The sequence below is a fragment of the Pseudomonas sp. M1 genome, from assembly GCF_022760135.1.
Taxonomy (GTDB): Bacteria; Pseudomonadota; Gammaproteobacteria; order Pseudomonadales; family Pseudomonadaceae; genus Pseudomonas; species Pseudomonas citronellolis.
The window spans coordinates 1,131,239-1,186,507 of the sequence record NZ_CP094343.1; the positions used below are offsets into that span (position 1 = coordinate 1,131,239).

The following is a 55,269-nucleotide window of genomic DNA, read 5'->3' on the forward strand; positions in this document are numbered from 1 at the left end:
GCGTGCCCTACAAGCCGGTGCCTTCGCCGGACCAGTGGCTGCAGGACGACGAGGAACTGGCCTGCGGCTGCGGCGTGGCGCTGCACACCCCGGGGCACACGCCGGGCTCGATGAGCTTCTGGTTCCCCGGCGCCAGGCTGCTGATCGCCGGCGACACCCTGTTCCGCCGCGGCATCGGCCGCACCGACCTGTGGGGCGGCGACTACGCCACCATCGAGCGCTCGATCAAACAGCGCCTGTACAGCCTGGACGAGGAGGCCACGGTGGTCACCGGCCACGGTCCGGACACGCGCCTGGGCGATGAAATGCGCGAGAATCCGTTCATTCGTGCTTAAGGTTGTTGTGGAATCTTTTGCACGTTCCAAGCTCTAACCTGCCGCCCGGGAAAGGGCGTATCGCTATCCGAGGAGTCCTCCTTCATGTTCACCGCACGTCGTCTGTCCATGGTCGCGGCCGTCACCGCCTTCGCTCTCATGGCCGGTTGCGCCTCGCAGAATCCCTATGACCCCAACACCCAGGTCCCGCAGGAGGGCGGCGTGAGCAAGACCGCCAAGTACGGCGGCCTGGGCGCGCTGGCCGGCGCCGTGGCCGGCGCGGCGATCAACCACGACAACCGCGGCAAGGGCGCGCTGATCGGCGCCGCGGTGGCCGGCATGGCCGGCGCCGGCTACGGCTACTACGCCGACAAGCAGGAAGCCCAGCTGCGCCAGCAGATGCAGGGTACCGGCGTGCAGGTGCAGCGCCAGGGCGATGACATCAAGCTGATCATGCCGGGCAACATCACCTTCGCCACCGACTCGGCGAACATCGCTCCGTCCTTCTACGCGCCGCTGAACAACCTGGCGAACTCCTTCAAGCAGTTCAACCAGAACAGCATCGAGATCGTCGGCTACACCGACAGCACCGGCAGCCGCCAGCACAACATGGACCTGTCGCAGCGCCGGGCGCAGAGCGTGGCGACCTACCTGACTTCGCAAGGCGTCGACGGCACCCGCGTGAGCACCCGCGGCATGGGGCCGGACCAGCCGATTGCCAGTAACTCCACTGCTGATGGTCGTGCGCAGAACCGTCGCGTCGAGGTGAACCTGAAGGCCCTGCCGGGCGCCCAGGGCACCGCGCCGCAGGGTGGCCAGCAGCAGTATCAGTAAGCGTTGCCTGGATGAAGAAAGCCCGCCGGTTGGCGGGCTTTTTGTTGGGACAGGGGTATTGGTCGTGCCACCGGGGCGTCCGGCGTGGTCGGCGATTCGGCGGATAACGCCGTAGGCGTTATCCGCCCTACGCCAGGCTTGACCGTGACGTAGGGCGGATAACCGTTCGCAGTTATCCGCCGTTTCACCTTCACCACAACCCGCGCCAAGCCCCGTAGGATGGGTTGAGCGAAGCGATACCCATCACCAGGGTTCGATGGGTATCGCAAGCTCAACCCATCCTACGAAAAGCGCCTCGGCGTATGCGGCCCCACCCGAAAAGCGCACCCCCTCAAGCCCCCGCCGGATACTCCCGGTGCAACTGCGCCAGCACCTGATCCTTGCGCTCCCACAGCTGGTTCACCCAGCGCTGGAACTCCGCCCGGTAATCCGCATCCTGGTCGTAGCTCTTGCCAATGAACTGCCGCGGAATCTCCAGCTCCTCGAAGCGCACCACCACGCGCTTCAGGCGCCCGGACAGCAGGCACCAGAAGGTCGGGCTGCCGTCGGGGTAGTGGATGGTCACGTTGACCAGGGTGCGCAGCTGCTCGCCCATGGCGTCGAGGACGAAGGCGATGCCGCCGGCCTTGGGCTTGAGCAGGTGCTGGAACGGCGAGCCCTGCTCGTCGTGCTTGGCGCGGGTGAAGCGGGTGCCTTCGAGGAAGTTGAAGATGGCCACCGGGATACGCTTGAACTTGGCGCAGGCCTTGCGGGTGGTGGCCAGGTCCTGGCCCTGCTTCTCCGGGTGTTTCGCCAGGTAGGCCTTGCTGTAGCGCTTCATGAAGGGGAAATCCAGCGCCCACCAGCACAGGCCGATGACGGGCACCCAGATCAACTGCTGCTTGAGGAAGAAGCGCAGCAGCGGGATGCGCCGGTTGAGCTGGTACTGCAGGACGAGGATGTCGACCCAGCTCTGGTGGTTGCTGGTGACCAGGTAGGAATGGTCGTACTCCAGGCCTTCCAGGCCCTGGACGTTCCAGCCGGTGCGTTGCACCAGGTTCATCCAGCCCTTGTTGCAGCTGATCCAGCCTTCGGCGATCAGCCCCATGATCCGCCGGCACAGCGCCTGGGCCGGGGCGAAGGGCAGCAGCAGCTTGAACAGCGTCATGCCGAACAGCGGGACGCACCAGCACAGGGTGCTGAGGATCAGCAGCAGGCCGGCGAGCGAGCCGCGCAGGGCATGGGGAAGGAAGTTGAGCATGGATGTTCCTTGTACATGGGCGACGCTCTGCGCGGCGCGTGGTCGGGGTCCCGGCCCCGTCGTTTCGGGTGGCACTTTCCTGTGCCGGCGTTGGCCTGGGCCGCCGCTGGGCGGCCCTCCCTGGATCAGGTCTGTTGCGTGTCGGCCTGGATCGCGGTGAGCGCGATGGTGTAGACGATGTCTTCCACCAGGGCGCCGCGCGACAGGTCGTTCACCGGCTTGCGCAAGCCTTGCAGCATGGGGCCGATGCTGATGCAGTCGGCGCTGCGCTGCACCGCCTTGTAGGTGGTGTTCCCGGTGTTCAGGTCGGGGAACACATACACCGTGGCGCGGCCGGCCACCGGGCTGTCGGGGGCCTTCTGGCGGCCGACGCCGGCGACGGCGGCGGCATCATACTGCAAGGGCCCGTCGATCAACAGATCGGGGCGTTTTTCCTGCGCGATGCGTGTCGCTTCCCGCACTTTCTCGACATCCGCGCCGGTTCCCGAGTCCCCCGTGGAGTAGCTGATCATCGCCACCCGCGGGACGATGCCGAAGGCCTGCGCCGAGTCGGCACTCTGCAGGGCGATCTCCGCCAGGTCACTGGCCGAAGGATCGGGATTCACCGCGCAGTCGCCGTAGACCACCACCTGGTCGGGCAGCAGCATGAAGAACACCGAGGACACCAGGTTGTAGCCCGGCGCGGTCTTGATCAGCTGCAGCGCCGGGCGGATGGTGTTGGCGGTGGTGTGGATGGCGCCGGAGACCAGGCCGTCCACTTCCTCCAGGGCGAGCATCATGGTGCCCAGCACCACGTTGTCTTCCAGCTGCTGCTCGGCCATGGGCGCGTTGAGGTTCTTGCCCTTGCGCAGCTTCACCATGGGCTCGACGTAGCGGCTGCGCACCAGGTCCGGGTCGATGACCTCCAGGTCCGCCGGCAGGGCGATGCCGAGCATCTGAGCCACCGCCTGGACGTCGTCGGGCTTGGCCAGCAGCACGCAGCGGGCGATGCCGCGGGCGTGGCAGATCACCGCCGCCTGCACGGTGCGCGGCTCGCTGCCCTCGGGCAGGACGATGCGCTTGCCGGCGCGGGCGGCGCGCTGCGTCAGCTGGTAGCGGAACACCGGCGGCGACAGGCGCGGCTCGTGGGGCGCGCCGCAGCGCTCGCGCAGCCATTCGAAGTCGATGTGCCCGGCGACGTATTCGGTGACGTGCTCGGCGCGCTCGCGGTCGTCGATGGGGATTTCCTTGTTCATCCGCGTCAGGTCGCCGGCGGTGTCGTAGGAGCCGGTGTTCACCGTCAGCACCGGCAGGCCGCTCTGCAGGGCGCTGCGGCACAGCTCCATGATCCGCGCGTCCGGCGCCAGGCCGCTGCACAGCAGCAGGCCGGCCAGGGGCACGCCGTTCATCGCCGCCAGGCAGGCGGCGAGGATGATGTCGTCGCGGTCGCCCGGCACCACCACCAGCACGCCGGGCTTGAGCAGGTGCACGGTGTTCGGCGCCGAGGGCGCGCAGAGGATGATCTTCTGCACCCGGCGCTGCTCGTAGTCGCCGGCGTTGAGCACGCTGGCATTGAGCAGGTCGGCCACGTCGCGGGTGCGCGGGGCGTTGAGGTCGTCCTGCCAGGGGATGCAGCCGAGCAGGCGGAACTCGCCGCCGCGCATCAGCGCCGAGTGCTCGCTCAGGCGCGAGGCGAAGCGCTGGGCGGCGGCCTCGCCTTCCAGCGGGCGGCCTTCCTCGTCGACGTCGCGGACCTTGTTGAGGATCACCCCGAGCAGCTTCGGGTCGTGGGCGCCGCCGAACAGCTGGGCCTGGATCTCCAGGCGGTCGCACAGCTCGTTGAGCGTCTCGTTCTCCGGCGCCGAGACGAGGATGACCTCGGCGTCGGTGCTCTTGGCCAGGTGGAAGTTGATGCGCGCGGCGTAGCTGACGTGGCGGGTGGGGACCATGCCCTCGATGATCATCACGTCCTGGCCTTCGGCGGCGGCCCGGTACTCGTGGATGATGCCTTCGAGCAGGTCGTCCAGCAGGCCGTCGCCGAGCATCCGCTCGACCTTGCCCAGGGGCAGCGGGGTGGGCGGCTTCAGGCCGTGGGTGCGGGCCACCAGTTCGCTGGAGCGCTCCGGGCCGTCGTCGCCGGGCTGCGGTTGGGCGATGGGTTTGTAGAAGCCGACCTTCAGGCCGGCGCGCTGCAGGGCGCGGATCAGCCCGAGGCTGATGGAGGTGAGGCCGACGCCAAAGCCGGTCGGGGCGATGAAGAAGGTATGCATCCGGGCTCCTTAAGCCGTTCGGGTTCGCTGCGGCCCTTGTGGGGCCGGGGAGGCAATCTTCAGCCGAGCACGGCCAGGGTGTCGAGGGCGATCTGGCGTTCCTCGTTGGTCGGGATCACCAGCACCCGCGGATGGCCCTGGGTGTGGATCGGCCCCTCGACGCCGCGCACGCAGCGGGCGTTGGCCTCGCCGTCGAGCTGCAGGTTCATCACGTGCAGGTGCTGCACCGTGAGGTTGCGCACCAGGGGCGAGTTCTCGCCGATGCCGCCGGTGAAGATCAGCCCGTCCAGGCGCGGCAGGGCGCAGGTCATGGCCGCCAGGGACTTGGCCAGGCGGTAGCAGAACACCTCGATGGCCAGCGCCGCGTTGGCGTGGCCCTGCTCGCGGGCGTGCTCCAGGGTGCGCATGTCGTTGGACAGGCCGGACAGCCCGAGCAGGCCGCTGTCGTGGTTGAGCATGTGGTCGATCTTTTCCAGGCTCCAGCCCAGGGTGCGCGCCAGGTGGCTGTGCAGGTTGGGGTCGACGTCGCCGCTGCGGGTGCCCATCACCAGGCCCTCCAGCGGTGTCAGGCCCATGCTGGTGTCGCGGCTCTGGCCCTCGGCGATGGCGCAGGTGGAGCTGCCGTTGCCCAGGTGGGCGGAGATCCAGTAGCTGTCGCCCAGGGCCAGGCCGCTGATCTCGGCGGCGCGGTGGCTGACGTAGCGGTGGCTGGTGCCGTGGAAGCCGTAGCGGCGCACGTGCTGCTCGCGGTACAGCGGCTCCGGCAGGGCGTAGCGGTAGGCGCGCGGCGGCAGGCTCTGGTGGAAGGCGGTGTCGAACACGGCGACGTGGGGCAACTGTGGATAAAGCGCCATGGCCGCCTCGATGCCCAGCAGGTTGGCCGGGTTGTGCAGCGGCGCCAGGGGCACGGTGTCGCGGATCGCCTGGAGCACCTCGGCGTCGATCCGGCAGGCCTGGGTGAAGCGCTCGCCGCCGTGCACCACGCGGTGGCCGATGGCGTGCAGCGGGCCTTTCACGGCCTGCTCCACCAGCGGCAGCAGGCGCGCCAGGGCGACTTCGTGGCCGGCGCCGTCGCCCAGTTCCAGGCTGTCGCGCTGGCCGCCGCGCACCCAGCCGAGCACCGCGCCGGGCTCGCCCAGGCGCTCGGCCAGGCCGTGCAGGACGAAGCCCTCGCGGTCCTCGCCGGCCAGGGCGAACTTGATCGAGGAACTGCCGCAGTTGATTACCAGGATGTTGCGTGCCGCCATGCTCGTCTCAGTCCTTGTCGTCGGAGTGGGTTGCCCGGGCGCACCAGCCGCAGGCGAAGGGCCGGCCGATCAGCGCCGCGCGGGCCTTTGCGTCCAGCACCCAGGGGCGCGACTGCCAGGGCGGCTGGTGGCGCAGGTGCTGGGTGTGGCCGCAGGACAACACTGCCACCCAGTGGCCGTCCTCGTCCTGATGGAAGTCAAGCAGGCGCGGCGGCTCGCGCACGGGCCATCCGTCCGCCTTCGGGTCGCTTTCATCCCCGGCCCGGCGTAGACTTGTCCGCTCAACTTCTTTTTCCGAAAGGTTCTTCCCCATGCAGATCGCAGCCAACAAGGCGGTTTCCATCGACTATACCCTGACCAACGATGCAGGTGAGGTCATCGACAGTTCCGCCGGCGGCGCTCCGCTGGTGTACCTGCATGGTGCCGGCAACATCATCTCCGGTCTGGAGAAGGCCCTGGAAGGCAAGCAGGTCGGCGACGAGCTGGACGTGGCCATCGAGCCGGGCGAAGCCTACGGCGAATACAGCGCCGAGCTGGTCGCCACCCTGAGCCGCGAAATGTTCGAAGGCGTCGACGAGCTGCAGGTCGGCATGCAGTTCCACGCTTCCGCTCCGGACGGCGGCATGCAGATCGTCACCATCCGCGACATCGACGGCGACGACGTGACCGTCGACGGCAACCACCCGCTGGCCGGCCAGCGCCTGAACTTCAAGGTCAAGGTGGTCAACGTGCGCGAAGCTTCCGAGGAAGAAGTCGCCCACGGCCACATCCATGGCGAGGGCGGCCACCACCACTGAGGTGTTTCGTCGGGCCGATTGATGGCCCGGTGACACCCGGTCGGAGCTGCTAAGCTTGTACCCGTGAAAGGCGCCTGAGGGCGCCTTTCGCATGCACGGACGCTGGGCCTTTTTCCCGAACCGACTGGGATGCGCCGCGTGGACGACTTGTCCGGCCGGGCGCACGGCACTTCGTGTGCCTATTTCATTCAAGGAGTACTCCAATGAGCGCTTTTCACGATCTGACTCTGCGTGGCCTGGATGGCCAGGATCTGCCGCTCTCCCCATTGAAGGGCAAGGTGGTGCTGGTGGTGAACGTCGCCTCCAGGTGTGGTCTGACCCCGCAGTACGCCGGGCTGGAGAAGCTCTACCAGCAATACCGCGACCGCGGCTTCGTGGTCCTGGGCCTGCCCTGCAACCAGTTCGCCGGCCAGGAGCCGGGCAGCGAGGCGGACATCCAGTCGTTCTGCTCGCTGAACTACGGCGTCAGCTTCCCGATGTCGGCCAAGCTGGAAGTCAACGGCCCCGAGCGCCATCCGCTGTACCGCCTGCTGGCGGGCGAGGGCGCCGAGTTCCCCGGCGACATCACCTGGAACTTCGAGAAGTTCCTGCTCGCCCCCGACGGCCGCGTGCTGGCGCGCTTCAGCCCGCGCACCGCGCCGGACGACGCGGCCCTGGTGCAGGCCATCGAGAAGGCCCTGGGCTGAGCCCGCGCACCGGCAGGAGAGGGCGCTTGCGCCAATCCTGCCGGCGTTTCCCTCATCCATGCCAGCTGTCCCATGGAGGGCTTCGACGTGGTGCGCCTGCGCTTCGCGCTGGAGCGGCACGTCAGCTGGCACTGAAGCCGCTGCCTGTGGCGCGGAATCACCGCCATCAATAGTGCTGGGCAGGGCGAGACGACCGGTCATATCCTGCGCCCCATGAACACCAGCATCCGACTCGACAAGCGCGACCTCATCCTGGCCAAGGGCTCGGCGGTCATGACCCGCTGCGGCTACCACGGCACCGGGGTGCAGGACATCGTCCAGGCCGCGGGCATTCCCAAGGGCTCCTTCTACCACTACTTCGAGAGCAAGGAAGACTTCGCCCTGCAGGCTCTGGAGCACATCTACGGCTCGCGCCTGCAGCGCTACGCCGAGGCCCTGGGCAACCCGGCGCTGGGCCCGCGCGCGCGCATCCTAGGCTACTACGCCGAGCTGCTGGCGCACTTCGCCCGCCAGGAGAAGGCCGAGTACCACTGCTTCATCGGCAGCCTCAGCTTCGAGATGGCCGAACTGTCGCCGGCCATCGGCGCCCAGGTCGACGCCATCCTCCAGCGCGGCGCCGACATCCTCCGCGACTGCCTGGCCGAGGCGCAGCGCGCCGGCGAGCTGGCCGCGGACGAGGATTGCGAGAACCTCGCCAACTTCATCGCCAACGCCTGGCAGGGCGTGCTGGGGCGGCTGAAGGCGAGCGGCTCGCTGCAACCCATGGAAGCCTTCATCGCCCGCCTGGAGCGGGTGCTGGCGGCCTGAACATCGTGCAACCCACTGACGGGACGGGCCGCCCGGCCGCCCCTGGAGAACCTTCGTGAGCGCATCCGTAGAGAGCCTGTTCCAGCCCTTCCGCCTCGGCAACCTGGAGCTGCCGACCCGCGTGGTCATGGCCCCGATGACCCGCAACTTCAGCCCGGGCGGCGTGCCCCACGCCCAGGTGGTGGAGTACTACCGCCGCCGCGCCGCCGCCGGCGTCGGCCTGATCGTCACCGAAGGCACCACCGTCGGCCACAAGGCCGCCAACGGCTATCCGAACGTGCCGCGCTTCTACGGCGAGGATGCCCTGGCCGGCTGGAAGCAGGTGGTCGATGCGGTGCACGCCGAAGGCGGCAAGATCGTCCCGCAGCTGTGGCACGTGGGTTCCGTGCGCCGCCTGGGCGTTGAGCCGGACGCCAGCGTCCCCGGCTACGGCCCCAGCGGCAAGGTCAAGGACGGCCAGGTGCTGGTCCATGAAATGACCAAGGAAGACATCCAGGACGTCATCGCCGCCTTCGCCCAGGCCGCCCGCGACGCCAAGGCCATCGGCATGGACGGCGTGGAGATCCACGGTGCCCACGGCTACCTGATCGACCAGTTCTTCTGGGACGGCAGCAACAAGCGCACCGACGAATACGGCGGCAGCCTGGCCAACCGCTCGCGCTTCGCCATCGAACTGATCCGCGCCGTGCGCGAGGCGGTGGGTCCGGACTACCCGATCATCTTCCGCTTCTCGCAGTGGAAGCAGCAGGACTACGCCGCGCGCCTGGTGCAGACCCCGGAGGAACTGGCGGCGTTCCTCGCGCCGCTGTCCGAGGCCGGCGTGGATATCTTCCACTGCTCGACCCGCCGCTTCTGGATCCCCGAGTTCGAAGGCTCGGACCTCAACCTGGCCGGCTGGACGCGCCAGCTCACCGGCAAGCCGACCATCACCGTGGGCAACGTCGGCCTGGACGGCAGCGAGTTCCTGGCCTTCTTCGGCAAGACCGACGAAGTGGCCCAGCCTTCGGGCATCGAGGGCCTGCTGGAGCGCCTGGGCAAGCAGGAGTTCGACCTGGTGGCGGTGGGCCGCGCGCTGCTGGTGGACCCGGACTGGGCGTTGAAGGTGCGCGACGGCCGCCTGGCCGACATCAAGCCGTTCAGCCGCGATGCGCTGATGTCCCTGGCCTGATCGCCGCGGATCGACAAGACCGCCCGGGGCACTTCCCCGGGCGGTTTCTTTTGTCCTTTTCCTAAGGCCATTTCCGCCAAATTTACAAATCTTTTCCGAAGTAGGCCTTCCGATCTGCTGACTTGAAGGTCGGAAACAGGCATTGTAGGACGGCTAACACACAACAATAGGCCGGCACACGGCCAAAGGAGCTAAGCCATGCGGATCGGCCTGGTGGTGGATGCGACCTGCGACCTGCCCCCCGAATTCCTCTCTGCCAACAACATCCGCGTCCTGCCCATCGGTATCCGGGTGGGCCAGCGGCGCATCATCGACGATCGAGACCCCGACACCACCCTGCGCTTCTATGCCGAGGAACTGCCCAAGGTCGCCCCGGAAGACGGCAGCGAGCCGCTGACCGCCGCGGAAACCCAGGCCTGGTTCCTCGAACAGCTGGTCACTGATTTCGACTACGTCATCTGCCTGACCGTCAGCAGCGCGCGCAGCCCGATCTTCGAGAACGCCACCCAGGCCTCCTTCGGCCTGCTGCAGAACTACCGCGAGAAACGCGCCGCGGCCGGCATCAACGGCCCCTTCGCGCTGCGCGTGGTGGACAGCCAGACGGTGTTCGCCGGCCTGGCGGTGCTGGCCGCCGAAGGCGCGCGCCTGCTCGGCGAGGACCAGCACCCCAACGCCATCCGCACGCGCCTGGAGCAGCTGAGCCAGCAGATGAACACCTTCCTGGTCGCCAACGACCTGGGCCACGTGCGTCGCCGCGGTTTCCAGAAGGGCGACCGCAGCAGCATCGGCGACCGCCTGCGCGGCGCCTTCCTCGGCATCGGCTCGATGCTCGACATGAAGCCGGTGCTGAGCCTGGTGCAGGGCGAGGACAAGCCGGTGTCGGTGTCGCCGAACTACGAGAAGTCCGCCGAGCGCCTGCTCAACTTCGCCCGCGCGCGGGTGGAGGCCGGCGAACTGCTGGCCCCGCACGTCGGCCTGAGCTACGCCGGCGACCCTTCGGCGCTGCGCGACCTGCCGGGCTTCGAGGCGCTGGAGCAGGCCTGCGGCGAGCGCGGCATCGCCATGCACCTGGGCATGCTCAGCCCGACCGGGGGCATCAACCTCGGCGCCGGGGCCATGAGCCTGTCGTTCGCCGCCGAGCCCAAGCCCTTCGCCTGATCACTTGCGCACGGTATCGGCGCCCAGCGCGCCGGTGCCGTTGGCCGGCGCCGGCAGCGGCTGGCGGATGGCCTCCAGCAGGTAGCCCTCGAAGCGTTCGACGATGCTCCGCCATTCCAGGCGCCCGGCGTGCCGGCGGGCGTTCAGGCGCACCCGGCGCAGGTGCTCGCGGTCTTCCAGCAGCCAACTGGCGGCATCGATGAAATCGGCCTCGTCGCCGGGTATCGCCAGCGCGCCGTCGTGGCCGTGGCGGATGTGCTGGGCCGCGGCGGCCTGGTCGTAGGCGACCACCGCCAGGCCCGAGGCCAGCGCTTCCAGCACCACGTTGCCGAAGGTCTCCGACAGGCTGGGGAAGAGGAACAGGTCGCCGCTGGCGTAGTGCCGGGCCAGTTCCTCGCCGCGTTGCAGGCCGCAGAAGATCGCATCCGGCAGTTCGCGGGCGAGCTGCGCGCGCTGCGGGCCGTCGCCGACGATCACCAGGCGCAGCTTCAGCTGTGGGTGGGCGGCGCGCAGTTGGTTGAAAGCGCGGCCGAGCAGGCCGAGGTTCTTCTCCGCGGCCAGGCGGCCGACGTGCAGCACGGCGATGTCCTGCTCGCCCAGGCCCCACTCGCGGCGCAAGGCATCGTCGCGGCGGCCGGGCTGGAACAGTTGGCCATCCACGCCGCGCGCCAGCTGGGCGAGGTGGGCGAAGCCGCGGCGCTCCAGCTCCAGCGCCTGGCTGGCGCTGGGCACCAGGGTGCGTAGGGTGCGGTTGTGGAACCAGCGCAGGTAGGCCGTCACCAGGCGCGTCAGCGGGCCCAGGCCGTAGTGCGCGCTGTACTGCTGGAAATTGGTGTGGAAGCCGCTCAGCGCGGGAATCCGCAGGCGCCGCGCGGCGCGCAGGGCGGCCAGCCCGAGCGGGCCTTCGGTGGCGATGTAGAGCACGTCCGGGCGCAGCCGCCGCCAGTGCCGCAGCAGCTTGTGCAGGCACGACTGGCCCCACTGCAGGCCGGGGTAGCCGGGCAGCGGCCAGCCGCGGGTCAGCAGCAGCTCGTCGTCGCTGTGGCGGCCGTCGTCGACGTGCTGCCGTGGGCGCACCACCTGCACCCGGTGGCCGAGCTGCAGCAGCCCGGCGGCGAGGCGCCCGAGGGTGTTGGCCACGCCGTTGATTTCCGGCGGGAAGGTTTCGCTGATCAGCGCGATGCGCAGGGGAGTCGTGCTCATGAACGGCAGTCTCCGCCCGGCCGGTGTAGCTCGTGTGACGCCCGGGTTGCACAAATGTGACGGGGGATTCAGGGGATTCTCGCAAGGCTTTTGGAAAGGCCTGTCATAGAGCCTTCGTCCGCCTGTCACATGGGGCTGCTAGAGTGCCGCGATTTCCGACATGGTGGAGCCGTCGATGAGCGACAAGCGCGATCAGAATCCCGGGCAGGACGATGCCCAGCCACTGGCGGACGCCGGCCGCCGCCGCTTCCTCGGCGGCGCCGCGGCCCTGGGCGCCGGCGCCGCGCTGGCCGGCCTGGTGGGCGAGGGCACGGCGCAGGCTGCCGAAGCGGTGCGCGAGCTGAGCGGCGCCGAGTTGGACCGGGCGCTGCGCGAGCAGGTGCAGAACATCGTGGTGATCTACGCCGAGAACCGCAGCTTCAACAACCTGTTCGGCGACTTCCCCGGCGTGGAGAAACCGCTGTCTTCGCTGCAGCCGGCCGACTACCAGCAGCGCGACCGCGACGGCCGCCTGCTGGACAAGCTGCCGCCGGTGTACGGCGGCGTGCTGCAGGTCGGCCAGACCCTGGAAGGCGTGAACTACGCCGAGGGCGTGCAGTACCAGCAGAACCTGCCCAACGCGCCCTTCGCGCTCAAGGGCCCGCAGGGCGAGGACCTGCCCCTGGGCCTGGTGACCCGCGACCTGTGGCACGTGTTCTACCAGAACCAGATGCAGATCAACGGCGGGCGCAACGACATGTTCGTCGCCTGGGCCGACTCCGGCGCGCTGCCCATGGGCTACTACGCGCAGAGCCCGTACAGCCTGCGCCTGTGGGACCTGGCCCGGGACTTCGTGCTGTGCGACAACTTCTTCCAGGGCGCCTTCGGCGGCTCCTTCCTCAACCACCAATACCTGGTGGCGGCGACCCCGCCGGTGTACCCGGACGTGCACAACTCGCCGGCCCGCACGCAGATCGCCCAGCTGATGAGCGACAACCCCGCCGACCCGCGGCTGAAACCGCTGGACGACTCGCCCGCCAGTGTCACTGGCGGCGCACCGAAGTTCGGCCCCAGCGCCCTGACCCCCGACGGCTACGGCGTGAACACCATGCTCCCGCCCTACTGGCCGACCGTGCAGCGCGACCCCGAGCGCCCGGACTACGCGCTGCCGGACCAACCCAACGTGATGGTGCCGCAGCGCCACGAGCACATCGGCGACAAGCTGAGCAGGAAGGGCGTGGACTGGGCCTGGTACGCCGGCGCCTGGGAAGCCACCCTCGAGCAGTACAGGAACTCCGCCGGCATCCCGAAGATTCCCAACTTCCAGTACCACCACCAGCCGTTCAACTACTTCGTCCAGCAGGGCCCGGAACACCCGGAGGAACGCGCGAAACGCCTGCGCGACGGCGGCCTGGGCGACGACCCGTCGAGCAACCGCTTCTTCGCCGACGCCCGCGCCGGCAAGCTGCCGGCGGTGAGCTTCTACAAGCCCCAGGGCAACCTCAACATGCACGCCGGCTACGCCGACGTGGCCAGCGGCGACCGGCACATCGTGCGCGCGGTGAAGCACCTGATGGAAAGCCCGCAGTGGCAGAACATGGTGATCGTCATCACGGTGGACGAGAACGGCGGCTGGTGGGACCACGTGGCGCCGCCCAGGGGCGACCGCTGGGGGCCCGGCTCGCGCATCCCGGCGCTGGTGGTCTCGCCCTTCGCCCGCCACGGCACGGTGGACCACACCGTCTACGACACCGGCTCGATCCTGCGCCTGATCACCCGGGTGTTCGACCTGGAGAAGCTCGACGGCCTGAAACTGCGCGACGACGCCATGCGCGCCCGCGGCCAGCAGCCCATGGGCGACCTGACCGCGGCGCTGCGTTTCACGGCGTGAAGCGGGAAGGCCCCCCGATTCGGCGGATAACGCCGTGGCCGTGGCGATGGGTATCGCTTCGCTCAACGCCATCCTACGGGGCGTCGTGTTTGTCGATGGGATTAGGCGCAACCGTCCGTGAGCGGTTGCGCCGAGGTGCTTTTCGTAGGATGGGTTGAGCTTGCGAAACCCATCGGGCCGTGGCGATGGGTATCGCTGCGCTCAACGCCATCCTACGGGCTGTCGGGTATGGCGGCGGCGTGGGGGAAGCCCGGCTCAGCGCCTGGCCAGCGCCTTGTCGCCGTCTTCGCGCACCCAGAACAGCACCGCGCCGGCCACGGCGGCGGGCATGGCGACCAGGTTGACCAGCGGGATCAGCAGCGCCAGGTAGGTGATGCCGCCGAAGCCCATGCAGGCCCAGCGCTTGCTGCGCAGCCAGGCGAGCATTTCGTTCCAGCCCAGCTTGTGGTTGTCCGCCGGGTAGTCGATGTACTGCACGGCCATCATCCACACGCCGAACACCAGCCATAGCGGGGCGGCGATGATGTTCAGGCCGGGGATCAGGCTGAGGACGAACAGGGCGATGGCCCGCGGCAGGAAGTAGCCGAGCTTGCGCAGTTCGCGGGCGATGGTGCGCGGCACCATGGCCGCCAGTTCGGCCCAGCTGAAGGCCGGGAAGTCGTCCTGGCCGCGCACCACCACTTCGACCTTCTCGGCGAGGAAGCCGTTGAACGGCGAGGCGATCAGGTTGGCCACCAGCGTGAAGCTGAAGAACAGGATCAGCAGCACCAGCAGGACGAACAGCGGCCAGAGGATGTACTGCAGGAAGTCCAGCCACTGCGGCAGGCTGGGCATCAGCCAGTCGACCCAGTGGCTGAACTGGTTCACCGCGAAGCCGATCAGGCCGACGAACAGCAGCAGGTTGACCGTCAGGGGCAGCAGCACGAACAGGCGCAGCCCCGGGCGCATCATGAGTTTCAGGCCTTCGCCGAGGTATTGCGGGCCGCTCAGGGTGGGCATGGAACATCTCCGTAGGAAACCAGCTTGCGACCTTAGCAGGGCCGGCGCGGGGCCGCGAGCCGTCTGTTTTGCCTGTTGTGTGGCGGTCAGGCGCGGTAGCGGCTGTAGTGGTTGCGCTGCTGCTTGGCGCGGTACATGGCGCTGTCGGCGGCCTGGAGCAGGCCATCGGTGTCGCCGGCGTCGGCCGGGTAGAGGGCGATGCCGATGCTGGCGGAGAGGAATTCCAGGCGCTGCTCGCCGGCGTGGTAGTCCTGGTTGAGGCAGGCCAGCAGGCGCCCGGCCAGGGCTTCGGCGGTGCTGCAGTCGACGCCTTCGAGGATCACGGCGAACTCGTCGCCGCCCAGGCGGAAGGCCATGTCCGGCTGGCGCAGGTTGCCGCGCAGGCGCTCGCCCACGGCGACCAGCACGGCGTCGCCGGCGGCGTGGCCGTAGCGGTCGTTGACCGGCTTGAAGTGGTCCAGGTCGATGTACAGCAGGGCCAGGCCGGTGCCTTCGGCGCAGCGCTGCAGGGCCAGGGGCAGCTGTTCGCCGAAGGCCTTGCGGTTGCCCAGGCCGGTCAGCGCGTCGCGGTAGGCGAGGTCCAGCAGGCGCTGCTGGTAGGCCACCTGCAGGCTGATGTCGCGGAGGATGCCGCGGAAACCGCAGAACTGCCCCTGGGCGTCGACTATCGGCGAGACCTTCGTCTCGAAGACCATGCGCTGGCCGTCGCGGCGCTTGAAGGGCGCGGCGAAGGTGGTTTCCTGCTCGCCGTCGCGCACCTGCTGGTAGAGCCCGCGGGCGCGCGCCACGTCCTGTTCGTCGAGCAGCTCCCGGTAGGAGTGGCCTTCCACTTCCTCGGCGGCGTAGCCGAGCAGGCGGCAGAAGGCGGCGTTCACCGTGAGCACCACGCCGCTGTCGTCCATTTCGAAATATCCATCGCGGATGCTGTCGAGGATGGCGCGGTCGCGGGCTTCGCTGCGTTCCAGGCGTTCGAGCATCTGGTTGACCTCGCAGGCCAACTGGCCGACTTCGTCGCGGCCCATGTCGGCCAGGCGGGCGGGGCCGGCGTCGGCGCCGATGTTCGCCACCCCGCGGTTGAGCCGCTGCACGCGGCGGATCACCCAGAATTCCAGGACCAGGTAGGCCAGCAGCAGGCCGGCGAGGGTGATCAGCAAGGTCATGCCGAGGAACAGGCGGATGGCCTCCTGGCCCTGGCGGTAGGCGACCCGCGACTTGTTGATGGCCAGGCTGAACTGCGGCGCATCGGCGGAATCGAGGAACAGCAGGGTGGCCTGCTGGGTGTCGGCGTCCAGCACCCGCCGCGGGCTCAGCAACGCGCCGCCGTTGCGCCCCGGCACGTGCAGGGCGCGCCAGCCGTCGCCGGGCGTCACCCCGGCTTGCACCTGCAGGCGCGCGTCCATCTGTTCCTGCAGGGCGTTCACCCGGCGCTGGTCGAGCAGGTAGCCGGCGACGATGGCGCCGACCGGCTCGGCCTGGCCCAGGTTATCGCTGATCGGCTGGCTGAGCAGCAGCAGCGGGGTGCCGTCCACCAGCAGCCATTGCGCCAGGCTGCGCGACGGGTCGCCCTGCAGGTCCAGCACGCCCAGGTCCAGGGCGCTGCGCAGCAGGGCCTGGCGCAGCCGTTCGGGGCTGGGCGCGCCGGCTATCGCCTGGGGCGCGGCGAGCCGCGCCTCCTCCCAGCGCTGGGCGACGACGCGGCCCTGGCGGTCGAGGTAGAGTGCGAAGTCGAAGCCCAGGTTGCCGAGCATGTCGATGTCCAGGTTCTCCCGCACGAACCCCGGCGTGGGGTGCGCCACGAAACGGTAGCTGGCATCCCACCAGGCATAGCTGCGCAGCAGGTCCAGGTGGCGCTTCTTCTCGAAGGCCAGGCGGTTGTCGAGCACGCGCACCTCGTCGTACAGGCGCTGGCGGTCGTCGCGGTCGAAGCGTGCGAGGAGGATGTGTTCCGACAGCTGCCAGATGCCCAGCAGGATGAGGGCGAGCAGCGGCAGGAACAGCAGGAGCAGGCGGTTTCTCAGGGTCATGCCGGGCACGCAGGTGGCGGGTGGAGAGGGGCGGACCTCCTGAGTCTAGTTGGCCCGCCGCGGGAGATAGGGGGGCTCTATCGGAGGCATTGAGATTGGGCATTTCGCCTGGGCCCGCGCGGGCTATACGCTGCGCGGCAATCTCCAGTCGCGAACTGGCCGGCCGGCGAAGCGGGATGTCCCTGACTTATCTCAAGGTGGTATTGGGAAACGTCTGACAGACTTCAGGCCGTGGATGACTCCACGGCAGCGCCGCCCGCTCCTGACGGCCCTGCCTTCCTCGCGATCTGTGCGTTTAGCGGGAGCTGCCGCTCCTCCCAGCCTTCCCCCAGGTACCTTGGCAGCTCCCTTTTCTTGTTCGACGAGGAGTCAGTCATGCCTGAAGTTCGTCACGCCCGCGTCATCATCCTGGGCTCCGGCCCCGCCGGTTACTCGGCCGCCGTCTATGCCGCCCGCGCCAACCTCAGGCCGCTGCTGATCACCGGCCTGCAGGCCGGCGGCCAGCTGACCACCACCACCGAGGTGGACAACTGGCCCGGCGACCCCCACGGCCTCACCGGCCCGGCGCTGATGCAGCGCATGCAGGAGCATGCCGAGCGCTTCGAGACCGAGATCGTCTTCGACCACATCCACGCCGTGGACCTGGCCGGCAAGCCGTTCGTGCTCAAGGGCGACAGCGGCACCTACACGGCCGACGCGCTGATCATCGCCACCGGCGCCAGCGCCCGCTACCTGGGCCTGCCGTCGGAAGAAGCGTTCATGGGCAAGGGCGTTTCCGCCTGCGCCACCTGCGACGGTTTCTTCTACCGCAACCGCGAAGTGGCGGTGGTCGGTGGCGGCAACACGGCGGTGGAAGAGGCGCTGTACCTGGCCAACATCGCCAGCAAGGTGACCCTGGTGCACCGCCGCGAGACCTTCCGCGCCGAGAAGATCCTGCAGGACAAGCTGCGCGCCCGTATAGCCGAGGGGAAAATCGCCCTGAAGCTCAACGCCCGGGTGGAAGAGGTGCTGGGCGACGACATGGGCGTCACCGGTGTGCGCCTGCGCAACAATGATGGCAGCGCCGAGGAATTGAAGGTGGACGGGCTGTTCGTGGCCATCGGGCATACGCCGAACACCTCGCTGTTCGAGAACCAGCTGCAGCTGAAGGACGGCTACCTGGTGGTCAACGGCGGCCGTGATGGCAACGCCACTGCTACCAGCATCCCCGGCGTGTTCGCCGCGGGTGATGTGGCCGACCACGTCTACCGCCAGGCCATCACCTCGGCCGGCGCCGGCTGCATGGCGGCGCTGGACGTGGAGCGCTACCTGGATTCGCTGTAACGGCCCCAAGAGCCGGCGTGCAGGACGGAGCCCCGCTGGTCGGGGCTTTTTCCTTTTTGGGAGGGGGAGGCCCGAGCTTTCCTGGAACCGTAGGAGCAACTGTCTTGCCGGCTGCACCGAGGTGCTCTTCGTAGGATGGGTTGAGCCTGCGAAACCCATGCGGTGGCGGTGATGGGTATCGCTTCGCTCAACCCATCCTACGAAAAGCGTTTCGGCACAGACCGTTGACCAATGAGCCCCAGGCCCTCCAGCCCCCAAGAAAAAGCCCCGCATCGCGGTAATGCTGTTCACTTAAGCGATATGTGGTGGTTCAGCGAAGGTGCGCCAGCCTGGCTTCGCTCCCTCACCCCAGCCCTCTCCCAAAGGGAGAGGGGGCCGTTCGTGCCACCGGGGTGTCCGGCGGGGGCGTTGAGTTCAATCGCGGACAAGGTCCGCTCCTACGCCCGTGCCTCTCTGAACCGTAGGAGCGGACTCTGTCCGCGATTCGGCGGATAACGCCGTAAGGACTTCCAGAGAAACATCCGCGTGCACCGGAACGCCCCTTCAGCAGGCCGAGCGAAACCGGCGCTCAGGAGGTCATGCGACATGGATGTCGCGAGAGCCCCGATGGGCTACAGGGGCGTACCCTCGGGGCGGGCCTCCGTGGCGGGGGAATTCGCGAGGGTAGCCCGGCTCCATCGGGCCCGTATGCGGGGCAAGCCTTTTTGGTTCCTTTTGTGGCGTTTGACAAAAGGGACTCGCCCGAGGGGGCGAAACAAGACGGTCGGGCAGACTCGGTGCGGCGCAGAAACACCCAAGCCAAGGCAACTGGGTTATTCCCCTTCGGGCCAGCGCAAGTATTGTTCGCGGCAATGACGAGCTTAAGGCCGGAGTGGGGCAAGCTTCGCGAGCCAGGCCATAACCCCAAATGAAAAATACCGTTTCCCCCAGGCAGAGAAACGGCATCCTTTCTTAAGTGAACAGCATTACCGCATCAGCGGGGCTTTTCTGTATCCGAGGCCTCAGCCCCGCCGCGACAACGGCTGACGCTCGAATCGCACGCCGGCCAGGCCGGTATTCTGCAACGCCCGGATATTGGCGTGATCAGTACCCTCGGGCGTATCGCGCACCGCGCGGTAATGCTCACCGAAGGCCAGCAGGGTTTCCTCCAGGCTCAGGCCCTCGAGGATGGCGAAGCCGAGGGTCTTGCAGGAGCCCTCGTTCTGCCCGGCCGGGTTTTCCACCGGGCCGTTGCTGAAGGCGCTGGGGCTGTAGCTGTAGTGCTCGGCGATGAACGCCAGGGTGTCGGTGAACAGGTGCTGCTCGCTGCGCAGGCGCGCGCGGAAATCGGTGAGGGTCATCAAGGCGGGCTCGTCAGTGTTTCTTGGCGGTGTCGAAGGCGGCCTGCTGCTCGGGCGAGGCCTCCTTCTGGTATTTCGCCTTCCATTCGGCGTAAGGCATGCCGTAGATCTCCTCGCGGGCCTGTTCCGGGCTCAGCTCCAGGCCCATGTCGTCGGCCGCGGCCTTGTACCACTTGGACAGGCAGTTGCGGCAGAAGCCGGCGAGGTTCATCAGGTCGATGTTCTGCACGTCCTTGCGGTTGCGCAGGTGCTGCACCAGGGTGCGGAACGCCGCGGCTTCCAGTTCCGTGCGTTGTTCCTGGCTGAGGTCGAGGATGCTGTGTTCGGGCTTGCTCATGGGGTCGGGCTCTCGCGTGGCGCGTCGTCGTGGGACGTCGGGGCTCTTCGGGGCTGCGCAGATGATAAGAGCGGGGGCGGGCGCCAGCAATGGCCGTTGGCCAGGCGGCGCGCGCGGCTCAGCGCTGCGCGGCGAGGGCGATCGACACCGATTCGGCGAAGCGCAGGGCGTGGGGCTTGTCCACTTCCACCTCGGCGTAGCGCACCGCCGGGTGGGCCATGACCAGGTCGAGGATTTCCTGGGTCAGGCGCTCCAGCAGGGCGAAGCGGTTCTCCTCGACGTGGGCGATGATCGCCTTGGTGATGGTGCGGTAGTTCAGCGCGTGCTCGATGTCGTTGACCTGCACCGCCTCCTGCGAGGGGTAGAGGATGGTCAGGTTGATCAGCACGTCCTGCTTGTTGAGGATTTCCTCTTCCTTGATGCCGATGTAGGTGCGCACGCGCAGATCCTTCACGCGGATCCGCGCCATGCCCGGCTGCAATTGCGTCATTTCACTTGCTCCGTCCGATCAGTTGCAGGAATTCCTGGCGGGTGTTGCTGGAGTCGCGGAAGGCGCCGAGCATCACCGAGGTGAACATCTGCGAGTTCTGCTTCTCCACCCCGCGCATCATCATGCACATGTGCTGGGCTTCGATCACCACCGCCACGCCGGCGGCGCCGGTGATGCGCTCCACCGCCTCGGCGATCTGCCGCGTCAGGTTCTCCTGGATCTGCAGGCGGCGGGCGAACATGTCGACGATGCGCGCCACCTTCGACAGGCCCAGCACCCGTCCGGTGGGAATGTACGCCACATGGGCCTTGCCGATGAAGGGCAGCAGGTGGTGTTCGCACAGCGAATACAGCTCGATGTCGCGAACGATCACCATCTCGTCGTTATCCGAGGCGAACAGCGCGCCGTTGACCACCTCTTCCAGGCTCAGCTCGTAGCCGTGGCACAGGTAGCGCATGGCCTTGGCGGCGCGCTTGGGCGTGTCGAGCAGGCCCTCGCGCTCGGGGTTCTCGCCCAGGCCCAGGAGTATCTCGCGGTAGTTCGCGGACAGGGAATCGGTCATTGCAGGGTTCCTCGCGCCACGCCGGGCGGTCATTTGAGGTGCCGGCCGCCGTTGACGGTCAAGGTGGTGCCGGTGACGTAGGGGGTGTCCAGCAGGTAGCGGATGGCCTGGTAGACGACGTCCGGCCCGGGCTCGATGCCCAGGGCGGATTTCGCCAGGGTGCGCGCGCGGTAGTCGGCGTCGTCCCCGGCGTTGAACATGACCAGCGCCGGGGCGATGGTGTTGACCTTGATCTTCGGCGCGAAGCGCGCGGCGAAGGACAGCGTCAGGCTGTCCAGCCCGGCCTTGCTGGCGCAGTAGGCGACGTGCTTGGCGCTGCCCTTGCGCACCACGTCGTCGCTGACGTGGATGATGTCGGCCGGCTGCGAGCGCTCCAGCAGCGGCGCGCAGTGCAGGTTGATCAGGTAGGGGGCGAGCATGTGCACGCTGAACAGCGCGCGGAAGGCCTCGGCCTCGTGGCCGGGCGTTTCGGCGAGCCACGCCGAGGCATTGTGGACGATGGCGCGCAGGCTGTCGGTGTGCGCCTTGAGTTCGTCGATGAAGGCGAGGATGCCGGCCTCGTCGGCGAAGTCGCCGTACAGGCAGGTCGCGCCGCGCTCGCGCAGTTGCTGCAGCCCGGGCTTGTCGCTGCGGTAGCTGACGATCACCGGCTGGCCCGCGTCGAGCAGGCGCAGCGCGCAGTGCAGGCCGACGCGCTGGCTGGCGCCGGTGATCAGGATGGGGGCCGGGGATGCGCTCATGCGAGCCTCGTGGCAGGTGGAAAACCGCCGGCGGAGGCATATCCGAGCGGCGCGGTGGGAAAAAACTATACCAGCCCGGCGGCGCCGGCGAACACCCGTGGCCGGCTTGCGGCATAATGGGCGTTTGTCGCATGAACCGGGAGTTTCCATGAAAGTCGCCATTCTGTCCGGGTCGGTCTACGGCACCGCCGAAGAGGTCGCGCGCCATGCCAGGCGCCTGCTGGAGGCCGCGGGCCTGGAGACCTGGTTCGAGCCGCGCGCCACCCTGGACGCGCTGATCGAAGCCGCGCCCGACGCCTTCCTGACGGTCACCTCGACCACCGGCCTGGGCGAGCTGCCGGACAACATCCAGCCGCTGTACTACGCCCTGCGCGACCGCCTGCCGAACTGGCGCGGCCTGCCCGGCGCGGTGATCGGCCTGGGCGACTCCAGCTACGGCGACACCTACTGCGGCGGCGGCGAGCAGGTGCGCGAGCTGTACGCCGAACTGGGCCTGCGCGAGGTGCTGCCGATGCTGCGCCTGGACGCCAGCGAGACGGTCACCCCGGAGACCGACGCCGAGCCCTGGATCGCCGAGTTCATCGCTGCGTTGAAGGGTTGATGCACGACCTGCAGCGGGCCCCACCTGTAGGAGCGCGCCCTGCGCGCGAATCGCAGGCAGGGCCTGCTCCTGCGAGAAGCTGTGCTCGCCTGCAACGTAGGAGCAACTGTCTTGCGCCGAGGTGCTCTTCGTAGGATGGGTTGAGCTTGCGAAACCCATGCGGTTGCGCTGATGGGTATCGCTTCGCTCAACGCCATCCTACGAAAAGCCGTGCTTCCTGGAAGCGTAGGAGCGAACTCCGTCCGCGATGCCCGCTCAGCCCATGGGATGCAGCGGAAACTCCTCCAGCAGCGCCAGCCACGCCTTGGCCGCATGGGACAGGTAGGCGTCGCGGCGCCAGATGAAGCAGATGTCCCAGCGCAGGTCCGGCTCGCTCAGCAGCACCCGCGCCACCCCCGGCCGTTCCACTTCCTGTGCCACCACCCGTGGTAGCAGCACCACGCCTTGCCCGGCGGCCACCAGCGCGCCGAGGAAGTCGGCCTGGCCGCTGCGCCCGCCCTCGCGGGGTTCGAAGCCGGCCTCGCGGCAGGCGCGCAGCAGGCGGTCGTTGAGGGTGAAGCTCTGCTGGTAGAGCAGGAAGGGCGTGTCGGCCAGTTCGGCCAGGGCGATGCTTTCGCGCCCGGCCAGCGGGTGCGCGGCCGGCAGCAGGGCGTCCAGCGGCTCGTTGCAGAACGGCTGCCAGTCGAAGGCCGGGTCGTTCGGCGTGAGCGCGCCGGCCAGTTCCAGTTCGCCGGCGTGCAGCGCCAACTCCAGGCTCTTGCTGCCGCCTTCCACCAGGTGCACCTGGATGTGCGGGTAGCGTTTGCGGTATTCGGCGAAGCGCCAGGCGAACAGGGCGTCGGCGCCCAGCAGCGGCAGGCCCAGGCGCAGTTCGCCGCGGCGCATCTGGCTGAGGTCGTCCAGTTCGATCAGCAGTTCGCGGCGCAGGCGCAGCATGTCCTCGGCGCGGCGCAGCGCCACTTCGCCGGCGGCGGTCAGGCGCACGTGGGGGCCGCTGCGCTCCAGCAGCTGCACGTGCAGGCTCTGCTCCAGCTGGGCCACCTGCTTGCTGATGGCCGACTGGCTGGCGTGCAGGCGCTGCGCGGCCTGGGTGAAGCTGCCCTGGCGCACCACTTCGACGAAGCTGCGCAGTTGCTTGAATTCCATTTTGGAATGGCCTCGATTCGAACAATTCGCTTTGGCGATAGTAGACCCGGGCTTAACCTGAGCGCCATCCACAGCACACCGCCACGCAGGCACCCGAAATGATCCGCCGCATCGCCCGACTGGGCTTCGAACTCGCCGTCCTCATCGCCTTCTGGTGGTTCGGCGGCTGGCTGGCGCAAGCCACCGGCCTGCCGCTGCCCGGCGGGGTGGTGGGGCTCGGCCTGCTGCTGGCGCTGTTCGCCAGCGGGGCGATCCGCCCGGCCCTGCTGCAGGGCGGCGCCGGGCTGCTGCTGGCGGAGATGCTGCTGTTCTTCATCCCCGCGCTGATGAGCCTGCTGGACTATGGCCCGCTGCTGCGCAGCGAGGGCTGGAAGATATTGCTGGTGATCATGTGCAGCACCCTGCTGGTGATGCTGGTCACCGCGCTGTCGGTAGAGGGTATGTACCGCTGGAGGTCGCGCCATGAGTCTCGATAAGCAAGCCCTGTTCTGGCTGGCCCTGACCCTCGGCGGCTACCTGTTCAGCCGCCAGTTGTACAAGCGCGTGCGCTGGTACGGCTTCGCGCCCATCGTGTTCGTGCCGGTGCTGCTGTTCGCCGTGGCCATCCCGCTGCACGCCCATTACGCCGACTACTCGCGCGACACCAACTGGCTGGTGGCGCTGCTCGGCCCGGCCACCGTGGCCTTCGCCGTGCCCATCTGGCAGCAGCGCGCGCTGCTGGCGCGGCACTGGCCGGCGCTGCTGGTGGGCATGTGCGCCGGCTCCGCGGTGGCCATCGGCAGTTCCTGGATGCTGGCCAACGCCCTGGCGCTGGACGGCCAGGTGGCGCTGTCGCTGGTGCCGCGTTCGATCACCACGCCGCTGGCCATGGAGATGTCCCACGACCTGGGCGGCGTGCCGGAGCTGACCGCCGCCTTCGTGATGATCACCGGGGTGTTCGGCGCCCTGGCCGGCGGCCTGCTGATGAAGCTGCTGCCGCTGCGCTCGACCCTCGCCCGCGGCGCGCTGCTGGGCGTCGGCGCCCACGGCGCGGGTACCAGCCGGGCCTACGAGTTCGGCGGCGAGGAGGGCTCCACGGCGGGGCTGCTGATGGTCCTCACCGGGCTGTTCAACCTGATGCTGGCGCCCGCCGTCGCGCTGGTCCTGTAGGAGCGAGCCGCGCCGAGGTGCCTTTCGTAGGATGGGTTGAGCTTGCGAAACCCATGCGGTCGCGGTGATGGGTATCGCTTCGCTCAACCCATCCTACGGGGCGTGGTGTTTGCCGCAGTTGTAGGAGAGGACTGTCAGACCCCCGACAGTCCCGCGGCCTTCGCCTGACTAGACTGGCCCCATCGAACAACAACAACGATGAGGACCGCCCCATGAACGCCGCCGCTCCCGCACCTTCCGTGAAAGACCAGGTCTCCGAGGCCGAATGGCAGACCCGCGTCGACCTCGCCGCCTGCTACCGGCTGATCGCCCTGTACGGCTGGGACGACCTGATCTTCACCCACATCTCGGCCAAGGTCCCGGGCACCGAGGACTTCCTCATCAACCCCTACGGCATGATGTTCCACGAGATCACCGCCTCCAGCCTGGTGAAGGTGGACCTGGCCGGCAAGAAGCTGATGGACAGCCCCTACGACATCAACCCCGCCGGCTACACCATCCACAGCGCCGTGCACGAGGTGCGCCACGACGTCGGTTGCGTGCTGCACATCCACACCCCCGCCGGGATCGCCGTGTCGGCGCAGAAGAACGGCCTGCTGCCGTTGTCGCAGCAGTCGCTGTTCGTGCTCTCCAGCCTGGCCTACCACGGCTACGAGGGCGTGGCCCTGAACCACGACGAGAAGGCCCGCCTGCAGGCCGACCTGGGCGACAAGCACTTCATGATCCTGCCCAACCACGGCCTGCTCACCGCCTTCGGCACCGTCGCCGACGCCTTCCTCGGCATGTTCACCCTGCAGCGCGCCTGCGAGGCGCAGGTGATGGCGCAGAGCGGCGGTGGCGAGCTGATCCACATCCCGCAGCAGATCCTCGACGGCGCCCGGGCCATGGTCGCCGGGGTGATGAAGACCTCCCAGGGCATGGGCGGGGCGCTGGCCTGGCCGGCGCTGCTGCGCAAGCTCGACCTGCAGAACCCCGGCTACCGCGACTGATGGCCGGCATCGCCATCCCCCTGCGCGACTGGCGCGCGCAGGGGCGCACCTTCGACTTCAACGGCCATGCCATCCGTTACTGGGAGGCCGGCGAGGGCGAGCCGCTGCTGCTGATCCACGGCTTCCCCAGCGCCTCCTGGGACTGGAACAAGCTGTGGCGGCCGCTGGCCGAGCGCTACCGGGTGATCGCCTGCGACATGCTCGGCTTCGGTGACTCGGCCAAGCCGCGCAACCACGCCTACCGCATCCTCGAACAGGCCGACCTGCAGCAGGCGCTGCTGGAGCATCTGGCGGTGCGCGAGCCCGTGCACCTGCTGGTCCACGACTACGGCAACAGCGTCGGCCAGGAACTGCTGGCGCGGCACCTGGAAGGGCGCATCCAGTTGGCTTCGCTGGTGTTCCTCAATGGCGGGCTGTTCCCCGAGACGCACCGCCCGGTGCTCTCGCAGAAGCTGCTGCTTAGCCCGCTGGGCGGTTTCTTCGGACGCTTCTTCGACCGTGGCAAGCTGGCCGCCAACTTCGCCAAGGTGTTCGGCCCGCGCACCCGGCCGAGCGAGGAGGAGCTGGATGCCTTCTGGAGCCTGATCGCCTGCAACGACGGGCCGAAGGTGATGCACCGGCTGATCCACTACATCCTCGACCGCCGCGAACACCGCGAGCGCTGGGTGGGCGCCATGCAGCGCACCTCCGTGCCGCTGCGGCTGATCGACGGGCCCGTGGACCCGATCTCCGGCGCGCACATGGTCGAGCGCTACCGCCAACTGATCCCGCGGCCGGACACGGTGATGCTCGACGGCATCGGCCACTACCCGCAGACCGAGGCGCCGGAGCAGGTGCTGGCGCACTACCTGGCGTTCCGCGCGCGCCTGGCGGGGCAGGTGCAGCCGGCGGCCTGAACGGGCCGCCGGCATCATCCCCGGACCTTATCGGGGCATATTCAGGTCCGGCGTCTTGGTTGTGACCGTCAAACGTCTGTTTGACACTCCGTAGCCATCAACCTGCCTGGGAGTACCAACCATGAGTGATGCCGTTCGTTTCGACGACAAGGTAGTGATCGTTACCGGCGCCGGCGGCGGTCTGGGCCGTGCCCACGCCCTGCTGTTCGCCAAGCATGGCGCCAAGGTGGTGGTCAACGACCTGGGCGGCAGCACCCATGGCGAGGGCGCCAACGCCTCGGCCGCCGACCGCGTGGTGGCGGAGATCCGCGCCGCCGGCGGCACCGCCATCGCCAACCATGATTCGGTGACCGACGGCGAGAACATCGTGCGCGAGGCCGTGGAAGCCTTCGGCCGCGTCGACGTGGTGGTGAACAACGCCGGCATCCTGCGCGACAAGACCTTCCACAAGATGGAAGACGCCGACTGGGACCTGGTCTACAAGGTCCACGTCGAGGGCGCCTACAAGGTGACCCGCGCCGCCTGGCCGCTGATGCGCGAGCAGGGCTACGGGCGGGTGATCTTCACCGCTTCCACCTCGGGCATCTACGGCAACTTCGGGCAGAGCAACTACGGGATGGCCAAGCTCGGCCTCTACGGCCTGACCCGCACCCTGGCCCTGGAAGGGCGCAAGAGCAACATCCTGGTCAACGCCATCGCCCCCACCGGCGGCACCCGCATGACCGAGGGGCTGATCCCGCCGCAGGTGTTCGAGCAGCTCAAGCCCGAGCTGGTCAGCCCGCTGGTGGTCTACCTGGGCAGCGAGGCCTGCCAGGACACCTCCGGCCTGTATGAAGTGGGCGGCGGCTGGATGGGCAAGGTGCGCTGGGAGCGCAGCCTGGGCTTCGGCTTCGACCCGCGCGAGGGCTTCGATGCCGAGGACGTGGCGGCGCACTGGCAGCAGATCAGCAGCTTCGAGAACGCCGTGCACCCGGCGGACAACGTCGAGGCCCTGCGCGAGATGATGGCCAACCTGCAGAAATACGTCGGCTGAAGCGGCCAGCCTGACGGGCGGAACGGCCAGGGTGCTGCTCCGCGCTCCGTGACGCAGTAAGGTAGAAGGCCGGCGCAAGCCGGCCTTCGTCCTTTCCGTCAGCCTGGAGTCCAGCATGAGCGTGATCGTCGAGCACAACGGCCCGGTAACCACCCTGATCATCGACCGCCCCGCGGCGCGCAACGCGGTCGACCGGCCCACTGCCGACGCCCTGGCCGAGGCCCTGCGCGCCTTCGAGGCCGACGAGCAGGCGAAGGTGGCGGTGCTCACCGGCGCCGGCGGCACCTTCTGCGCCGGCGCGGACCTCGCCGCGGTGGCCGAGGGCAGCGAGCGGCGCAACCGCCTGGAAATGGAAGGCGACGCCCCCATGGGCCCCAGCCGCATGCACCTGAACAAGCCGTTGATCGCCGCCATCGAGGGCTACGCCGTGGCCGGCGGCCTGGAGCTGGCGCTGCTGGCCGACCTGCGGGTGATGGCCGAGGACGCGGTGTGCGGGGTGTTCTGCCGGCGCTTCGGCGTGCCGCTGATCGACGGCGGCACCGTGCGCCTGCCGCGCATCATCGGCCAGGGCCGGGCGCTGGACCTGATCCTCACCGGCCGCCCGGTCGCCGCCCAGGAAGCCCTGGGCATGGGCCTGGCCAACCGCGTGGTGGCCAAGGGCGAGGCCCGCGCCGCCGCCGAGGACCTGGCCCGGCAGATCGCCGACTTCCCCCAGGCCTGCATGCTGGCGGACCGCGACAGCGTCTATGCGCAGTGGAACCAGTCGTTCGACGTGGCCATGGCGAATGAATTCCAGGGTGGGCTGATGGTGATTCTCAGCGGCGAGACCCAGGTCGGGGCGCAGCGCTTCGCGCGGGGGGAGGGGCGGCATGGGAAGTTTTGAGGGACGGGGTTGCTTTTCGTAGGAGCGAGCTTGCTCGCGAATGGCGCCTTCCGGTGACTACGGTGTTTCGGGTTGACTCCGCACCCTCTCCCCAGCCCTCTCCCTGAAGGGAGAGGGGGCTTGTCCGTGCCGAGAGGAGGAATGGTTTCAGCCGGTAATCATTGTGCTAGCCGGCTAACGCCGAGATATCAGCATCTGCCCAACGGTCCCCTCTCCCTTCAGGGAGAGGGTTAGGGAGAGGGAAAGGCGCTTCCCTCATGCAGCGGCGTCCCAGGGAAACTCCATTCGCGAGCAAGCTCGCTCCCCACATGGCAGGACGAACCCCGTCGTAGGATGGTGTTGAGCGAAGCGATACCCATCGCCATGGCCTGATGGGTATCGCAAGCTCAACCCATCCTACGAAGAGCGCCTCAGCGCTTGATGATCACGTAAGTCTTGCGCACCGTCTCCTGGATGTCCCACACCCCCAGGCTGTTCTGCGGCAGCAGGAAGGCGTCGCCGGCCTGGAAGGCGATGGGCTCGCCGTCGTCCGGGGTGAAGGTGCCGCGGCCGCTGATGAAGTGGCAGAACTCCTGCTCGACGATCTGCCGGCGCCAGCGGCCCGGGGTGCATTCCCAGATGCCGGTGTCGACCTGGTCGGGGCGTTCCACTTCGGCCACGCGGGTGTGCGAGACCGGTTCACCCAGCGGCACGCCGACCGGGCTGGCTTCGCCCAGGGGCGCGTTGGGGGTGTCCTTGAGGTGGGTGATCTTCATCGGGGCTCCAGTGGGTTGTCGGTGCAAAAGGGGGAGGCGGCTTCAGCCGACCTTCCAGGTCATCAGGCCTTCCATGCCGGCGGCGAGTCTTTCCGCCAGCTGCCGGCGCCAGGCCGGGGTGTTGGGGTTGGCCAGCACCTCGTCCTCGTGGACGAAGCTGCGGATGATCGCGTTGTAGCCCAGCCAGCGGCACGGCTCGGGTTCCCAGGCGCGCAGGGCGTCGGTCATGGCGCGGTCGTGGATCACCCAGTTCTGCCGGGTCTCCAGGCTGTCGTTGCCGAGGATCAGGTCGGCCAGGGTGCGCCCGCCCAGGTTGGTGGCGCCCACGCCCTCGCCGCCGTAGCCGCCGGACAGGGCGATGCCGTTGCGGCGGTCGACCAGCATGTGCGGGTGGAAGCGCCGCGACATGCCCAGGTTGCCGCCCCAGGTGTGGGTGATCTTCACGTCCTTGAGCTGCGGGAACAGCTCGCCGAACAGGTAGCGACGCAGGCCGACCTCGTCGTCGTCGAGGCTGAAATCGCTGCGCAGCTTGCCGCCGAAGCGGTAGCCGCCGCGGGCGCCGAAGGCCAGGCGGTTGTCCCGGGTGCGCTGGCCGTAGGTGACCTGGCGGCTGAACTCGCTGAAGGCCTGGCCGTGCTCCAGGCCGATCTCCGCCCATACCGACTCGGGCAGCGGCTCGGTGGCCACCAGCAGGCTCTGCACCGGCAGCTGGTAATTGCCCAGGGGCGGCAGGGCGGCGGCGTAGCCTTCCACCGCCGGCACTATCCAGTGGGCCTTCACGCTGCCCTTGTCGGTGCGCAGCAGGCCGGGCTGCCAATGGCTGACGCGGCTCTTCTCGAACAGCTGCACGCCCAGGCGTTCCACCGCGCGGGCCAGGCCGCGGGCCAGCTTGGCCGGGTCGATGGTGGCGCAGTGCGGGGTGTAGAGCGCGCCCAGGGCGCTGGGGATGCGCAGCTGGCCGTCCAGCTCGGCCTTCGACAGCCAGCGGTAGTCGTCCTCGCCCAGGCCCTCGTGGCGCAGGTCGGCCAGGTACTGGCGCAGGCGGCGTTCCTGTTCCGGGTAGCGCGCCGCGCAATAGAGCACGCCGCCCTTGCGGTAGTCGCAGTCGATGCCTTCGCGTTCCAGCACCCTGGCCACCTCGTCGGGGATGCCGTGCAGCAGGTCCCAGGTCTCGCGGCGGCGCGGCTCGGGCATGCGGCCCACCAGGCGGTCCTCGCCCAGCAGCGCGCCCATCAGCCAGCCGCCGTTGCGCCCGGAGGCGCCGAAGCCGGCGGTCTCGGCCTCGAGGATGGCGACCTTCAATTGCGGCGCGCGGGTCTTCAGGTAATAGGCCGTCCACAGCCCGGTGTAGCCGGCGCCGACGATGGCCACGTCGACCTCCAGGGCGCCTTCCAGGGCCGGGCGGGCGATGAAGTCGTCGTCCAGTTGGTTCATCCACAGGCTGATATGGCGCCATGCCGACATAGGGGCGACTCCGGGCAGAAGGGTGATGGGGAATGTGCGCAAGCCTAGAAGCGCCGGGGCTTCCTGTCGTGCGCGCGGGTACGCGGGGAAAAGCCGGCTGACGGCACCGGCTGACGGCAATTGTAGGAGCGGATCTCATCCGCGAAACGCGCCGGGACGCCCGGCTATCGCGGACAAGGTCCGCTCCTACGGGGGAAGGACGAATGCCGTCGTAGGATGGTGTTGAGCGAAGCGAAACCCATCACCAGGGTCCGATGGGTTTCGTAAGCTCAACCCATCCTACGAAGCGCACCTCGGCGTTACGGGTTTTCCATCCGCTTGAGGTATTCCCGCGGCGACAGCCCGGTCTGCTGGCGGAAGCAGCGGTAGAAGGCCGACAGCGAGTTGAAGCCAGCGGAGAAGGCCAGCTCGTCGATGCGCGCCGAGGTGGCCGGGCGCAACTGTTCCAGCAGGTGCTGCAGGCGCTTCTGGTTGACGTACTGGTAGAAGCTCAGGCCCATCACCTGGTTGAGCAGGTAGGAAATCTGGTTGCGCGTGTAGCCGGTGGCGCCGGCCACCTGCGACAGGTCCAGGTCCGGCGCGAGGTACGGCTGGGCCTTGTGGAAGTACTCCTCCAGGTCCGCGGCCAACTGGCTGAGCTGGCGCGGCGACAGGCCCAGGCGGCTGGCCGGCGGGCGGCTGTCGCCGGAGGCGCGTGCGGCGCCCGGGGCGTCCTCGCGGACCAGGGTGGCGTATTCGTTGATGCGCCAGATCAGCCCGTCGCGCACGCTGATGGCTTCGCTGGAGTGGAACACCGCCAGGCGCCCGCTGAGGGTGATGGCGGTGCGGTACTGGATGAAGGCCGTGTCGCCGTCGACGCGGATGCGGTCGATGTGGTCGAGGAACTCGTCCGGGCGGCTGGGCATGGTCTGGGTGACGTACTCGCGCAGGTCCGCCAGGCCCATGCGGCGGTTCTGGAAGTAGTCGTTGTATTCCACCTCGGGGTGGTAGAGCGCCAGCGCCGCGTCCAGGTCGCGGCGCTTCCAGCTGTCGTGGTAGCGCTGCACCACGTCGCGGGTGCTCGGGGTGAGGTGGCTGTCGGCCGGGGTCGGGTGGGTCGCTCGCATGGCGCACAGGATGCCGCAGAGCGGCGCGCTCGGGTAGGGGGGAGGCCCCGCTATCATCCAGGCACTGCATGATGGGCCATGCCCGGCGTCAATGGTGGCCGCCCGGGGCCGTCGCAGAGGGGGATTCACTCTTTCGGCTGACAGTGCAAATACCTCCTTGGTGCGCTTGGTCGCGACCGGGCCGGCTGAGTAGCGTGTAGCCGCCTAGACACCGTCAGGAGTGCCGAATGACAACAAAAACAAGGCGCGTATCGTTCCAACCGAAACTGCTGGCCGCTGCTGTAGCCCTGGGTTGCGCCACCCAGGCCGGGGCCGTCTCGTTCAACATCGGGGAAATCGAGGGGCAGCTGGATTCGACGCTGTCCGTGGGGGCCAGCTGGGGGCTGCGCGACGCCGACTCGGAATACGTCGGCGCCCGCAATGGCGGCCGCGCCTCGTCGCAGACCTCCGACGACGGCCGCCTGAACTTCAAGAAGGGCGAGACCTTCTCGAAGATCTTCAAGGGCATCCACGACCTGGAGCTGAAGTACGGCGATACCGGCGTCTTCGTCCGCGGCAAGTACTGGTACGACTTCGAGCTGAAGGACGAGCACCGCGAGCTCTACGACATCAGCGACCAGGGCCGCAGCATGGGGGCGCGCTCCTCCGGCGCCGAACTGCTGGACGCCTTCATCTACCACAAGTACAGCATCGGCGACCTGCCCGGCACCGTGCGCCTGGGCAAGCAGGTGGTGAGCTGGGGCGAGAGCACCTTCATCCAGAACTCCATCAACAGCATCAACCCGGTCGACGTCGCCGCCTTCCGCCGCCCCGGCGCGGAGATCAAGGAAGGCCTGATCCCGGTGAGCATGTTCTACATGTCCCAGGGCCTGACCGACAGCCTCACCGCCGAGGGCTTCTACCAGTTGAAGTGGGAGAAGACGGTGGTGGACAACTGCGGCACCTTCTTCTCCACCACCGACGTGGCGGCCAACGGCTGCAACCGCCTGGTCTACGCCGGCAGCGACTTCGACACCGACCCGGCCAGCGGCTACCGCTACCTGGCGCGTTCCGGCGACAACACCGCCCGCGACGGCGGCCAGTGGGGCCTGGCGCTGCGCTGGTACGCGGCGGAGCTGAACGACACCGAGTTCGGCGCCTACGTGATGAACTACCACAGCCGTAACCCGGTCTTCAGCACCATCGCCGGACAAGGCCTGGCCACCGCCAACGCCGCCACCGGCGAGGCCAGCGCACAGTACCTGATCGAGTACCCGGAGGACATCCGCCTCTACGGCCTGAGCTTCCAGACCAACATCGGCGGCACCTCGGTGGCCGGCGAGGTCAGCTACCGGCCGAACATGCCGCTGCAGCTCAACAGCACCGACCTGACCGTGGCCGCGCTCTACCCGACCACCCTGTTCGGCAACCCCATCTATGCCAGCGGCGCCGCCACCCCCACCGCCGGCGAGGTGATCCACGGCTACGTACGCAAGCCGGTGACCCAGGCCCAGGTGACGGTGACGCAGTTCTTCGACCAGGTGCTGGCCGCCGAACGCCTGACCGTGGTCGGCGAGGTGGGCTACAACCACATCAGCGGCATCGACGACAGCGAGCTGCGCTTCGGCCGCGACTCCATCTGGGGCATCGGCGAGCTGCCCAACAACTCCCTGTGCCAGGGCCTGCTGAACACCGCCAACCCCGGCGAGTGCAACAACAAGGGCTTCTACACCAGCAGCAGCTGGGGCTACCGCGTGCGCGGCATCCTCGACTACCCCAACGTCATCGCCGGCATCAACTTCAAGCCGAACCTGGCCTGGTCCCACGACGTGCACGGCTACGGCCCGAACTTCAGCGAAGGCGCCAAGGCGGTCAGCGTCGGCCTGGATGCGGACTACCAGAACACCTATACCGCCAGCATCAGCTATACCGATTTCTTCGGTGGCGATTACAACCCGATCAACGATCGCGACTTCATCGCTGTCAGCTTCGGTGTGAACTTCTGATCGGTCAGTCAAGGACAGGAAAGATGAACAAGATACGAATCCTGCAATGCGGCGCCCTGGCCCTGAGCCTGCTCTCCGGCGCCGTGATGGCGGCGGTGTCCGCGGACGAGGCGGCCAAGCTCGGCACCAGCCTCACGCCCATGGGCGCGCAGAAGGAAGGCAACGCCGACGGCAGCATCCCGGCCTGGACCGGCGGCATCGACAAGAGCGCCGGCAGCGAGGACGCCCGCGGCTTCCTCAGCGACCCCTTCGCCGGCGAGAAGCCGCTGTTCACCATCACCGCGCAGAACGTCGACCAGTACCGGGACAAGCTCACCGACGGCCAGGTGGCGCTGTTCAAGCGCTACCCGGACACCTACCGCATCCCGGTGTACAAGACCCACCGCACCTTCTCGCAGCCGGCGGAGATCTACCAGGCGGTCAAGACCAGCGCGGTGAACGTGCAGCCGATCAACGACGGCAACGGCCTGGCCAACTTCGACAAGAGCCGCTACTACGCCTTCCCGCTGCCGAAGAACGGCGTCGAGGTGCTGTGGAACCACATCACCCGCTACCGCGGCGGCAACCTGGCGCGCACCGTGGTCCAGGTCACCCCGCAGACCAACGGCAGCTACACGCCGATCCGCTTCGAGGAGACCGTGGCCTTCCCGCAGAACATGGGCGACGTGGACCTCGCCAAGGTCAGTAACATCCTGCTGTACTTCAAGCAGTCGGTAACGGCGCCGGCGCGCCTGGCCGGTAACGTGCTGCTGGTGCACGAGACCCTCGACCAGGTCAGGGAGCCGCGCCTGGCGTGGATCTACAACGCCGGCCAACGCCGCGTGCGGCGCGCCCCGCAGGTGGCCTACGACGGCCCCGGCACCGCCGCCGACGGCCTGCGTACCTCGGACAACTTCGACATGTTCTCCGGCGCCCCGGACCGTTACGACTGGAAACTGGTGGGCAAGAAGGAGCTGTACATCCCCTACAACAGCTACAAGCTGGGCCTGCCGACCTACAAGTACGACGACATCGTCAAGGCCGGCCACCTCAACCAGGACCTGACGCGCTACGAGCTGCACCGCGTGTGGGAAGTGGTGGGCACCGTGAAGCCGGGCGAGCGGCACATCTACGCCAAGCGCCACATGTACATCGACGAGGACAGCTGGCAGATCGCCGAAGTCGACCACTACGACGGCCGCGGCCAGCTGTGGCGCGTTTCCGAAGGTCACCAGATGTTCAACTACGTACACCAGGCCGGCGGCTACGTGCCGGAGGTGATCTACGACGTGATCGCCGGCCGCTACCTGGCCCTGGGCCTGTTCAACGAAGAGAAGAGCGGCTACCGCTTCGGCATCAAGGCCAGCATGGCCGACTACACCCCGGCGGCGCTGCGCAACGAAGGCGTGCGCTGAGCCGGGCCATGGCCGGCGGCGGGGGTTGCCGCCGGCCATGTACCTTCCTGTAATGCCAAAGGGTGATATGTCGCTACATACATCCGGCTGATAGCCCTTCCCTGGGGCCCGACTGCTGACTAGTCTCGAACGTCAGAATCGGTCGGACCCCGCCCATGATCGACGCTGTCGCCACCCTCGCTTCGCTGCCCCGCCTGCCACCGCAGCATCTGCCGCGCGCACGCCTGCGCCAGGCCCTGCTGCACGAGGAACACCGCCTGCGCCTGCTGCTCGCGCCCCTGGGGCACGGCAAGACCGTGCTGCTGGGCGAGTGCGCGCGCGCCGCCCCGGCGGGCACCCGCATCGCCTGGCTGGCGCTGGGCGGCGAGGCCCTCGACGCCGCGGCCCTGTGCCGGCGCCTGGGCGAGGCCCTGGGCCTGGGGCCGGTCGGCGAGGTCGAAGTGCTCGGCCGACTGCGCGACTGCCGCGAGCCGCTGTGGATCATGCTCGACGACTACCCCCGCGAACCCGATACCGCGCTGGACGCCTGCCTCGACCGTCTGCTGGCCCAGGCCTCGCCCTGGGTGTCCTGGTGGCTGGCCAGCCGGCGGCGCCCGGCGTGCAACCTGGCGCGCCTGCTGCTGGAGGGCGAACTGCTGGAACTGGGCGCGGCGGAACTGGGCTTCGACGCCGCCGAGCTGGAAGCCTTCCTGCTGCGCAACGGCCGCGACTGGCCGGAGGAACTGCGCCTGGCGCTGCTGGAGCAGACCGACGGCTGGTGCGCCGGCATCCGCCTGCGCCTGCTCGGCTGGCCGGCCGATGCGGGCACGCCTTCGCCTGGGCAACTGGCCGAGGCCGGCCGGCCGCTGCTGCGCGAATACCTGCAGCGGGAAATCCTCGACGCCCTGCCGGCGCCGCTGGCGGAGGTGCTCTGCGACCTGGCGCGGCTCACCCGCTGCTGCACCTCCCTGGCCGAATACCTCTTCGAGGAGCAGCCCGGCGTTCTCGAGGCCCTGCTCGAACGCGGCGTCGGCCTGCAGCGGGAGGAGGGCGCCGGCGCCTGGTACCGCCTGCCGCCGCTGCTGGCCGACGAACTCGCCGACATGGGCCACGGCTCGCCCTGCAGCCTGCACCGCCGGGCCTGCCAGTGGTACAGCCAGCAGGGCGACATCCACGCCGCCTTCGAACACTCATTGCGCGCCGAGCAACCCGACGTCGCCGCCAGCCTGCTGCAGCGCCTGACCGAAGAACAACTGCTGCAAGGGCACAACGTGGCGCGGGTGCTGCGCTTGCGCGAGGAACTGCCGCAAGAGCTGCTGGCGAGCACGCCGCGGCTGTTGATCCTCAATGCCTGGGCACTGCTCTTCGGCGGGCGCCTGGACGAAGTCGAGGCGCAGCTGGCGGCCTTCTCGCGCTTCCTGCCGCTGCCCGGCGAGGCGCGCCAGCGGGCACTGGTGGCACAGTGGCTGGGCCTGGCCGGCATGCTCGCCCACGCCCGTGGCCGCCGCGAGGCCGCGCCGCTGCTGCAGGCCGCCCTGGACGACCTGCCGGACGAAGCCTGGGCGCAGCGCCTGATCAGCCTGTCCGCGCTCAGCCAGTTGGCGCTGATCGACGGCCGCCTGGACGAGGCCCGCCTGCTCAACCGCGATGCCCTGAAGCTGGCCCGCGCCCGCGGCAGCGCCATCTTCGAGGCCTACCTGGAGATCGACCACGCCTACCTGCTGGCCCAGCGCGGCGAGCTGCCGCGCGCCGAAGCCCTGCTGCGGCGCATGCTCGACACCCTGGCCGAACGGCACCAGAGCGGCTGCCCGGTGGCCTGCCGCGCGCAGTTGCGCCTGGGCTGGGCGTGCTACCACCAGGGCCGCCCGGCCGAGGCGCGCCAGCTGATGCAGGACGGCCTGCGCGGCGCGCAGCGCAACCTCGACCCCTGCGCCCTGTACGGCTACATCGGCCTGGCGATGCTCGACGCGCGCCAGGGCCAGTTCGACGTGGCCTTCAACCGCCTGCTCGAAGCCGAGCGGCAGATGCAGCTGCAGCACATACCCGAAGCGGTCTACCGCGGCCCGCTGCTGCTGGCCGGCGGCACCCTTGGCCTGCGCCAGGGGCGGACCGCCCAGGCCCGGGAAATCTTCACCCGGGTGCTGAGCCGCTACCGCGAGGAAGGCCGCAGCGCGCCGGCCTCGGCGGTCGACCTGCTGCTGCGGGTGGAATGCCAACTGGCCATGGCGGATATCCAGGACGGCCAGGCGCAACGGGCGCTGGAGCGCTTGTCGAACCTGCTGGCGGAAATGCAGCGGCAGGGGCGCATGGCCCTGGTCTGCGAGGTCCTGCTGGGGCTGGCGCTGGCCCATGCCGCCGCCGGCGCCGACGAACAGGCCCGCGACTGCTGGCAGGAAGGCCTGGAACTGGCCCGCCGCCACGGCCTGGAAGCGATACTGGAAGATGCCCGCCAGCGCCTGCCGAAACGCTTGGCCGAACAGGCCGGCGAACGCCCGGCGCCGCTGCTCAGCCTGCGCGAGCTGTCGGTGCTGGAACTGATCGCCCGCGGCTGCTCCAACCTGGAGATCGGCGAGCGCCTGTTCATCTCCCTGCACACCGTGAAAACCCATGCCCGGCGCATCAACGGCAAGCTCGGCGTCGAACGCCGCACCCAGGCCGTGGCCCGGGCCAAGGAGCTGGGGCTGCTCAAAGCCTGATGCCCCACGAGCAAACTCCATACCTCACAGCAAATTGTAGCGGGCCCTGCCCGCGATTCGCGCGCAGGGCGCGCTCCTACAGGTGGGCATCGACTCGCTTTTCGTAGGATGGCGTTGAGCGAAGCGATACCCATCACGCTTACACGCCTAAGCCCCCGTTCAGTGCAACGCCTTCTTCTGCACCGCGATCGCCTCGATGCGCTGGCCCAGGCGCAGTTGCTCGGCCGGGTCGTCGCTGAGCAGCAGGGCGCGCTCCAGGTCGTAGCGTTCGGCCTGGGGGCATTCCAGCTGGTGGTAGAGGTCGGCGCGGGCCAGGTGGTCGGCGGCGCTGGCGGCGCCCAGTTCCAGTACGCGCTGGGCGTCCTTCAGGGCCGCCAGGTGGTCGCCGGCGGCCTGGTGCAGCTGGCGCAGGTTGCGCGAAAGGCGCTGGAGCATCTCGCGCGGCTCGGCGTTGCGCAGGAAGGCGGCGCTCAGCTCCACGTTCGGGCCCAGGTGGCGGGCCAGCAGGTCGCGGCAGTCGCGGGGGTAGAGGCGGCGGCCGGTGGCGGGGTCGAGCAGGTGGTCGGCGCCGGGCACGCGCAGCAGGAAGCGCGCGGGGAAGTTCACCCCCTGCAGGGCGATGCCCTGGCGGCGCGCCAGCTCCAGGGCGATCAGCGCCAGCGACAACGGTTGCCCGCGGCGGCGCTGCAGCACCTGGGGCAGCAGGGCGGCGCGGGCCAGCAGGGGCACGTCGTCGTCCTCGGCGAAGCCCAGCTCGTTCAGCCGGCGCAGCAGCAGCTGGGCCTGCTCGATGTCGCCGGCGGCCACGGGCAGCGTCGCCTGCAGTTGCCGCTGCAGATCGTCGAGCACGCGCAGGGCCTGCTCGGGCGGCAGGTGCGGTTCGTGCTCGGCGGCTATCCACAGGGCCGCCTCGAACAGCGCTGGTGGCTCCTGGGCTAGGCAGGCGAGGCAGGCTTGGCGCGGGTCCATGGCGTTCTCCGGCTGATACTGCGTTTTACCCGCAGCGCCGGGGCGCCGTCCAGAGCCGCCGTGGCTGGTCGTCGGCGCCGCCGCTGGCCCGCGGCGCCTCTGCCTATACTGAAGGGGCCGGCCGCGGCAGGCGCCGCCGGCCGACCCTCACGCGCCAGCAAGGGAGCGCCGCCATGTTCGACATGATGGAAGCCACCCGGCTAGAGAAACTGCACCTCGCCTACGACCCGGCCACCGGGCTGCGGGCTGTCATCGCCATCCACAGCACCCGCCTGGGCCCGGCCCTGGGCGGCTGCCGCTACCTGCCTTATCCCAACGACGAGGCGGCCCTGCGCGACGCTGCGCGCCTGGCCCAGGGCATGAGCTACAAGGCCGCCCTGGCCGGCCTGCGCCAGGGCGGCGGCAAGGCGGTGATCCTGCGCGCGCCCCATGTAGATAACCGCGGCGCGTTGTTCGAGGCCTTCGGCCGCTTCATCGAAAGCCTCGGCGGGGCCTACGTCACCGCGGTGGACAGCGGCACCTCCAGCGCCGACATGGACTGCATCGCCCAGCACACCGAGCACGTCACCAGCACCACCCGCGGCGGCGATCCCTCGCCGCACACGGCATTGGGCGTATTCGCCGGCATCCGCGCCAGCGCCCAGGCGCGCCTGGGCAGCGACGACCTGGAGGACCTGCGCATCGCCGTGCAGGGGCTGGGCCACGTGGGCTACGCCCTGTGCGAACACCTGCACGCCGCCGGCGCCGAACTGCTGGTCAGCGACCTGGACCCGGGCAAGGTGCAACTGGCCGTCGACCAGTTCGGTGCCCAGCCCATCGCCAACGAGGCGCTGCTGACCACGCCCTGCGACATTCTCGCGCCCTGCGGCCTGGGCGGGGTGCTCAGCTCGCCGGTGGTGGCGCAGCTGCGTTGCGCGGTGGTGGCCGGCGCGGCGAACAACCAGTTGGCGCACCCGGACGTGGCCGACGAACTGGAAGCCCGCGGCATCCTCTATGCGCCGGACTACGTGATCAATTCCGGCGGGCTGATCTACGTCGCCCTGCAGCACCAGGGCCAGGAGCTGCCGGCGATCACCGCGCACCTGGCGCAGATCGGCAACCGCCTCACCGAGGTGTTCGCCCACGCCCAGGCCGACCACCGCTCGCCGGCGCGGGTGGCCGACATGCTTGCCGAGCGGATTCTCTACGGGCATGGGGGATGACAGGCTGCAGCGGGGGCTATTGGGTCGCGAATGGAGTTTCCCTGGGACGCTGCTGCATGAGGGAAGCGCCTTTCCCTCTCCCTAACCCTCTCCCTGAAGGGAGAGGGGACCGTTGGGCAGATGTTGATGTTTCGGCGTTAGCCGGCTAGCACAGAAATTACCGGCTGAAACCATTCCTCCTCTCGGCACGGACAAGCCCCCTCTCCCTTCAGGGAGAGGGCTGGGGAGAGGGTGCGGAGTCACCCCGAAACACCATAGCTGCCGGAAGGCGCCATTCCTCTGTAGGAGCGCACCTTGCGCGCGATTTCGCGAGTAGGGCGCGCTCTTACAGGTAGCCGGGAAGCACGGGACCTGTCCCGCAGAGCCCCCCGGTGCTTATTCCCCTTCCGCAAACAACTCGCCGAGGGCGTCGGGCTGGTTCTTGAAGGCGCGGGCGAAGGTGTCGCGGTGGCGGGCCATGAAGATGCCCACTTCCTCCACCTGCTCCTCGTTCAGCGAGGGCACCGCCTTGTGCAGGACGGCGGCGAGGTTCTCCGCCAGTTCGAGCATCTTGTCGTGCCGGTCGGCTTCTGCCTTATCCATGAACAGGCGCTCCGGATCGCGGCTGCTGCGGTACACCACTTCGACGGCCATTCATCACCTCGTATGCCTTCTTGCTGTCTGGGGGAGTAAATACTGTTTATTTATACAGTTAAGCATAAGGCAATCGCCCGGCCCCTGGGAAGAGGGAAATCGCAGAAGGCCAGTATGGCCGGCGAACCGCTTCGGGGCACGCGGGGCCATGGCAGGGCATGCGACAAGTTGGCGCGGGGCTGGTGGATGGCGCGCGGCGGCGGCGCCCGGCATGCTGGCCGGGCGCGCGGGGGGAAGGCTCAGGAGGCGATGCGCAGGGCGCGGCCGGCGGTCATGTCCGCCAGCAGGCGCGGGGCGCTGTCGCCCTGCTCGATGGCGATGCCGAAGCGGATGCTCTGGATCAGGCGTTGCAGCTGTTCGGCGTCCTGCAGTTGGGCGTTGCGGATGAGCCGCTTGGCCGCCACGCCGGCTTCGGTGGAAAGCGTCAGCACGATGCTGCCGTCCGGCCGTTCGAGGCTGAAATTGACCCGGAACTGGGCCTGGAATGCATCGGTGAGTACCTGGAAGGGGCTTTCCATCTTCGATCCTGCCTGCGTGGTGGCGTGACCCTTCATGGACTGGAAGGCGTCAGCAAAGTTCGCATTCATATTGCCGCAGCCTCGGCAGGCTATTGCTGCCCAGGGTCAATGGCGTGTGTCTTGCACGTACCAAGCCAACAATCGCTTTATCGAACCGGGAGTCGACGGATGAAACTGCAATGGGCCGAACGCATGCGCCAGCAGATGCACGGAATGGCCGAGTCGCTGGGCAACCTGCTGGTGGAAGGGTTCCACTACCTGGCGCTGTTCGCCATCGGCGGCACCGTGTTCTGGTCGGCGGCGGTGGCCTTCGTCGAGATGTTCGAGAAGGGCCACGCGAGCATCGACGACATCCTGCTGCTGTTCATCTACCTCGAACTGGGCGCCATGGTCGGCATCTACTTCAAGACCAACCACATGCCGGTGCGCTTCCTGATCTACGTGGCGATGACCGCGCTGACGCGCCTGATGATCGCCGACATCCAGCACAACCACGTGCCCGACGACGGCATCATCCTGGTCTCGGTGGCCCTGTTGCTGCTGGCCCTGGCCATCCTGGTGGTGCGCTACGCCTCCTCGCGCTTCCCCTCGGCGCCGTCGGGCAAGGGCGAGCAGGCGCTGCTGCAGGACGACGAGCGCTGACGGCGCTTCGAGCAGCAATGGCCCCCTTGGTGGCCGCGATGCACTAACATCGGAATAATTCGCGCCGCCGAGGGAAGACCCGCACGATGAAGGGCTGGAAGCTGTTCGCACCCCTGCTGCTCCTGATAATCATCTCCATCACCCTGTACCTGCGTCTGCACACCCAGCCCTTGCTGCTGCAAGGCGAGGCGGACGCCACCGAAGTCATAGTCGCCTCCAAGGCCAAGGGCCGCGTCGAGACGCTGCATGTGCGGCGTGGCGACGACGTGCAGAAGGGCCAACTGTTGATAAGCCTGAGCAGCCCGGAGCTGCAGGCCCAGCTGGATTCCCTGCGCGCCGGGCGCAGCCAGGCCCAGGCGCAGCTCGACGAATCCCTGCACGGCACCCGCGAGGAAACCCTGCGCGCCCTCCAGGCCAGCCTGCAGCAGGCCCAGGCCGAGCTGCGCAACGCCGAGCTGGACTTCCAGCGCAACGAGGAACTGGCCGGCCGCGGCTTCGTCTCCCAGGCCCAGCTCGACACCACCCGGCGCGCCCGCGACGTGGCGCGCAACCAGGTGGCCGAGGCCCAGGCCAACCTCGACCAGGGCCAGCGCGGCGACCGCGAGGAAGTGCGCCAGGCGCTGCAGGCCGCGGTGCGCCGCGCCGACGCGCAGATCGCCGAGTTGCAGGCACAGACCGACGACCTGGCCGTGCTCGCCCCGGTGGACGGCGAGGTCGGGCCGATCCCGGCGGAGGAGGGCGAGCTGATCAACGCCTACAGCCCGCTGCTGACCCTGGTGCGGCTGTCCGACAGCTACCTGGTGTTCAACCTGCGCGAGGACATCCTTGCCAAGGTGCGCAAGGGCGACAAGGTGAAGCTGCGCATCCCGGCGCTGGGAGACGCCGAGGTGGAGGCCGAGGTGCGCTACATCGCCCCGCTGGGCGACTTCGCCACCAAGCGCGCCACCCGCGCCACCGGCGACTTCGACCTGAAGACCTTCGAGGTCCGCCTGTACCCGCTGCAAGCGGTGCCGGGCCTGCGTCCGGGGATGAGCGCGCTGTGGCAATGGCAGCAATAAGGCGCAACCTGCTGCGCTTCGCCCAGGCGTTCAACACCGAGACGCGCATCGCGGTGCGCAGCTGGACCATCCACTGGCTCGGCTGGCTATGGCCGCTGCTGCTGTTCACCCTGATCAGCGGCATCTACCAGGCCGGCACCCTGCTGGACATGCCGGTGGCCGTGGTCGACGCCGACCACAGCCACCTGTCGCGGCGCGTGGTGCGCGAGCTGGACGCCGGTTCCCACGCCCAGGTCGAGGTGCTCGGCGGCGGCCTGCAGGAAGGCCTGCGGCGCCTGCGCGCGGCCGACGACTACGCGCTGCTGTACATCCCCCGCGACTTCGAGGCCGACGCCCTGGCCGGGCGCCAGCCGCGCGCGGTGCTCTACTACAACTCGCTGTTCTATTCCGCCGGCTTCTATTCCACCCAGGACTTCAGCGGCCTGGTCGCCGGCGTCAACCAGGACCTGCGCCCCTACCTGGCCGCCGGCGCGGGCGCCCCGCTGCCGAAGCTGGCGAGCATCAGCGTGGCCTACGAGAGCCTGTTCAACGCCAGCGGCAACTACATCTACTACCAGCAGTTCGCTGCCATCGTGCACCTGCTGCAGTTGTTCGTGATAGTCGCCACCGTCCACGTGCTGGCCCGCGAGGCCCCGGAGCTGCGCGCCTCCTCGCCGCACATCCTGCGCGCCCGGGCGCTGGGCGTGCGCCTGCTGGGCAAGCTGGCGCCCTACACCCTACTGTTCAGCGCGCTGCTGATGCTGGAGCTGTTCCTGCTGGTGACGCTCAACGGCGCGAAGATCAACGGCAGCCCGCTGTGGATGCTGGCGATCACCGTGTGCTACGTGATGGCCGCGCAGAGCGTCGGCCTGGTGCTGTTCATCTTCACCGCCAACCGCTTCAGCGCCTACTCGCTGATCGGCCTGCTGATCGGCGTGGCGCAGACCTATTCCGGGGTGCTGCTGCCGGACCTGGCGATGCCCGAGATCGCCCGCTTCATCAGCCTGGCCGAGCCGCTGACGCACACCCTGCACGGCCTGTTCGACCAGTTCCTGCGCCAGGCCCCGCCGGAATCCGGGCTGTACGCCTGCTGCCGGCTGCTGGTCTACCCGCTGCTGGCCTACATGATCGCCAAGCTGCGCCTGCGCCGGCGCCTCGATTTGAGCCCGGCCTGAGGAGGCGCCATGGGGAACTTCTGGAGCGTCCTCAGGCAGACCCTGAAGAACATGCTGGGCAAACCGCTGTGGCTGCTGACCGTGCTGTCGGTGGCGCTGACCACCTTGCCCTACGCCCACCGCACCATGGACGACCTGCCGGTGGCGGTGATCGACATGGACCACAGCGCCGCCTCCCGCGAGCTGATCCGCCTGCTCGACGCCGCGCCCAAGATCGCCGTGCGCAGCTACAGCGAGCTGCCCACGGCGCAGCACGACCTGGCCTGGCGCCGGCTGTTCGGCATCGTCATCCTCCCGGTGGACTTCGAAAAGCGCGTGCTGCGCGGCGAGGCGGTGAGCGTGCCGATCTTCGGCGACGCCACCAACCGCATGGCCAACGGGCAGATCCAGCAGGACATCAGCGCCACCTACAACGAGCTGACGCTGCGCTACAACGCCCACCTGCTGCTGCACAACGGCTTCAGCGCGAGCCAGGCCGAGGTGCTGCTGAGCCCGGTGGTGGGCCAGCTGACCGACCTGTTCAACCCCGGCACCAGCTTCGCCGCCATCGTCCTGCCGGGGCTGGTGACGCTGATCCTGCAGCACAGCCTGCTGCTGTCCTGCACGCGGGTGAACCTCAACCTGCGCGGCGGCACCCCGCGCTCGCTGCGCCAGCCGCCGTCCACGCGCTTCGGCCGCTACGCCGCGCAGTTGCTGATCTGGACGGTGCTGGCCATGCTCTTCTACGTGATCTGGCCGTGGATCATGGGCTACCGGCAGACCGCCTCGTTCTTCATGCTCATGGGCCTGGTGCTGCCCTTCCTGCTGGCGGTGATCGCCCTGAGCGAATTCCTCGCCGAGCTGCTGCCCTCGGAAGAGGCGGTGTACCTGACCATGACCTTCATCACCCTGCCGCTGTTCTACATGGCCGGCTTCACCTGGCCGCCCCAGGCCATGCCGCAGTGGGTGCAGTGGCTGGCCAACGGCATCCCCTCCACCTGGGCGATCCGCGCAGTGGTGGAGATGAACCAGATGAACCTGCCGCTCTCGGCGGTTTCCGACCGCATCCTGGTGCTGCTCGGCATGGCCGCCGCCTACGGCCTGCTGGGCACGCTGATCTACCAGTTCCGCAACTGGCGCTGGGACCAGCTCAAGGGTTGGTGAGCCCCGAAGCGCTCTTGCTCGCTCCTACGAGAAGCCGTGCCTGCCCGCGGGAGCGGATCTCGCTGTGGCCATGGCGATGGGTATCGCTTCGCTCGACCCATCCTACGGGGCTCCGATCCTGACCGTGGAGCCGGGCATGGGCTTGGGTGTATCGGCGGATAACCGCGAACGGTTATTCGCCCTACGCCATGGCTGGGTGTTGCGTAGGGCGCATAACGCCTACGGCGTTATCCGCCGTTTGACCTTGGCCCCCGGCCGCTGCGGATTCGAACCCGGAGCTCAGGCATCGCGCCCCTTGCGCCGGTTCTTGTAGCTGCCGCGAATATTCATCGCCGCCAGGCACAGTTGCAGCAGCACCAGGGCGTAGGCCTTGGCCGGCAGGCCCCAGGCTATCCACAGGGCGTTGCTGGCCAGGAAGGTCCAGAAGCCGAGCTTGCGCCGCCGGCGCTCGCGGGAGCCGACCAGCCAGGCGGCCAGTACCGTGACCAGCATCGCCGGCCATTGCAGCAGGTCGAGGAGTTCGTGCATGGGGCGGTTTCCCGCGGCTGTCGTCCTGACTTCAGACCAACCCGGGCGCCGCGAAGTGCGGTCGGACTGCGTAGCCGTCGAGGAGCGCCTGCACCTTGTCGGCGTCCAGCTCGCCGTTGAAGGGCACGCCCAGGGCCTGGCGGTGGATGCCGGTGGCGGCCAGCCAGAGGGTGTCGATGCGCGCGGCCAGGGCGCCGGGCACGTCGGTCACCAGGGAGTCGCCGACGAACAGGATGTTCTGTGCCCCGCGCGCCTGCAGCTGCCGTTCGGCGATGCGGAAGGCCGCCGGGTCCGGCTTGCCGAACCAGCGCACCTGGCCGCCTTCCTCGGCGAAGGCTTCGGCCAGGCGGCCGGCGCCGAACACCGTGCGCCCGGCGGAGACCACCACGCGGTCCGGGTTGGCGCAGAGGAAGGGCAGCTCCAGGGCCTGGCGCAGCGGTTCGAAGCGCGCCTCCAGCTCGTCCTGGGGGAAGCTGCCGACGCCGAGGATCAGCGTGGCCTTGTGGATATCCGTGCCGAAGCGCTCGCGGATGTGCGCCGGCCAGGTGCCCAGGGCGTCGGCCACGCCGGCGATGCAGATGCCGCCGCGCTGCAGCTGGGCGTCGTGCTCGATGGCGTCGATGGTCAGTTGCCCGGAGGTGGTGATGCCCGCGTACAGCTCCCGCGGCACGCCCAGGCTTTCCAGGGTGTCGGCCATTTCCACGACGCTGCGCGAGGCGTTGCTGAGGAACCATACCGGGCGGCCCTCGGCGGCGCGGCGGCGGAGCCAGGCGAGGGCGCCGGGGAACGCCTCGGCGCCGTCGATCAGCACGCCCCAGAGGTCGAGGAGGAAGCCGTCGTAGCCGGCGCAGAAGTCATCCAGGCCGGCGTGGTCGATGAGACGGGTGTGGGTGACGGCGCTGAAGCGTGGGGAGGTCATGGCAAGCCTGTCGCGGGGAAAAGCCCCAGCCTAGCGCACCGCGGGCAGGCAGGTGAATGCTTTCAGCTGGCCGGGCGGGCCTGGGCGACGCTCTCCGGCGCCGGGGCCACCGGCACCTCCACCAGACCGCGCAGGTGGCACAGGCTGAACGGGCTGGGGCTGCAGCGGCCCTCGGCCATGGCCTGGCGGATGGCGTCGACGTCGGCGTTCTGCACATAGTGGATGGCGTCGGCCATGTCGTCGGCGCTGCCGAAGCCGCCCTCGCGCATTTCCTTGAGCGCGTCTTCCTTGCTCCAGCCCTGGACCACCGTGCGGTACATGGCGGAGAACAGCCCGGTGCGGTCGCTGCCGTGCTTGCAGTGCATCAGCACCGGGCCCTGCTGCTGGGCGGCCTGCAGCAGGTTGAGCACGCGGATGACGTCGGCGTCGTCGACGCGGTCGGCGTGGGTCGGGAAGCTGAGGATCTGCAGCGGTGCGGCGCCGGTCCAGGCCTTGTCGTCGTCCTTGATGAAGCTCAGCACCGTGTGTACGCCGAGCTGCTGCAGCAGCGGCAGGTCCTGGCCGTCGGGCAGGGCGCTGCGGTAGAGGCTGGGCGACATGCGGTAGAGGTTGAACGACTTGTCCACCGGCTGCGCCCAGTCGGCGGGGCGCTCGTCGGCATGGGCCGCTGCTGTGACCAGGGCGAAGGCGAGCAGACAATGGCGCAGGACGGAAAAGGGCAGGGCGGGGCGCATGGGGGCCTCCTGGCTGGCGGAGCGCAGACAGTAGGCGGCGGGCGATAAAGCCCGGATGAAAAGATTGTGAAAAAAGCGTGAAGACGCCCCGCGGCGATCAGCGGGGCAGGAAGCGCGCCTGCACCGGCGGGCGGAAGAACCACCAGGCGGCCAGCGGGTAGACCAGGTAGTTCACCAGGTACAGCAGCAGCGCGGCGTGGCTCGGCGGGTTGCGCCAGGCGGCCAGGGCCACCAGCGCCAGGTACAGCAGGGCCAGGCCGGCGGCGTAGAAGCCGAGCAGGCGCCAGCGCTCGCCGACGCTGGGCAGGCGCCCCACGCGGCGGGCGAAGAAGAACGCCATGCCGGCGCCGATGGCCAGCGCCACCAGCAGGTTCACCGGCACCAGGCCGTAGCGCAGCAGAGTGCGCAGCAGCACGTTGAGGACCATGGCGACGAGGATGCCGGCGAGGGCGTAGTAGCGGGTGCGGATGGGCATGGCTAGAGGCTCCCGTCCAGGCCGAAGCGTTTCTTCAGGGCCTTGTCCAGCAGGCCGCTGGGCAGCCAGCGCGCCAGCAGCGGCAAGGCGCGGCTGCCGTGGCCGACGCGCAGCAGGCGCGGGCGTGGCTGGCGCTGCACGGCGGCGAGCAGTTGCCGGGCCAGTTCGGCGGCCGGGGTGGGTTTGTCCTGGGAGGCGCCGGCGCGGGCGCGGATGAACTCGCGCAGCGGCCACCAGGGCGAGCGGTCGTCCACCAGCGCCTGCCAGGTGCGCCCGGCGTTGGCACCGAAGCTGGAGGCGATGGCGCCGGGCTGCACTTCCAGCACCCCGATGCCGAAGGGCGCCAGCTCCAGGCGCAGCGCCTCGTTGAGCGCGTGCAGCGCGGCCTTGGAGGCGCAGTAGGCGCCGGCGAAGGGGGTGACCAGCACGCCGGAGACGCTGCCGATGTTCACCACCAGCCCACGGCGTTCGCGCAGCAGCCCGAAGCAGGCGCGGGTCAGCTCGACCACGGCGAAGACGTTGGTCTCGAACTGCCGGCGCAGGGCTTCGGCGCCGCCGTCCAGCAGCGGGCCCATGGCGCCGTAGCCGGCGTTGTTGACCAGCACGTCCAGGCCGCCGGCCTCGCGCTGCAGCTGCTCGGCCAGGCGGGCGATGGCGGCGCCGTCGTCCACGTCCAGTCGCACGCCGCGGAAACCGGCCTGGCCCAGGGCGGCCACGTCTTCGTCGCGCCGGGCGCTGGCCCAGACGCTGTAGCCGGCGCCCTGGAAGGCCTCGGCCAGGGCGCGGCCGATGCCGCTGGAGCAGCCGGTGATGAGGGCGACGGGTTGGGGCATGGCGGCTTTCCTTGGCGTGGGCGCGTGGGTGTTCGGCGCCTACCCTAGCCGATTGCGCCGCGCGGGTGAACTCAGTCGCCGAAGCGCCCTTCGATGCGCTCGGCGCGGAACTCCAGGGTGCTGGCGCGGTAGCCCGGGCGCAGCGCCGGCAGCGGCAGGCAGTCGCTCCAGGCATCGCCGCCGAGCAGCGCGCCTGGGCCGCGGTAGCGCGGCGCTTCGTAGAGGTTCTCGGCGAGGTCGGTAGTGTCGCCGGGGCGGTAGGCGGCGACCTTCCAGCGCAGTTCCAGCAGCGGCGCGTCGCTGCCGTTCTTCAGGTCGACGCGCAGCGGGCGGTCGGCCGGGCACAGCGTCGGCGCATAGCGGATGCGCAGTTCCAGGCGCTCCAGGCGGCGCTGGTCGAGGCTGTCCTGCCAGATCGCCAGGGCCACCACCAGGCCCAGGCCGACCAGGGCCGCGGCCGAGATCGGCAGGGCGCGGGCGGGGTAGCGCAGCAGGAGGATGATCCAGGTGACGATGAGGAGGATGCCGAAGAACATGGATGCGTCCGGGATGGGCCTGGGGCAGCAGCCTAGCAAATCCGTCGCTTCTGGAACGACTTCGACGGATGGCCACGACCTGGGTCAAGATTGTGCGCGAATCTGGTGCGTCGGACGCTGCGCTGCATTTGCGGAATCCGCATAATGCACATTTGAGCAGGCACGCGGCGGCATATTTCCCTCGGGAAGTGTGCATTCTGAACATTCATCGATGTTCGTCATGCTCAAAGGTTTCCGCGTTGTTACCCGTCGGCTTTTCCGGCCCGCTCCTTGCTCCAGGCCGACAGACATCCAACCCACCTCGCGGAGACATCCATGAGTTCCCCCAGTGAATTCCCCCTGAGCGCCACGCCCAGGGAAGGGCGCAAAGGGCTGCTGCCCATCGCCATGGTCCTGTTCAGCTTCACCTTCTTCACCGGCACCATGTTCGCCGGCGGCAAGATCGGCATGGCCTTCGACTTCGTCGACATGCTCTGGGTCGCCGTCGTCGGCAACACGCTGCTGGCCGTCTACGCCGCCGCCCTGGGCCTGATCGCCTCGCGCAGCGGGCTGAACACCGTGCTCATGGGGCGCTTCTGCTTCGGCGAGCGCGGCAGCAAGCTGTCGGACTTCCTCCTCGGTTTCGCCGAACTGGGCTGGTACGCCTGGGGCACCGCCACCGTGGCCATCGTGCTGGTGAAGATGCTGGCCCTGCCGGGCTGGCTGACCATCCCGCTGATGGTGCTGTTCGGCCTGGGCTTCAGCATCACCGCGATCATCGGCTTCAAGGGCCTGGACCTGCTGTCGCGGGTGTCGGTGCCGCTGATGTTCGTGCTGCTGGTGGCCTCCATGGTCATCGCCACCCGCCAGGCCGGCGGCTGGGCCGGGCTGCTGGCGGTGCAGCCGAGCACCGGCATGACCTTCTCGGCCGCCGTGACCATGGTCTTCGGCACCTTCGCCAGCGGCGCCACCCAGGCCACCAACTGGACGCGCATGGCGCGCAGCGGGCGCATCGCCGTGGCCGCCAGCGTCATCAGCTTCCTCGTCGGCAACGGCCTGATGATCGTCGCCGGGGCCTGGTGCGCCATCGTCTACCAGAACGCCGACATCGTCGAAGTCATGGTGCTGCAGGGCTTGTCGTTCGCCGCGGTGATCATGCTCTGCCTGAACCTCTGGACCATCCAGGGCCCGACCATCTACAACGTCTCCGCCGCCGCCTGCCACCTGGTGCGCAGCGAGCGCCGACGCAGCATGACGCTGCTCGCCGCGGGCGTGGGCATCGTCCTGGCCATCGGCGGCATGTACGAGTGGCTGATTCCCTTCCTGGTGCTGCTGGGCTCGATCATTCCGCCGCTGGGCGGGGTGATCATGGCCGACTTCTGGCACCGCCACCGCGGCAACTACCCGGCGCTGGTCGGCCCGCACATCCCGGCGTTCAACGTCGCCGGGCTGCTGTCCTACGCCGTGGGCGCGGCGCTGGCCTATGCCTCGCCGTGGATAGCCCCGCTGGTGGGCATCGGCGCCTCGGCGGCCTGCTACATCGTGCTCGGCGAGATCGCCCGCGCCCGCGCCGGCGTGGCGGAGCCGCGCGCCTGAACCCATTCATGGCGCTGCGCATTCGGCATCCGCGCAGCGCCCAGCCTGAGGAGCCAACCCAATGAAGATCGTCAACGCCAAGCTGCGCAAGCAAACCGGCCTGTTCACCATCCGCTGCGCGGGCGAGACCATCGCCGAGGTGCTGCCCCAGGCGGCCAGCGTCGCCGCCACCGGCGATGACCTCGACGCCGCCGGGCAACTGGTGATCGCGCCGCTGGTGGAGCCGCATATCCACCTCGACGCCACCCTCACCGCCGGCGAGCCGCAATGGAACATGAGCGGCACCCTGTTCGAGGGCATCGAGCGCTGGGCGCAGCGCAAGGAAACCATCACGCACGAAGACACCAAGGCCCGCGCCCACACCACCATCCGCATGCTGGCCGCCCACGGCATCCAGCACGTGCGCACCCACGTGGACGTCACCGATCCCACGCTGGCCGCGCTCAAGGCGATGCTGGAAGTGAAGGAGGAGGCGAAGCACCTGGTGGACCTGCAGATCGTCGCCTTCCCGCAGGAGGGCATCGAGTCCTACGAGGGCGGCCGCGGGCTGATGGAAGAGGCGATCCGCCTGGGCGCGGACGTGGTCGGCGGCATCCCGCATTTCGAGAACACCCGCGAGCAGGGCGTCAGTTCGATCAAGTTCCTCATGGACCTGGCCGAGCGCACTGGCTGCCTGGTGGACGTGCACTGCGACGAGACCGACGATCCCAATTCGCGCTTCCTCGAAGTGCTGGCCGAAGAGGCGCGGGTGCGTGGCATGGGGGCGCGCGTCACTGCCAGCCATACCACGGCCATGGGTTCCTACGACAACGCCTATTGCTCGAAGCTGTTCCGCCTGCTCAAGCGTTCGGGCATCAGCTTCGTCTCCTGCCCGACCGAGAGCATCCACCTGCAGGGCCGCTTCGACAGCTTCCCGAAACGCCGCGGCGTGACCCGCGTGGCGGAGATCGACCGCGCCGGGATGAACGTGTGCTTCGGCCAGGATTCGATCAAGGACCCGTGGTACCCGCTGGGCAACGGCAACATCCTGCGCGTGCTCGACGCCGGCCTGCACATCTGCCACATGATGGGCTTCGAGGACCTGCAGCGCAGCCTCGACCTGGTCACCGACAACAGCGCCCGCGCGCTGAACCTGGGCGAGCGCTACGGCATCGCCGCCGGCCGCCCGGCCAACCTGCTGGTGCTGGGCGTGGACAGCGACTACGAGGCGGTGCGCCAGCAGACCAAGGCGCTGTATTCCATCCGCCACGGCCGTGTACTGATGCGCCGCGCGCCGGAGAGCGTGGAACTGCTCGAAGGCTGATACCTGTAGGCGCGGGCCCTGCCCGCGATTCGCGCGCAGGGCGCGCTCCTACATGGGAATGGCGCGGGTGGGGTTGCGTAGGAGCGGATCTCATCCGCGAATCGTGCCGGTATGTCCGGTTATCGCGGACAAGGTCCGCTCCTACAGGGGAGGAGGAATACCGTGCTCCCCGGCAACCTGTAGGAGCGGGCCCTGCCCGCGATTTCGCGCGCAGGGCGCGCTCCTACAGGGGAATGGCGCGGGTGGGGCGGCGTAGGAGCGGATCTTATCCGCGAATCGCGCCGGTATGTCCGGCTATCGCGGACAAGGTCCGCTTGTGTCAGCGACTTTCGATAGGATCGAAGGTGAGAGCGACGGGAGGCAAGCTGCAGGTCCGCGGTGTTGCGAGCACGAGTAGGAGCCCAAGCTGCCTCCCGCCGTCCTCTGACTCAAGCCCGAACAGTTGAACGAGCTAAACCTCGAACCACAAGCGTGGGCAGTCAGAGTGCTCTCGCCGTGCAGTTTACGAGGGTTTGGTCATGACGTGTTGGGTCGGTATCGATGTCGCCAAGGATTCGCTGGCCGTATGGCTGCGTCCACAAGGCAAGAGCTTCAGCGTTTCCAATGACGAGCAGGGCCACCAGCAGTTGCTGGCGCTGTTCGCCGAGGAAAAGCCCGAACGTATCGTGCTGGAGGCGACCGGCGGTTATGAGTGCGGAGTGATGTTCAGCCTGTCTCGTGCCGGTCATAGGGTTTCACGGCTTAACCCCACACGGGTGCGAGCCTTTGCCACGGCCATGGGCAAGCTGGCCAAGACCGATCCCATCGATGCAGCCGTCCTGGCGCATCTGGCGCAGACGCTGGAGGAAGCGCCCAGCACGGTGCCTTCGCCAGAGCGCGAGCGGCTACGGGAATTGGTGCAACGCCGAGAGCAACTGGTCAGCCAGCGCGATGATGAACGTCGTCGTTTGCATCAAGCCCGGGACTCCTTCGTCCGCCAATGCCTGGAAGGCGCCATCAAGGCGCTTAAAGAAACGATCCGCGGCTATGACAAGGAAATTGCCAAAGCGATGAACGTCGTGGACGCAGAACAGGCCCAGCAATTATGCCAAGTCAAAGGCGTGGGGCCGGTCACCGCGGCTGGGCTGCTGGCCTATCTGCCGGAGCTGGGACAACTGAACCGCCGCCAGATCGCCGCCCTGGTGGGCCTGGCCCCGTACAACAGCGACAGCGGGCAGAAGTCGGGACAGCGCCGAATCCGGGGAGGACGAGGAATGATCCGGCGCATCCTGTACATGACGACCTTGTCGATTATTCGCTATCAGGAAGACTTCGCCCGCCGCTACCAAGGCCTGCGCGAGAACGGTCGATGCGCCAAGGTTGCCCTGGTGGCCTGCATGCGTGTGCTCATCGTGCGGTTGAACGCCATGGTCAGGGACGGTACCTGCTGGAGAACAGGTACCGTGCAGCAGTGAAAGACAGTTGCTCCTACGACCGTGCCTCCCGGGAACCGTTGGCGTTATACCCTCCGGGGGGCACGGTCGTAGGAGCGGGCCCTGCCCGCGATTCGCGCGCAGGGCGCGCTCCTACATGGGAATGGCGCGGGTGGGGCGGCGTAGGAGGATCTTATCCGCGAATCGCGCCGGTATGTCCGGTTATCGCGGACAAGGTCCTACGACCGTGCTCCCCGGGAACCGTTGGCGTTATGCGCTCCCCGGCGTGGTCGGCAAGGCAGGCTCGTAGGATGGGTTGAGCGAAGCGATACCCATCGCCGCCCCACCCACGCCATTCCCCGCGCACAAAGAAAAACCCCCAGGCACAAGGCCTGGGGGCGATTGGCATCGATGGGGGAGACGCCGTCCTTCAACTAGCGAGCGGCTACCTGCGCGCGGATGCCGCTCTCTTCGGTTCGACCGTAGACGTCTTCCAGACGTTCGATGTCGTCTTCGCCCAGGTAGCTGCCGGACTGCACTTCGATGATCTCCAGCGGGATCTTGCCGGGGTTGGCCAGGCGGTGCACCGAGGCGATGGGGATGTAGGTGGACTGGTTCTCGGTGAGCAGGAACACCTTGTCGTCGCAGGTCACCTGGGCGGTGCCGCTGACCACGATCCAGTGCTCGGCGCGGTGGTGGTGCATCTGCAGCGAGAGCTGCGCGCCGGGCTTGACGGTGATGTGCTTGACCTGGAAGCGGCCGCCCATGTCCACCGAGTCGTAGCTGCCCCAGGGGCGGTACACGGCGCAGTGGTTCTGGGTTTCGCTGCGGCCGGCGGCGTCCAGTTCGTTGACCACCTTCTTCACGTCCTGCACGCGGTCGCGGTGGGCGATCATCATGGCGTCCTTGGTTTCCACCACGACGATGTCGTCCAGGCCGACCACCGAGACCAGCTTGCCGTTGCCGTGCACCAGGCAGTTGCGGCTGTCGTGCACCAGCACGTCGCCCTTGGTGACGTTGCCGTTGGCGTCCTTGTCGTGCACTTCCCAGATCGACGACCAGCTGCCGACGTCGTTCCAGCCGGCGGCCAGGGGCACCACGCAGGCGCGCTGGGTCTTTTCCATCACCGCGTAGTCGATGGAGTTGTCCGGGCAGCACTCGAAGGTGGCCGGGTCGATGTTGACCACCTCGCCCTCGTGCTGGCTGCGCTCCAGGGCCAGCAGGCAGGTGTCGTAGATGTCGGCGTCGTGGCGCTTGAGTTCTTCCAGGAAGCGGCTGGCGCGGAACAGGAACATGCCGCTGTTCCAGTAGTGCCCGCCTTCCTCGACGAACTGGCGGGCGCGGGCCTCGTCGGGTTTCTCGATGAAGCGCTCGACCCGCGCGACGCCGCCGGGCAGCTTGTCGTCGGCGTTGGCGCGGATGTAGCCGTAGCCGGTTTCCGGGCGGCTGGCGGGCACGCCGAAGAGCACCATCTCGCCCTTCTCGGCGGCCACGGTGGCCAGGGCCAGGGCGCGCTGGAAGGCGCGCGGGTCTTCCAGCACGTGGTCGGCCGGCAGCACCAGCAGCAGTTCGTCGCGGCCCTCGGCGACCAGCTTCATGGCGGCGATGGCCACGGCCGGGGCGGTGTTGCGGCCGAAGGGTTCGAGCAGGATGCCCTGGGTCTTGAGTTTCAGTTGTTCGAGCTGTTCCTGGAGGATGAAGCGGTGTTCCTTGTTGCTCACCACCAGCGGCGGCTCCATGCCTTCGAAGGCCAGACGCTCGAGGGTCTGCTGGAACAGCGTGTGCTCGCCGGCCAGGGCCAGGAACTGCTTGGGATACAGCTTGCGGGAAAGGGGCCAGAGTCGCGAGCCGCTACCACCGGAAAGAATGACGGGAATCATGTGGGGTTTCTCCTTAAAGCGTTCATGCGTTCTGTGGGGCGCCGGGCGCCGTTACCGTTTCGGGTGACCTCTCCGTGCGGGCCGTCTTGGCAGCTCGCTGGTTTTTTTCTGCCGGTGTGGCCGGTCTTTTTGTGGTGTTCGTTTTGGTGATTGGGTGTGGGGGGTAAGAGCCCCTCTCCCCAGCCCTCTCCCTGAAGGGAGAGGGGGCTATCCGTGCAATCGGCGAGGACTGTGCCAACCGGCTGCTCCTTCACTGCCGGCGAGCGCCAGGGTTGCGCCTGATGCCGAACG

53 protein-coding genes (1 of these 53 running past the window's edge) are annotated in these 55,269 nt (G+C 68.6%); 27 read left to right on the forward strand and 26 right to left on the reverse strand.

Annotation, left to right across the window (positions count from 1 at the left end; all coding sequences use genetic code 11):
• Together PM1_RS05070 and PM1_RS05075 are read left to right on the forward strand one after the other, a co-directional pair.
• Positions 1–335 carry the 3' portion of an MBL fold metallo-hydrolase gene (locus PM1_RS05070; RefSeq protein WP_009616027.1) on the forward strand. The gene continues 310 nt to the left of window position 1, outside the view, so only the last 335 of its 645 coding nucleotides appear in the window; the start codon falls outside the window, past its left edge; its stop codon occupies positions 333–335.
• 84 nt (positions 336–419) lie between these two features.
• A complete protein-coding gene (locus PM1_RS05075; RefSeq protein WP_009616028.1) occupies positions 420–1,148 on the forward strand; it encodes an OmpA family protein in 729 nt (242 codons plus the stop codon).
• Positions 1,149–1,479: 331 nt separating this feature from the next.
• Here the strand turns inward: PM1_RS05075 and PM1_RS05080 are convergent, their stop codons facing one another.
• The 4 genes from PM1_RS05080 to PM1_RS05095 all read right to left on the reverse strand — a co-directional run bounded on the left by PM1_RS05080 (position 1,480) and on the right by PM1_RS05095 (position 6,227).
• A complete protein-coding gene (locus PM1_RS05080; protein ID WP_009616029.1) occupies positions 1,480–2,388 on the reverse strand; it encodes an acyltransferase in 909 nt (302 codons plus the stop codon).
• A 125-nt stretch (positions 2,389–2,513) separates the two neighbouring features.
• Positions 2,514–4,637, reverse strand: coding sequence for a phosphate acetyltransferase (pta, locus tag PM1_RS05085; RefSeq protein ID WP_009616030.1), 2,124 nt, complete (start codon positions 4,635–4,637; stop codon positions 2,514–2,516).
• Positions 4,638–4,696: 59 nt separating this feature from the next.
• Complete coding sequence (locus tag PM1_RS05090; RefSeq protein WP_009616031.1) at positions 4,697–5,884, reverse strand: acetate kinase; 1,188 nt, start codon at positions 5,882–5,884, stop codon at positions 4,697–4,699.
• Between the two features lie 7 nt (positions 5,885–5,891).
• Positions 5,892–6,227: a DUF3565 domain-containing protein gene (locus PM1_RS05095; protein WP_081884745.1), complete on the reverse strand. Its 336-nt coding sequence runs from the start codon at positions 6,225–6,227 to the stop codon at positions 5,892–5,894.
• On the opposite strand from PM1_RS05095, the gene slyD reads away from it, so the two are divergent.
• The 5 genes from slyD to PM1_RS05120 all read left to right on the forward strand — a co-directional run bounded on the left by slyD (position 6,196) and on the right by PM1_RS05120 (position 10,500).
• Positions 6,196–6,681: a peptidylprolyl isomerase gene (gene slyD, locus PM1_RS05100; protein WP_009616033.1), complete on the forward strand. Its 486-nt coding sequence runs from the start codon at positions 6,196–6,198 to the stop codon at positions 6,679–6,681. The genes PM1_RS05095 and slyD overlap by 32 nt on opposite strands.
• Before the next feature lie 203 nt (positions 6,682–6,884).
• Positions 6,885–7,367: a glutathione peroxidase gene (locus PM1_RS05105; protein ID WP_009616034.1), complete on the forward strand. Its 483-nt coding sequence runs from the start codon at positions 6,885–6,887 to the stop codon at positions 7,365–7,367.
• 213 nt (positions 7,368–7,580) lie between these two features.
• Positions 7,581–8,174 (forward strand): TetR/AcrR family transcriptional regulator, encoded by a 594-nt coding sequence (locus PM1_RS05110; protein WP_009616035.1) that lies wholly within the window; start codon positions 7,581–7,583, stop codon positions 8,172–8,174.
• A 55-nt stretch (positions 8,175–8,229) separates the two neighbouring features.
• Positions 8,230–9,342 (forward strand): NADH:flavin oxidoreductase, encoded by a 1,113-nt coding sequence (locus PM1_RS05115; protein WP_009616036.1) that lies wholly within the window; start codon positions 8,230–8,232, stop codon positions 9,340–9,342.
• Positions 9,343–9,540: 198 nt separating this feature from the next.
• The gene (locus tag PM1_RS05120) at positions 9,541–10,500 is read left to right on the forward strand and encodes a DegV family protein (RefSeq protein ID WP_009616037.1); all 960 of its coding nucleotides are present in this window, start codon (positions 9,541–9,543) and stop codon (positions 10,498–10,500) included.
• Here PM1_RS05120 and PM1_RS05125 read toward each other — a convergent pair whose 3' ends face one another.
• Entirely contained in the window at positions 10,501–11,703 is a 1,203-nt protein-coding gene (locus PM1_RS05125; RefSeq protein WP_009616038.1) for a glycosyltransferase family 4 protein, read from the reverse strand.
• A 175-nt stretch (positions 11,704–11,878) separates the two neighbouring features.
• Between PM1_RS05125 and PM1_RS05130 the strand changes: the two genes are divergently transcribed.
• A complete protein-coding gene (locus tag PM1_RS05130; protein ID WP_009616039.1) occupies positions 11,879–13,573 on the forward strand; it encodes an acid phosphatase in 1,695 nt (564 codons plus the stop codon).
• A gap of 255 nt (positions 13,574–13,828) precedes the next feature.
• Here PM1_RS05130 and cysZ read toward each other — a convergent pair whose 3' ends face one another.
• Together cysZ and PM1_RS05140 are read right to left on the reverse strand one after the other, a co-directional pair.
• The gene (cysZ, locus tag PM1_RS05135) at positions 13,829–14,572 is read right to left on the reverse strand and encodes a sulfate transporter CysZ (protein WP_009616040.1); all 744 of its coding nucleotides are present in this window, start codon (positions 14,570–14,572) and stop codon (positions 13,829–13,831) included.
• 86 nt (positions 14,573–14,658) lie between these two features.
• Positions 14,659–16,596: a sensor domain-containing diguanylate cyclase gene (locus tag PM1_RS05140; protein WP_009616041.1), complete on the reverse strand. Its 1,938-nt coding sequence runs from the start codon at positions 16,594–16,596 to the stop codon at positions 14,659–14,661.
• A gap of 375 nt (positions 16,597–16,971) precedes the next feature.
• On the opposite strand from PM1_RS05140, the gene trxB reads away from it, so the two are divergent.
• A complete protein-coding gene (gene trxB, locus PM1_RS05145; protein ID WP_009616042.1) occupies positions 16,972–17,919 on the forward strand; it encodes a thioredoxin-disulfide reductase in 948 nt (315 codons plus the stop codon).
• Positions 17,920–18,920: 1,001 nt separating this feature from the next.
• Here the strand turns inward: trxB and PM1_RS05150 are convergent.
• The 5 genes from PM1_RS05150 to folM all read right to left on the reverse strand — a co-directional run bounded on the left by PM1_RS05150 (position 18,921) and on the right by folM (position 21,388).
• Complete coding sequence (locus PM1_RS05150; RefSeq protein WP_009616043.1) at positions 18,921–19,259, reverse strand: HopJ type III effector protein; 339 nt, start codon at positions 19,257–19,259, stop codon at positions 18,921–18,923.
• A gap of 13 nt (positions 19,260–19,272) precedes the next feature.
• Positions 19,273–19,596, reverse strand: a complete 324-nt coding sequence (locus tag PM1_RS05155) for a DUF1244 domain-containing protein (RefSeq protein ID WP_009616044.1) — start codon at positions 19,594–19,596, stop codon at positions 19,273–19,275.
• Between the two features lie 118 nt (positions 19,597–19,714).
• Positions 19,715–20,086 (reverse strand): dihydroneopterin triphosphate 2'-epimerase, encoded by a 372-nt coding sequence (folX, locus tag PM1_RS05160; protein WP_009616045.1) that lies wholly within the window; start codon positions 20,084–20,086, stop codon positions 19,715–19,717.
• A 1-nt stretch (position 20,087) separates the two neighbouring features.
• Entirely contained in the window at positions 20,088–20,648 is a 561-nt protein-coding gene (gene folE / locus PM1_RS05165) for a GTP cyclohydrolase I FolE (RefSeq protein WP_009616046.1), read from the reverse strand.
• Positions 20,649–20,677: 29 nt separating this feature from the next.
• Positions 20,678–21,388, reverse strand: a complete 711-nt coding sequence (gene folM, locus PM1_RS05170) for a dihydromonapterin reductase (RefSeq protein WP_009616047.1) — start codon at positions 21,386–21,388, stop codon at positions 20,678–20,680.
• Positions 21,389–21,536: 148 nt separating this feature from the next.
• On the opposite strand from folM, the gene PM1_RS05175 reads away from it, so the two are divergent.
• Positions 21,537–21,989 carry a flavodoxin gene (locus PM1_RS05175; RefSeq protein WP_009616048.1) on the forward strand — a complete coding sequence of 151 codons (453 nt, stop codon included), beginning with the start codon at positions 21,537–21,539 and terminating at the stop codon, positions 21,987–21,989.
• Positions 21,990–22,244: 255 nt separating this feature from the next.
• Here the strand turns inward: PM1_RS05175 and PM1_RS05180 are convergent, their stop codons facing one another.
• The gene (locus tag PM1_RS05180) at positions 22,245–23,135 is read right to left on the reverse strand and encodes a LysR family transcriptional regulator (protein WP_009616049.1); all 891 of its coding nucleotides are present in this window, start codon (positions 23,133–23,135) and stop codon (positions 22,245–22,247) included.
• Positions 23,136–23,233: 98 nt separating this feature from the next.
• Here PM1_RS05180 and PM1_RS05185 point away from each other — a divergent pair, with 98 nt between their 5' ends.
• From PM1_RS05185 to PM1_RS05210, 6 genes are all read left to right on the forward strand, one after another.
• A complete protein-coding gene (locus tag PM1_RS05185) occupies positions 23,234–23,611 on the forward strand; it encodes a CidA/LrgA family protein (RefSeq protein WP_009616050.1) in 378 nt (125 codons plus the stop codon).
• Positions 23,598–24,284, forward strand: coding sequence for an LrgB family protein (locus PM1_RS05190; protein ID WP_009616051.1), 687 nt, complete (start codon positions 23,598–23,600; stop codon positions 24,282–24,284). Before PM1_RS05185 ends, PM1_RS05190 begins: the two co-directional genes overlap by 14 nt.
• A 212-nt stretch (positions 24,285–24,496) precedes the next feature.
• Complete coding sequence (locus PM1_RS05195; RefSeq protein WP_009616052.1) at positions 24,497–25,273, forward strand: class II aldolase/adducin family protein; 777 nt, start codon at positions 24,497–24,499, stop codon at positions 25,271–25,273.
• Positions 25,273–26,169 carry an alpha/beta fold hydrolase gene (locus PM1_RS05200; protein WP_009616053.1) on the forward strand — a complete coding sequence of 299 codons (897 nt, stop codon included), beginning with the start codon at positions 25,273–25,275 and terminating at the stop codon, positions 26,167–26,169. The genes PM1_RS05195 and PM1_RS05200 overlap by 1 nt, the downstream gene beginning before the upstream one ends.
• A 121-nt stretch (positions 26,170–26,290) precedes the next feature.
• Positions 26,291–27,202, forward strand: a complete 912-nt coding sequence (locus PM1_RS05205) for an SDR family oxidoreductase (protein ID WP_009616054.1) — start codon at positions 26,291–26,293, stop codon at positions 27,200–27,202.
• A 115-nt stretch (positions 27,203–27,317) separates the two neighbouring features.
• On the forward strand, positions 27,318–28,085 hold the full coding sequence (locus tag PM1_RS05210) for a crotonase/enoyl-CoA hydratase family protein (RefSeq protein WP_009616055.1): 768 nt from the start codon (positions 27,318–27,320) through the stop codon (positions 28,083–28,085).
• A 410-nt stretch (positions 28,086–28,495) separates the two neighbouring features.
• On the opposite strand, the gene PM1_RS05215 is transcribed toward PM1_RS05210, so the two are convergent.
• From PM1_RS05215 to PM1_RS05225, 3 genes are all read right to left on the reverse strand, one after another.
• Positions 28,496–28,840: a cupin domain-containing protein gene (locus PM1_RS05215; protein ID WP_009616056.1), complete on the reverse strand. Its 345-nt coding sequence runs from the start codon at positions 28,838–28,840 to the stop codon at positions 28,496–28,498.
• Positions 28,841–28,882: 42 nt separating this feature from the next.
• A complete protein-coding gene (locus PM1_RS05220; protein ID WP_009616057.1) occupies positions 28,883–30,304 on the reverse strand; it encodes an NAD(P)/FAD-dependent oxidoreductase in 1,422 nt (473 codons plus the stop codon).
• Positions 30,305–30,603: 299 nt separating this feature from the next.
• On the reverse strand, positions 30,604–31,410 hold the full coding sequence (locus tag PM1_RS05225) for an AraC family transcriptional regulator (RefSeq protein ID WP_043300115.1): 807 nt from the start codon (positions 31,408–31,410) through the stop codon (positions 30,604–30,606).
• Positions 31,411–31,637: 227 nt separating this feature from the next.
• Here PM1_RS05225 and PM1_RS05230 point away from each other — a divergent pair, with 227 nt between their 5' ends.
• The 3 genes from PM1_RS05230 (at position 31,638) to PM1_RS05240 (ending at position 37,464) form a co-directional block, all read left to right on the forward strand.
• Positions 31,638–33,395 (forward strand): DUF1302 domain-containing protein, encoded by a 1,758-nt coding sequence (locus PM1_RS05230; protein WP_009616059.1) that lies wholly within the window; start codon positions 31,638–31,640, stop codon positions 33,393–33,395.
• A gap of 23 nt (positions 33,396–33,418) precedes the next feature.
• Positions 33,419–34,789: a DUF1329 domain-containing protein gene (locus PM1_RS05235; protein WP_009616060.1), complete on the forward strand. Its 1,371-nt coding sequence runs from the start codon at positions 33,419–33,421 to the stop codon at positions 34,787–34,789.
• 155 nt (positions 34,790–34,944) lie between these two features.
• Positions 34,945–37,464 (forward strand): LuxR C-terminal-related transcriptional regulator, encoded by a 2,520-nt coding sequence (locus PM1_RS05240; RefSeq protein ID WP_009616061.1) that lies wholly within the window; start codon positions 34,945–34,947, stop codon positions 37,462–37,464.
• 159 nt (positions 37,465–37,623) lie between these two features.
• On the opposite strand, the gene PM1_RS05245 is transcribed toward PM1_RS05240, so the two are convergent.
• On the reverse strand, positions 37,624–38,433 hold the full coding sequence (locus PM1_RS05245; protein WP_009616062.1) for a SirB1 family protein: 810 nt from the start codon (positions 38,431–38,433) through the stop codon (positions 37,624–37,626).
• Positions 38,434–38,606: 173 nt separating this feature from the next.
• Between PM1_RS05245 and PM1_RS05250 the strand changes: the two genes are divergently transcribed.
• A complete protein-coding gene (locus PM1_RS05250; RefSeq protein ID WP_009616063.1) occupies positions 38,607–39,635 on the forward strand; it encodes a Glu/Leu/Phe/Val dehydrogenase family protein in 1,029 nt (342 codons plus the stop codon).
• A gap of 375 nt (positions 39,636–40,010) precedes the next feature.
• On the opposite strand, the gene PM1_RS05255 is transcribed toward PM1_RS05250, so the two are convergent.
• Both PM1_RS05255 and PM1_RS05260 read right to left on the reverse strand, forming a co-directional pair.
• Positions 40,011–40,268, reverse strand: coding sequence for a YebG family protein (locus PM1_RS05255; protein ID WP_009616064.1), 258 nt, complete (start codon positions 40,266–40,268; stop codon positions 40,011–40,013).
• 239 nt (positions 40,269–40,507) lie between these two features.
• Positions 40,508–40,786 carry a DUF3509 domain-containing protein gene (locus PM1_RS05260; protein ID WP_024128466.1) on the reverse strand — a complete coding sequence of 93 codons (279 nt, stop codon included), beginning with the start codon at positions 40,784–40,786 and terminating at the stop codon, positions 40,508–40,510.
• A 168-nt stretch (positions 40,787–40,954) separates the two neighbouring features.
• Between PM1_RS05260 and PM1_RS05265 the strand changes: the two genes are divergently transcribed.
• From PM1_RS05265 to PM1_RS05280, 4 genes are all read left to right on the forward strand, one after another.
• Positions 40,955–41,428, forward strand: coding sequence for a phosphate-starvation-inducible protein PsiE (locus PM1_RS05265; protein ID WP_009616066.1), 474 nt, complete (start codon positions 40,955–40,957; stop codon positions 41,426–41,428).
• Positions 41,429–41,514: 86 nt separating this feature from the next.
• Positions 41,515–42,486 (forward strand): HlyD family secretion protein, encoded by a 972-nt coding sequence (locus PM1_RS05270; RefSeq protein WP_009616067.1) that lies wholly within the window; start codon positions 41,515–41,517, stop codon positions 42,484–42,486.
• The gene (locus tag PM1_RS05275) at positions 42,468–43,640 is read left to right on the forward strand and encodes an ABC transporter permease (protein WP_024128467.1); all 1,173 of its coding nucleotides are present in this window, start codon (positions 42,468–42,470) and stop codon (positions 43,638–43,640) included. Before PM1_RS05270 ends, PM1_RS05275 begins: the two co-directional genes overlap by 19 nt.
• 9 nt (positions 43,641–43,649) lie before the next feature.
• Entirely contained in the window at positions 43,650–44,783 is a 1,134-nt protein-coding gene (locus PM1_RS05280; protein ID WP_009616069.1) for an ABC transporter permease, read from the forward strand.
• 279 nt (positions 44,784–45,062) lie between these two features.
• On the opposite strand, the gene PM1_RS05285 is transcribed toward PM1_RS05280, so the two are convergent.
• From PM1_RS05285 to PM1_RS05310, 6 genes are all read right to left on the reverse strand, one after another.
• The gene (locus PM1_RS05285) at positions 45,063–45,311 is read right to left on the reverse strand and encodes a hypothetical protein (RefSeq protein ID WP_009616070.1); all 249 of its coding nucleotides are present in this window, start codon (positions 45,309–45,311) and stop codon (positions 45,063–45,065) included.
• Between the two features lie 31 nt (positions 45,312–45,342).
• Complete coding sequence (locus PM1_RS05290; protein WP_009616071.1) at positions 45,343–46,230, reverse strand: TIGR01459 family HAD-type hydrolase; 888 nt, start codon at positions 46,228–46,230, stop codon at positions 45,343–45,345.
• A gap of 62 nt (positions 46,231–46,292) precedes the next feature.
• Positions 46,293–46,964 carry a tyrosine-protein phosphatase gene (locus PM1_RS05295; RefSeq protein WP_009616072.1) on the reverse strand — a complete coding sequence of 224 codons (672 nt, stop codon included), beginning with the start codon at positions 46,962–46,964 and terminating at the stop codon, positions 46,293–46,295.
• 97 nt (positions 46,965–47,061) lie between these two features.
• On the reverse strand, positions 47,062–47,439 hold the full coding sequence (locus PM1_RS05300) for a hypothetical protein (protein WP_009616073.1): 378 nt from the start codon (positions 47,437–47,439) through the stop codon (positions 47,062–47,064).
• A gap of 2 nt (positions 47,440–47,441) precedes the next feature.
• Positions 47,442–48,272: an SDR family oxidoreductase gene (locus tag PM1_RS05305; protein ID WP_009616074.1), complete on the reverse strand. Its 831-nt coding sequence runs from the start codon at positions 48,270–48,272 to the stop codon at positions 47,442–47,444.
• A 71-nt stretch (positions 48,273–48,343) separates the two neighbouring features.
• Positions 48,344–48,808 (reverse strand): hypothetical protein, encoded by a 465-nt coding sequence (locus tag PM1_RS05310; protein ID WP_009616075.1) that lies wholly within the window; start codon positions 48,806–48,808, stop codon positions 48,344–48,346.
• Positions 48,809–49,123: 315 nt separating this feature from the next.
• On the opposite strand from PM1_RS05310, the gene codB reads away from it, so the two are divergent.
• From codB to PM1_RS05325, 3 genes are all read left to right on the forward strand, one after another.
• Complete coding sequence (gene codB, locus PM1_RS05315; protein ID WP_009616076.1) at positions 49,124–50,383, forward strand: cytosine permease; 1,260 nt, start codon at positions 49,124–49,126, stop codon at positions 50,381–50,383.
• Positions 50,384–50,444: 61 nt separating this feature from the next.
• A complete protein-coding gene (gene codA, locus PM1_RS05320) occupies positions 50,445–51,686 on the forward strand; it encodes a cytosine deaminase (protein ID WP_009616077.1) in 1,242 nt (413 codons plus the stop codon).
• A 518-nt stretch (positions 51,687–52,204) separates the two neighbouring features.
• The gene (locus PM1_RS05325) at positions 52,205–53,140 is read left to right on the forward strand and encodes an IS110 family transposase (protein WP_009615021.1); all 936 of its coding nucleotides are present in this window, start codon (positions 52,205–52,207) and stop codon (positions 53,138–53,140) included.
• 392 nt (positions 53,141–53,532) lie between these two features.
• Here the strand turns inward: PM1_RS05325 and PM1_RS05330 are convergent, their stop codons facing one another.
• The gene (locus PM1_RS05330; RefSeq protein ID WP_009616078.1) at positions 53,533–54,978 is read right to left on the reverse strand and encodes a mannose-1-phosphate guanylyltransferase/mannose-6-phosphate isomerase; all 1,446 of its coding nucleotides are present in this window, start codon (positions 54,976–54,978) and stop codon (positions 53,533–53,535) included.
• Positions 54,979–55,269 lie beyond the last annotated feature (291 nt).

Excerpts from the sequence above, each read along its gene's own strand:
- PM1_RS05075 (WP_009616028.1), top strand. The coding sequence starts at position 420 with ATGTTCACCGCACGTCGTCTGTCCATGGTCGCGGCCGTCACCGCCTTC.
- PM1_RS05080 (WP_009616029.1), bottom strand. The coding sequence starts at position 2,388 with ATGCTCAACTTCCTTCCCCATGCCCTGCGCGGCTCGCTCGCCGGCCTG.
- pta (WP_009616030.1), bottom strand. The coding sequence starts at position 4,637 with ATGCATACCTTCTTCATCGCCCCGACCGGCTTTGGCGTCGGCCTCACC.
- PM1_RS05090 (WP_009616031.1), bottom strand. The coding sequence starts at position 5,884 with ATGGCGGCACGCAACATCCTGGTAATCAACTGCGGCAGTTCCTCGATC.
- slyD (WP_009616033.1), top strand. The coding sequence starts at position 6,196 with ATGCAGATCGCAGCCAACAAGGCGGTTTCCATCGACTATACCCTGACC.
- PM1_RS05095 (WP_081884745.1), bottom strand. The coding sequence starts at position 6,227 with ATGGAAACCGCCTTGTTGGCTGCGATCTGCATGGGGAAGAACCTTTCG.
- PM1_RS05105 (WP_009616034.1), top strand. The coding sequence starts at position 6,885 with ATGAGCGCTTTTCACGATCTGACTCTGCGTGGCCTGGATGGCCAGGAT.
- PM1_RS05110 (WP_009616035.1), top strand. The coding sequence starts at position 7,581 with ATGAACACCAGCATCCGACTCGACAAGCGCGACCTCATCCTGGCCAAG.
- PM1_RS05120 (WP_009616037.1), top strand. The coding sequence starts at position 9,541 with ATGCGGATCGGCCTGGTGGTGGATGCGACCTGCGACCTGCCCCCCGAA.
- PM1_RS05125 (WP_009616038.1), bottom strand. The coding sequence starts at position 11,703 with ATGAGCACGACTCCCCTGCGCATCGCGCTGATCAGCGAAACCTTCCCG.
- PM1_RS05130 (WP_009616039.1), top strand. The coding sequence starts at position 11,879 with ATGAGCGACAAGCGCGATCAGAATCCCGGGCAGGACGATGCCCAGCCA.
- cysZ (WP_009616040.1), bottom strand. The coding sequence starts at position 14,572 with ATGCCCACCCTGAGCGGCCCGCAATACCTCGGCGAAGGCCTGAAACTC.
- PM1_RS05140 (WP_009616041.1), bottom strand. The coding sequence starts at position 16,596 with ATGACCCTGAGAAACCGCCTGCTCCTGCTGTTCCTGCCGCTGCTCGCC.
- trxB (WP_009616042.1), top strand. The coding sequence starts at position 16,972 with ATGCCTGAAGTTCGTCACGCCCGCGTCATCATCCTGGGCTCCGGCCCC.
- PM1_RS05150 (WP_009616043.1), bottom strand. The coding sequence starts at position 19,259 with ATGACCCTCACCGATTTCCGCGCGCGCCTGCGCAGCGAGCAGCACCTG.
- PM1_RS05155 (WP_009616044.1), bottom strand. The coding sequence starts at position 19,596 with ATGAGCAAGCCCGAACACAGCATCCTCGACCTCAGCCAGGAACAACGC.
- folX (WP_009616045.1), bottom strand. The coding sequence starts at position 20,086 with ATGACGCAATTGCAGCCGGGCATGGCGCGGATCCGCGTGAAGGATCTG.
- folE (WP_009616046.1), bottom strand. The coding sequence starts at position 20,648 with ATGACCGATTCCCTGTCCGCGAACTACCGCGAGATACTCCTGGGCCTG.
- folM (WP_009616047.1), bottom strand. The coding sequence starts at position 21,388 with ATGAGCGCATCCCCGGCCCCCATCCTGATCACCGGCGCCAGCCAGCGC.
- PM1_RS05175 (WP_009616048.1), top strand. The coding sequence starts at position 21,537 with ATGAAAGTCGCCATTCTGTCCGGGTCGGTCTACGGCACCGCCGAAGAG.
- PM1_RS05180 (WP_009616049.1), bottom strand. The coding sequence starts at position 23,135 with ATGGAATTCAAGCAACTGCGCAGCTTCGTCGAAGTGGTGCGCCAGGGC.
- PM1_RS05185 (WP_009616050.1), top strand. The coding sequence starts at position 23,234 with ATGATCCGCCGCATCGCCCGACTGGGCTTCGAACTCGCCGTCCTCATC.
- PM1_RS05190 (WP_009616051.1), top strand. The coding sequence starts at position 23,598 with ATGAGTCTCGATAAGCAAGCCCTGTTCTGGCTGGCCCTGACCCTCGGC.
- PM1_RS05195 (WP_009616052.1), top strand. The coding sequence starts at position 24,497 with ATGAACGCCGCCGCTCCCGCACCTTCCGTGAAAGACCAGGTCTCCGAG.
- PM1_RS05200 (WP_009616053.1), top strand. The coding sequence starts at position 25,273 with ATGGCCGGCATCGCCATCCCCCTGCGCGACTGGCGCGCGCAGGGGCGC.
- PM1_RS05205 (WP_009616054.1), top strand. The coding sequence starts at position 26,291 with ATGAGTGATGCCGTTCGTTTCGACGACAAGGTAGTGATCGTTACCGGC.
- PM1_RS05210 (WP_009616055.1), top strand. The coding sequence starts at position 27,318 with ATGAGCGTGATCGTCGAGCACAACGGCCCGGTAACCACCCTGATCATC.
- PM1_RS05215 (WP_009616056.1), bottom strand. The coding sequence starts at position 28,840 with ATGAAGATCACCCACCTCAAGGACACCCCCAACGCGCCCCTGGGCGAA.
- PM1_RS05220 (WP_009616057.1), bottom strand. The coding sequence starts at position 30,304 with ATGTCGGCATGGCGCCATATCAGCCTGTGGATGAACCAACTGGACGAC.
- PM1_RS05225 (WP_043300115.1), bottom strand. The coding sequence starts at position 31,410 with ATGCGAGCGACCCACCCGACCCCGGCCGACAGCCACCTCACCCCGAGC.
- PM1_RS05230 (WP_009616059.1), top strand. The coding sequence starts at position 31,638 with ATGACAACAAAAACAAGGCGCGTATCGTTCCAACCGAAACTGCTGGCC.
- PM1_RS05235 (WP_009616060.1), top strand. The coding sequence starts at position 33,419 with ATGAACAAGATACGAATCCTGCAATGCGGCGCCCTGGCCCTGAGCCTG.
- PM1_RS05240 (WP_009616061.1), top strand. The coding sequence starts at position 34,945 with ATGATCGACGCTGTCGCCACCCTCGCTTCGCTGCCCCGCCTGCCACCG.
- PM1_RS05245 (WP_009616062.1), bottom strand. The coding sequence starts at position 38,433 with ATGGACCCGCGCCAAGCCTGCCTCGCCTGCCTAGCCCAGGAGCCACCA.
- PM1_RS05250 (WP_009616063.1), top strand. The coding sequence starts at position 38,607 with ATGTTCGACATGATGGAAGCCACCCGGCTAGAGAAACTGCACCTCGCC.
- PM1_RS05255 (WP_009616064.1), bottom strand. The coding sequence starts at position 40,268 with ATGGCCGTCGAAGTGGTGTACCGCAGCAGCCGCGATCCGGAGCGCCTG.
- PM1_RS05260 (WP_024128466.1), bottom strand. The coding sequence starts at position 40,786 with ATGGAAAGCCCCTTCCAGGTACTCACCGATGCATTCCAGGCCCAGTTC.
- PM1_RS05265 (WP_009616066.1), top strand. The coding sequence starts at position 40,955 with ATGAAACTGCAATGGGCCGAACGCATGCGCCAGCAGATGCACGGAATG.
- PM1_RS05270 (WP_009616067.1), top strand. The coding sequence starts at position 41,515 with ATGAAGGGCTGGAAGCTGTTCGCACCCCTGCTGCTCCTGATAATCATC.
- PM1_RS05280 (WP_009616069.1), top strand. The coding sequence starts at position 43,650 with ATGGGGAACTTCTGGAGCGTCCTCAGGCAGACCCTGAAGAACATGCTG.
- PM1_RS05285 (WP_009616070.1), bottom strand. The coding sequence starts at position 45,311 with ATGCACGAACTCCTCGACCTGCTGCAATGGCCGGCGATGCTGGTCACG.
- PM1_RS05290 (WP_009616071.1), bottom strand. The coding sequence starts at position 46,230 with ATGACCTCCCCACGCTTCAGCGCCGTCACCCACACCCGTCTCATCGAC.
- PM1_RS05295 (WP_009616072.1), bottom strand. The coding sequence starts at position 46,964 with ATGCGCCCCGCCCTGCCCTTTTCCGTCCTGCGCCATTGTCTGCTCGCC.
- PM1_RS05300 (WP_009616073.1), bottom strand. The coding sequence starts at position 47,439 with ATGCCCATCCGCACCCGCTACTACGCCCTCGCCGGCATCCTCGTCGCC.
- PM1_RS05305 (WP_009616074.1), bottom strand. The coding sequence starts at position 48,272 with ATGCCCCAACCCGTCGCCCTCATCACCGGCTGCTCCAGCGGCATCGGC.
- PM1_RS05310 (WP_009616075.1), bottom strand. The coding sequence starts at position 48,808 with ATGTTCTTCGGCATCCTCCTCATCGTCACCTGGATCATCCTCCTGCTG.
- codB (WP_009616076.1), top strand. The coding sequence starts at position 49,124 with ATGAGTTCCCCCAGTGAATTCCCCCTGAGCGCCACGCCCAGGGAAGGG.
- codA (WP_009616077.1), top strand. The coding sequence starts at position 50,445 with ATGAAGATCGTCAACGCCAAGCTGCGCAAGCAAACCGGCCTGTTCACC.
- PM1_RS05325 (WP_009615021.1), top strand. The coding sequence starts at position 52,205 with ATGACGTGTTGGGTCGGTATCGATGTCGCCAAGGATTCGCTGGCCGTA.
- PM1_RS05330 (WP_009616078.1), bottom strand. The coding sequence starts at position 54,978 with ATGATTCCCGTCATTCTTTCCGGTGGTAGCGGCTCGCGACTCTGGCCC.